The sequence below is a fragment of the Streptomyces coffeae genome, assembly GCF_016741875.1.
Taxonomy (GTDB): domain Bacteria; phylum Actinomycetota; class Actinomycetes; order Streptomycetales; family Streptomycetaceae; genus Streptomyces; species Streptomyces coffeae.
In genome coordinates this window covers 1-55,807 of the sequence record NZ_JAERRF010000022.1, presented here as the reverse complement: position 1 = coordinate 55,807, position 55,807 = coordinate 1, and the positions used below count along the sequence as shown (strand labels likewise).

At 71.3% G+C, this 55,807-nt stretch carries 56 protein-coding genes and 1 pseudogene (1 of these 57 cut by a window edge); 21 read left to right on the top strand and 36 right to left on the bottom strand.

Features of this window, described 5'->3' with window-relative positions; translation table 11 throughout:
* The 3 genes from JK363_RS29825 to pssA form a co-directional block, all read left to right on the top strand.
* Positions 1–727, top strand: the 3' portion of a protein-coding gene (locus JK363_RS29825) for an acyl-CoA dehydrogenase family protein (RefSeq protein WP_201879633.1). Its footprint begins 479 nt before the window's first position; the window shows 727 of its 1,206 coding nt (coding positions 480–1,206); its start codon lies off the left edge, out of view; it ends in the stop codon at positions 725–727.
* Between the two features lie 169 nt (positions 728–896).
* The gene (locus JK363_RS29820) at positions 897–1,553 is read left to right on the top strand and encodes a phosphatidylserine decarboxylase (protein ID WP_201879631.1); all 657 of its coding nucleotides are present in this window, start codon (positions 897–899) and stop codon (positions 1,551–1,553) included.
* The gene (gene pssA / locus JK363_RS29815; RefSeq protein WP_201879629.1) at positions 1,540–2,400 is read left to right on the top strand and encodes a CDP-diacylglycerol--serine O-phosphatidyltransferase; all 861 of its coding nucleotides are present in this window, start codon (positions 1,540–1,542) and stop codon (positions 2,398–2,400) included. Before JK363_RS29820 ends, pssA begins: the two co-directional genes overlap by 14 nt.
* Before the next feature lie 306 nt (positions 2,401–2,706).
* Here the strand turns inward: pssA and JK363_RS29810 are convergent, their stop codons facing one another.
* Positions 2,707–3,837: a glycerate kinase gene (locus tag JK363_RS29810; RefSeq protein ID WP_201879819.1), complete on the bottom strand. Its 1,131-nt coding sequence runs from the start codon at positions 3,835–3,837 to the stop codon at positions 2,707–2,709.
* Positions 3,838–4,039: 202 nt separating this feature from the next.
* Between JK363_RS29810 and JK363_RS29805 the strand changes: the two genes are divergently transcribed.
* Complete coding sequence (locus tag JK363_RS29805) at positions 4,040–5,128, top strand: ADP-ribosylglycohydrolase family protein (RefSeq protein WP_201879627.1); 1,089 nt, start codon at positions 4,040–4,042, stop codon at positions 5,126–5,128.
* On the opposite strand, the gene JK363_RS29800 is transcribed toward JK363_RS29805, so the two are convergent.
* Both JK363_RS29800 and JK363_RS29795 read right to left on the bottom strand, forming a co-directional pair.
* Positions 5,110–5,304 carry a DUF397 domain-containing protein gene (locus JK363_RS29800; protein WP_201879625.1) on the bottom strand — a complete coding sequence of 65 codons (195 nt, stop codon included), beginning with the start codon at positions 5,302–5,304 and terminating at the stop codon, positions 5,110–5,112. The genes JK363_RS29805 and JK363_RS29800 overlap by 19 nt on opposite strands.
* Complete coding sequence (locus tag JK363_RS29795; RefSeq protein WP_201879623.1) at positions 5,301–5,801, bottom strand: Scr1 family TA system antitoxin-like transcriptional regulator; 501 nt, start codon at positions 5,799–5,801, stop codon at positions 5,301–5,303. Before JK363_RS29795 ends, JK363_RS29800 begins: the two co-directional genes overlap by 4 nt.
* A gap of 160 nt (positions 5,802–5,961) precedes the next feature.
* Between JK363_RS29795 and JK363_RS29790 the strand changes: the two genes are divergently transcribed.
* The gene (locus JK363_RS29790) at positions 5,962–6,708 is read left to right on the top strand and encodes an SIR2 family NAD-dependent protein deacylase (protein ID WP_201879621.1); all 747 of its coding nucleotides are present in this window, start codon (positions 5,962–5,964) and stop codon (positions 6,706–6,708) included.
* 19 nt (positions 6,709–6,727) lie between these two features.
* Here the strand turns inward: JK363_RS29790 and JK363_RS29785 are convergent, their stop codons facing one another.
* Positions 6,728–7,246, bottom strand: coding sequence for a methylated-DNA--[protein]-cysteine S-methyltransferase (locus JK363_RS29785; RefSeq protein ID WP_201879619.1), 519 nt, complete (start codon positions 7,244–7,246; stop codon positions 6,728–6,730).
* Positions 7,247–7,308: 62 nt separating this feature from the next.
* The gene (locus tag JK363_RS29780; RefSeq protein WP_201879617.1) at positions 7,309–8,784 is read right to left on the bottom strand and encodes a DNA-3-methyladenine glycosylase 2 family protein; all 1,476 of its coding nucleotides are present in this window, start codon (positions 8,782–8,784) and stop codon (positions 7,309–7,311) included.
* 142 nt (positions 8,785–8,926) lie between these two features.
* On the opposite strand from JK363_RS29780, the gene JK363_RS29775 reads away from it, so the two are divergent.
* Complete coding sequence (locus JK363_RS29775) at positions 8,927–9,319, top strand: CU044_2847 family protein (RefSeq protein ID WP_201879615.1); 393 nt, start codon at positions 8,927–8,929, stop codon at positions 9,317–9,319.
* Between the two features lie 110 nt (positions 9,320–9,429).
* Positions 9,430–10,365, top strand: a complete 936-nt coding sequence (gene hemC, locus JK363_RS29770) for a hydroxymethylbilane synthase (protein ID WP_201879613.1) — start codon at positions 9,430–9,432, stop codon at positions 10,363–10,365.
* A gap of 39 nt (positions 10,366–10,404) precedes the next feature.
* Here hemC and JK363_RS29765 read toward each other — a convergent pair whose 3' ends face one another.
* From JK363_RS29765 to JK363_RS29730, 8 genes are all read right to left on the bottom strand, one after another.
* Positions 10,405–11,814, bottom strand: coding sequence for a phytoene desaturase family protein (locus JK363_RS29765; RefSeq protein WP_201879817.1), 1,410 nt, complete (start codon positions 11,812–11,814; stop codon positions 10,405–10,407).
* 47 nt (positions 11,815–11,861) lie between these two features.
* Positions 11,862–12,689, bottom strand: a complete 828-nt coding sequence (locus JK363_RS29760; protein ID WP_201879611.1) for an inositol monophosphatase family protein — start codon at positions 12,687–12,689, stop codon at positions 11,862–11,864.
* Between the two features lie 135 nt (positions 12,690–12,824).
* A complete protein-coding gene (locus JK363_RS29755) occupies positions 12,825–14,360 on the bottom strand; it encodes an NCS1 family nucleobase:cation symporter-1 (RefSeq protein WP_201879609.1) in 1,536 nt (511 codons plus the stop codon).
* A gap of 150 nt (positions 14,361–14,510) precedes the next feature.
* Complete coding sequence (locus JK363_RS29750) at positions 14,511–15,512, bottom strand: TIGR03842 family LLM class F420-dependent oxidoreductase (protein WP_201879607.1); 1,002 nt, start codon at positions 15,510–15,512, stop codon at positions 14,511–14,513.
* Positions 15,513–15,535: 23 nt separating this feature from the next.
* Positions 15,536–16,939, bottom strand: coding sequence for a dihydropyrimidinase (gene hydA, locus JK363_RS29745; protein WP_201879814.1), 1,404 nt, complete (start codon positions 16,937–16,939; stop codon positions 15,536–15,538).
* Positions 16,936–18,264: an aspartate aminotransferase family protein gene (locus JK363_RS29740; protein WP_201879605.1), complete on the bottom strand. Its 1,329-nt coding sequence runs from the start codon at positions 18,262–18,264 to the stop codon at positions 16,936–16,938. Before JK363_RS29740 ends, hydA begins: the two co-directional genes overlap by 4 nt.
* Positions 18,261–19,103, bottom strand: coding sequence for a nitrilase-related carbon-nitrogen hydrolase (locus JK363_RS29735; RefSeq protein WP_201879603.1), 843 nt, complete (start codon positions 19,101–19,103; stop codon positions 18,261–18,263). Before JK363_RS29735 ends, JK363_RS29740 begins: the two co-directional genes overlap by 4 nt.
* Before the next feature lie 161 nt (positions 19,104–19,264).
* Positions 19,265–20,728 (bottom strand): hypothetical protein, encoded by a 1,464-nt coding sequence (locus tag JK363_RS29730; RefSeq protein WP_201879601.1) that lies wholly within the window; start codon positions 20,726–20,728, stop codon positions 19,265–19,267.
* A gap of 160 nt (positions 20,729–20,888) precedes the next feature.
* On the opposite strand from JK363_RS29730, the gene JK363_RS29725 reads away from it, so the two are divergent.
* Complete coding sequence (locus JK363_RS29725; protein WP_236076209.1) at positions 20,889–21,359, top strand: MarR family winged helix-turn-helix transcriptional regulator; 471 nt, start codon at positions 20,889–20,891, stop codon at positions 21,357–21,359.
* 157 nt (positions 21,360–21,516) lie between these two features.
* Here the strand turns inward: JK363_RS29725 and ggt are convergent, their stop codons facing one another.
* Complete coding sequence (gene ggt / locus JK363_RS29720) at positions 21,517–23,316, bottom strand: gamma-glutamyltransferase (RefSeq protein WP_236076214.1); 1,800 nt, start codon at positions 23,314–23,316, stop codon at positions 21,517–21,519.
* 238 nt (positions 23,317–23,554) lie between these two features.
* Between ggt and JK363_RS29715 the strand changes: the two genes are divergently transcribed.
* Together JK363_RS29715 and JK363_RS29710 are read left to right on the top strand one after the other, a co-directional pair.
* Positions 23,555–24,310 (top strand): hypothetical protein, encoded by a 756-nt coding sequence (locus JK363_RS29715; protein ID WP_201879597.1) that lies wholly within the window; start codon positions 23,555–23,557, stop codon positions 24,308–24,310.
* Positions 24,311–24,533: 223 nt separating this feature from the next.
* Positions 24,534–26,171, top strand: a complete 1,638-nt coding sequence (locus tag JK363_RS29710) for a CocE/NonD family hydrolase (protein WP_201879595.1) — start codon at positions 24,534–24,536, stop codon at positions 26,169–26,171.
* A 32-nt stretch (positions 26,172–26,203) separates the two neighbouring features.
* Here the strand turns inward: JK363_RS29710 and JK363_RS29705 are convergent, their stop codons facing one another.
* The 5 genes from JK363_RS29705 to JK363_RS29685 form a co-directional block, all read right to left on the bottom strand.
* Positions 26,204–27,064 carry an amino acid ABC transporter permease gene (locus tag JK363_RS29705; RefSeq protein WP_201879593.1) on the bottom strand — a complete coding sequence of 287 codons (861 nt, stop codon included), beginning with the start codon at positions 27,062–27,064 and terminating at the stop codon, positions 26,204–26,206.
* On the bottom strand, positions 27,061–27,705 hold the full coding sequence (locus JK363_RS29700) for an amino acid ABC transporter permease (RefSeq protein ID WP_201879591.1): 645 nt from the start codon (positions 27,703–27,705) through the stop codon (positions 27,061–27,063). The genes JK363_RS29705 and JK363_RS29700 overlap by 4 nt, the downstream gene beginning before the upstream one ends.
* A gap of 9 nt (positions 27,706–27,714) precedes the next feature.
* Positions 27,715–28,632, bottom strand: coding sequence for a glutamate ABC transporter substrate-binding protein (locus JK363_RS29695; RefSeq protein WP_201879589.1), 918 nt, complete (start codon positions 28,630–28,632; stop codon positions 27,715–27,717).
* 17 nt (positions 28,633–28,649) lie between these two features.
* The gene (locus JK363_RS29690; RefSeq protein ID WP_372444875.1) at positions 28,650–29,396 is read right to left on the bottom strand and encodes an amino acid ABC transporter ATP-binding protein; all 747 of its coding nucleotides are present in this window, start codon (positions 29,394–29,396) and stop codon (positions 28,650–28,652) included.
* 210 nt (positions 29,397–29,606) lie between these two features.
* Positions 29,607–30,047 carry a DUF6278 family protein gene (locus tag JK363_RS29685; RefSeq protein WP_201879587.1) on the bottom strand — a complete coding sequence of 147 codons (441 nt, stop codon included), beginning with the start codon at positions 30,045–30,047 and terminating at the stop codon, positions 29,607–29,609.
* Positions 30,048–30,201: 154 nt separating this feature from the next.
* Between JK363_RS29685 and JK363_RS29680 the strand changes: the two genes are divergently transcribed.
* On the top strand, positions 30,202–32,022 hold the full coding sequence (locus tag JK363_RS29680; RefSeq protein WP_201879585.1) for an SGNH/GDSL hydrolase family protein: 1,821 nt from the start codon (positions 30,202–30,204) through the stop codon (positions 32,020–32,022).
* A 37-nt stretch (positions 32,023–32,059) separates the two neighbouring features.
* Here JK363_RS29680 and JK363_RS29675 read toward each other — a convergent pair whose 3' ends face one another.
* From JK363_RS29675 to JK363_RS29635, 9 genes are all read right to left on the bottom strand, one after another.
* On the bottom strand, positions 32,060–32,839 hold the full coding sequence (locus JK363_RS29675; protein WP_201879583.1) for an exodeoxyribonuclease III: 780 nt from the start codon (positions 32,837–32,839) through the stop codon (positions 32,060–32,062).
* Between the two features lie 33 nt (positions 32,840–32,872).
* Positions 32,873–33,520, bottom strand: coding sequence for an MBL fold metallo-hydrolase (locus JK363_RS29670; protein WP_201879581.1), 648 nt, complete (start codon positions 33,518–33,520; stop codon positions 32,873–32,875).
* Between the two features lie 38 nt (positions 33,521–33,558).
* Positions 33,559–34,884, bottom strand: a complete 1,326-nt coding sequence (pcaDC, locus tag JK363_RS29665) for a bifunctional 3-oxoadipate enol-lactonase/4-carboxymuconolactone decarboxylase PcaDC (protein WP_201879579.1) — start codon at positions 34,882–34,884, stop codon at positions 33,559–33,561.
* A gap of 33 nt (positions 34,885–34,917) precedes the next feature.
* Positions 34,918–35,535, bottom strand: a complete 618-nt coding sequence (locus JK363_RS29660) for a hypothetical protein (protein WP_236076208.1) — start codon at positions 35,533–35,535, stop codon at positions 34,918–34,920.
* Positions 35,532–36,683: an ROK family glucokinase gene (locus JK363_RS29655; protein WP_201879577.1), complete on the bottom strand. Its 1,152-nt coding sequence runs from the start codon at positions 36,681–36,683 to the stop codon at positions 35,532–35,534. Before JK363_RS29655 ends, JK363_RS29660 begins: the two co-directional genes overlap by 4 nt.
* A gap of 205 nt (positions 36,684–36,888) precedes the next feature.
* On the bottom strand, positions 36,889–37,719 hold the full coding sequence (locus JK363_RS29650) for an ATP-binding cassette domain-containing protein (protein ID WP_201879575.1): 831 nt from the start codon (positions 37,717–37,719) through the stop codon (positions 36,889–36,891).
* Entirely contained in the window at positions 37,686–38,762 is a 1,077-nt protein-coding gene (locus JK363_RS29645) for an ABC transporter permease (protein ID WP_236076207.1), read from the bottom strand. The genes JK363_RS29650 and JK363_RS29645 overlap by 34 nt, the downstream gene beginning before the upstream one ends.
* The gene (locus JK363_RS29640; protein ID WP_201879573.1) at positions 38,759–39,745 is read right to left on the bottom strand and encodes a sugar ABC transporter substrate-binding protein; all 987 of its coding nucleotides are present in this window, start codon (positions 39,743–39,745) and stop codon (positions 38,759–38,761) included. The genes JK363_RS29645 and JK363_RS29640 overlap by 4 nt, the downstream gene beginning before the upstream one ends.
* Before the next feature lie 432 nt (positions 39,746–40,177).
* Positions 40,178–40,942, bottom strand: coding sequence for a GntR family transcriptional regulator (locus JK363_RS29635; RefSeq protein WP_201879796.1), 765 nt, complete (start codon positions 40,940–40,942; stop codon positions 40,178–40,180).
* 242 nt (positions 40,943–41,184) lie between these two features.
* Here JK363_RS29635 and JK363_RS29630 point away from each other — a divergent pair, with 242 nt between their 5' ends.
* Positions 41,185–42,615 carry an FG-GAP and VCBS repeat-containing protein gene (locus JK363_RS29630; protein WP_201879571.1) on the top strand — a complete coding sequence of 477 codons (1,431 nt, stop codon included), beginning with the start codon at positions 41,185–41,187 and terminating at the stop codon, positions 42,613–42,615.
* Between the two features lie 54 nt (positions 42,616–42,669).
* Here the strand turns inward: JK363_RS29630 and JK363_RS29625 are convergent, their stop codons facing one another.
* The 3 genes and pseudogenes from JK363_RS29625 to JK363_RS29620 form a co-directional block, all read right to left on the bottom strand.
* The gene (locus JK363_RS29625) at positions 42,670–43,959 is read right to left on the bottom strand and encodes a cytochrome P450 (RefSeq protein ID WP_201879569.1); all 1,290 of its coding nucleotides are present in this window, start codon (positions 43,957–43,959) and stop codon (positions 42,670–42,672) included.
* 89 nt (positions 43,960–44,048) lie between these two features.
* A pseudogene (locus tag JK363_RS42910) lies at positions 44,049–44,225 on the bottom strand (transporter substrate-binding domain-containing protein); the annotation flags it as partial.
* A 15-nt stretch (positions 44,226–44,240) separates the two neighbouring features.
* Entirely contained in the window at positions 44,241–45,440 is a 1,200-nt protein-coding gene (locus tag JK363_RS29620; protein ID WP_307821908.1) for an RNA-guided endonuclease InsQ/TnpB family protein, read from the bottom strand.
* A 116-nt stretch (positions 45,441–45,556) separates the two neighbouring features.
* Here JK363_RS29620 and JK363_RS29615 point away from each other — a divergent pair, with 116 nt between their 5' ends.
* On the top strand, positions 45,557–45,706 hold the full coding sequence (locus JK363_RS29615; protein WP_307821907.1) for an Arc family DNA-binding protein: 150 nt from the start codon (positions 45,557–45,559) through the stop codon (positions 45,704–45,706).
* A gap of 248 nt (positions 45,707–45,954) precedes the next feature.
* Here JK363_RS29615 and JK363_RS29610 read toward each other — a convergent pair whose 3' ends face one another.
* The 3 genes from JK363_RS29610 to JK363_RS29600 form a co-directional block, all read right to left on the bottom strand.
* Positions 45,955–46,608, bottom strand: a complete 654-nt coding sequence (locus JK363_RS29610) for a bifunctional 4-hydroxy-2-oxoglutarate aldolase/2-dehydro-3-deoxy-phosphogluconate aldolase (RefSeq protein WP_201879567.1) — start codon at positions 46,606–46,608, stop codon at positions 45,955–45,957.
* Between the two features lie 223 nt (positions 46,609–46,831).
* A complete protein-coding gene (locus JK363_RS29605) occupies positions 46,832–47,797 on the bottom strand; it encodes a sugar kinase (RefSeq protein WP_201879565.1) in 966 nt (321 codons plus the stop codon).
* Positions 47,798–48,033: 236 nt separating this feature from the next.
* On the bottom strand, positions 48,034–48,456 hold the full coding sequence (locus JK363_RS29600; RefSeq protein WP_201879563.1) for a guanyl-specific ribonuclease: 423 nt from the start codon (positions 48,454–48,456) through the stop codon (positions 48,034–48,036).
* Between the two features lie 168 nt (positions 48,457–48,624).
* Here JK363_RS29600 and JK363_RS29595 point away from each other — a divergent pair, with 168 nt between their 5' ends.
* The 7 genes from JK363_RS29595 to JK363_RS29565 all read left to right on the top strand — a co-directional run bounded on the left by JK363_RS29595 (position 48,625) and on the right by JK363_RS29565 (position 52,112).
* A complete protein-coding gene (locus JK363_RS29595) occupies positions 48,625–49,290 on the top strand; it encodes a helix-turn-helix domain-containing protein (RefSeq protein WP_201879561.1) in 666 nt (221 codons plus the stop codon).
* The gene (locus JK363_RS29590; protein WP_201879559.1) at positions 49,287–49,466 is read left to right on the top strand and encodes a DUF6126 family protein; all 180 of its coding nucleotides are present in this window, start codon (positions 49,287–49,289) and stop codon (positions 49,464–49,466) included. Before JK363_RS29595 ends, JK363_RS29590 begins: the two co-directional genes overlap by 4 nt.
* 162 nt (positions 49,467–49,628) lie before the next feature.
* Positions 49,629–49,859, top strand: a complete 231-nt coding sequence (locus JK363_RS29585; RefSeq protein WP_201879557.1) for a hypothetical protein — start codon at positions 49,629–49,631, stop codon at positions 49,857–49,859.
* Complete coding sequence (locus JK363_RS29580; RefSeq protein ID WP_201879555.1) at positions 49,856–50,401, top strand: RNA polymerase sigma factor; 546 nt, start codon at positions 49,856–49,858, stop codon at positions 50,399–50,401. Before JK363_RS29585 ends, JK363_RS29580 begins: the two co-directional genes overlap by 4 nt.
* Positions 50,388–50,855, top strand: coding sequence for a hypothetical protein (locus JK363_RS29575; RefSeq protein WP_201879553.1), 468 nt, complete (start codon positions 50,388–50,390; stop codon positions 50,853–50,855). The genes JK363_RS29580 and JK363_RS29575 overlap by 14 nt, the downstream gene beginning before the upstream one ends.
* A 222-nt stretch (positions 50,856–51,077) precedes the next feature.
* Complete coding sequence (locus tag JK363_RS29570) at positions 51,078–51,224, top strand: hypothetical protein (RefSeq protein WP_201879551.1); 147 nt, start codon at positions 51,078–51,080, stop codon at positions 51,222–51,224.
* A gap of 30 nt (positions 51,225–51,254) precedes the next feature.
* Complete coding sequence (locus tag JK363_RS29565; protein ID WP_201879549.1) at positions 51,255–52,112, top strand: SCO6745 family protein; 858 nt, start codon at positions 51,255–51,257, stop codon at positions 52,110–52,112.
* 146 nt (positions 52,113–52,258) lie between these two features.
* On the opposite strand, the gene alc is transcribed toward JK363_RS29565, so the two are convergent.
* The gene (alc, locus tag JK363_RS29560; protein WP_201879547.1) at positions 52,259–53,404 is read right to left on the bottom strand and encodes an allantoicase; all 1,146 of its coding nucleotides are present in this window, start codon (positions 53,402–53,404) and stop codon (positions 52,259–52,261) included.
* Complete coding sequence (gene allB, locus JK363_RS29555; RefSeq protein WP_372444873.1) at positions 53,401–54,759, bottom strand: allantoinase AllB; 1,359 nt, start codon at positions 54,757–54,759, stop codon at positions 53,401–53,403. Before allB ends, alc begins: the two co-directional genes overlap by 4 nt.
* A gap of 271 nt (positions 54,760–55,030) precedes the next feature.
* On the opposite strand from allB, the gene JK363_RS29550 reads away from it, so the two are divergent.
* The coding region (locus JK363_RS29550; protein ID WP_201879543.1) for an IclR family transcriptional regulator at positions 55,031–55,807 on the top strand (777 nt) is incomplete at its 3' end.

Here is a 55,807-nt window from a genome sequence, read left to right as displayed (position 1 = left end):
GCTGACCAACGGCGGCAGCTCAACGCTGGTGGCGGTGTTGTGCCGGACCCCCGAGGGGGCCGCGGAGGGCGCCGCCCCGCATAAGTCGATGACCACCTTCCTGGTCGAGAAGGAGCCGGGCTTCGGCGAGGTCAGGCCGGGTCTGACCATCCCCGGCAAGATCGAGAAGATGGGCTACAAGGGCGTCGACACCACCGAGCTGATCATGGACGGACTGCGCATTCCGGCCGATCGGGTCCTCGGCGGCTCCCCCAATCGCGGTTTTTACCAAATGATGGACGGAGTCGAGGTCGGCCGGGTCAATGTGGCCGCCCGTGGCTGTGGCGTGGCACAACGCGCATTTGAGCTGGGCGTTGCATACGCACAAGAACGGCACACCTTCGGGAAGGCGATCGCCCAGCACCAGGCCATCCAGTTCAAACTGGCCGAAATGGGAACAAAGGTCGAGGCGGCTCATGCGATGATGGTCAATGCGGCCCGCAAGAAGGACGCGGGCGCACGCAACGATCTCGAGGCGGGAATGGCGAAGTACCTGGCGTCGGAGTACTGCAAAGAGGTCGTGGAGGACGCCTTCCGCATCCATGGGGGCTACGGTTTCTCCAAGGAATACGAGATCGAGCGCCTCTACCGTGAGGCACCGATGCTCCTCATCGGCGAAGGCACCGCTGAGATCCAGAAAATGATTATTGGCCGACGACTCCTGGAGGAATACCGAACCCAAGGCTGAACGTCCCTTTTGGGGTGGTATCCGAGAGAAGAAGGTCACACCGCGCCAGGGATCTTCGGCCACCGACAGGCCCTGGCGCTTGCCCAGTTACCGCTCGCAACCGATACCATCCCGGAAAGCCGCCGTCCCCAGTCTTGCGTCGCGGCATCCTCCGCTACGAAGGTCATCCATGCCCCACAGCCATACCTCTGCACAACGCGACAGCCTGCTCGGCGTACGCCTCGCACGCGGAGCATCGCCGTGGCTCCTCCCGACCGTCGCCACCGCGGCGGTCAGTCTCATTCGCGCTCGTCGCTCCGGCCGCTGGGCGGCGGCCGCCGTGCCCGCCACCGCGCTCGCGGCGGGCATGCTGTGGTTCTTCCGCGACCCGGAGCGAGAGATCACCCAGGGCCGGGTGATCTCCCCCGCCGACGGTGTGGTGCAGAGCATCATGCCCTGGAAGGACGGACGCACCCGCGTCGCGATCTTCATGAGTCCGCTCAATGTCCATGTCAACCGGGCCCCGCTCGCCGGCACGGTGACCTCGGTCGAGCACATCCCCGGTGGCTTCGTTCCCGCCTTCAACAAGGAGAGCGAGAACAACGAGCGCGTGGTGTGGCACTTCGACACCGAGCTCGGTGACATCGAGATGGTCCAGATCGCCGGTGCCGTCGCCCGGCGTATCGTCCCCTATGTGCCGCAGGGCACGAAGGTCGAACAGGGTGAGCGGATCGGTCTCATCCGCTTCGGCTCGCGCGTGGACATCTACCTCCCCGAAGGTGTCGACGTCGCGGTCGAGGTCGGCCAGGCCACCACCGCGGGGGTGACTCGCCTTGACCGTGATTGATCCGGATACACAGGCTTCCTGGGTTCCCGAAGCCGAGGTGGACGACATCGACGAGACGGACGACATGCCGCTGTCGACACGACTGTCGATAGCCGACACCCTCACCCTCGGCAACGCCACCTGCGGCTTCCTGGCGGTGTACTTCACCACCACCGGCGTTCTCATCCCGCATCTCACGGGCAGCGAGGACGGCGGCATGACGCGGCACAGCGCCGCCTCGGCGGTGATGCTGATGCTGCTGGCGTCGGTCTTCGACCTCTTCGACGGGCTTGTCGCGCGCAAGCTGCGCAGCTCGGCGATGGGCGCGGAGCTGGACAACCTCTCGGACCTGATCAGCTTCGGTCTCGCCCCGGCGTACTTCGTGCTGGTCTGGGGCATGGTCGACAATCACGCCTATCAGCGGGTGTCGGCGGTGGCCGCCATCGTGGTGCTGTTGGCGGTGGTGCTACGGCTGGCGAGATTCTCCTGTGTCACGCTGCGTGACGGAGTGTTCCAGGGCATGCCGAGCCCCTTCGGCGCGCTGACGGTCGTCTCGGTGGTCCTGCTGGGCCTGCCCTTCGTACCGACCCTGCTGGCGATCATCGGGGTCGCCTGGCTGATGGTGAGCCGGGTGGAGTACCCCAAGCCGCGCGGCCGCCTCGCGGTGGCCATGCTCGGCTGGATCGTCACCAGCATGGCCCTCTTGGCGGCCTGGGCCTTCGAGGCCCCCGGCGGCGAGCTGCTGCTCCAGTCGGCCTGCGCCCTCCAGGTGGTCATGGGCGCGGTGATTCCGCTCTTCGCCACCGCCCGCCGGGTCAACGCCTTCCGCGACAACCGCCGCGAGGCCCGGGCGGCGCAGGTTCCGTAAACCGGCCTTCCGGTGCGCCATGCGCATACGGGGTGGGGCTCGAGCGAGATCGCTCGGGCCCCACCCCTTTTTCCGGTTTTCCGGTGCTCGGCAGTCGTGCCGGGGTACGCGCCGCCCCGCCTATGACCCGAGGTCGAGAACGCGCACCTGCGCCACGGCGCGGTCGGCAGGCAGGTCCAGGTCGAGGAGCCGGTCTCTCGCTTCCGTGGGGATGCGGATGTTCGCATCGGACATGAGGAGGCTCCTTCCGCTCATGGCAGCAAGGTACGGGTACGCACCCGTGCCCACTGGCTGAATGCGCCGACGTCAGCCGAGGAAGTCCGCCGCCAGGCGTTCCGCGGTGCGTTCCAGGAGGGGGCCCGCCTGGGCAATGCAGCGGGACGGGTCCGGTTCCAGATCGGTCAGCGGGTAGGCGCGGCGGATGCCGGCGTTGCCCAGGGCCGACGGGGAGAGGGCGAGGCGGCCGCAGACCGCCACGACCTCGATGCCGTGGGCCCGCGCCGCCGTGGCCACGCCCGCCGGGGCCTTGCCGTGCAGGGTCTGCTCGTCGAGCGAACCCTCGCCCGTGATCACCAGGTCCGCGCCTTCCAGCGCCGCCGCGAAGCCGAGCACCTCCAGCATCACCTCGATACCGGGGCGGAAGCCCGCGCCCAGACCCAGGAGCGCGCCGAAGCCGATGCCGCCCGCCGCGCCCGCGCCGGGCGCCTGGGCGCAGTCGGCGGCCCGGGGGCCGACCGTGCGCTCCAGCACCCGTACGTAGTGCGCCAGCGCGGCGTCCAGCGCGTCGACATCCTCCTCGCCCGCGCCCTTCTGCGGGCCATAGACCGCCGCGGCGCCCTTCGGACCGGTCAGCGGATTGTCGACATCGCTGGCCAACACGATCTCGGTGGCCGCCAGCCGGGGGTCGAGGCCGGTCAGATCCGCCGTGGCCAGGTCGCGCAGCGGACCGCCGCCCGGGGCGACGGGCTTACCTTCGGCATCCAGCAGCCGCGCCCCCAGCGCGCCGAGCATGCCCGCGCCGCCGTCGGTGGTGGCGCTGCCGCCGACGCCGAAGACGATACGGCGCGCCCCCGCGTCCAGGGCCGCGCGCAGCAGCTCACCGCTGCCGTAGGTGGTCGCGGTCAGCGGTGCGTACACCCCTGCCGGGAGGTGCCGCAGCCCGGACGCCTCGGCCATCTCGACCACGGCCGTGGCCCCGCGCAGCGCGTACGCGGCCGTCACCGGGGCGCCCAGCGGCCCGGTGACCGTCACCTCGCGTCGCTCGAATCCGGCCGCGACCGCCGCGCCCACCGTGCCGTCACCGCCGTCGGCGACCGGCAGCGACACGATCTCCAGCTCGGCCCCGTCCGCCGCGCCCCGGCGCAGCCCGGCCGCCACATGCTCGGCGACCTGCACGGCGGTGAGCGAGCCCTTGAACTTGTCCGCGGCGATCAACACGCGTGTCGGCCGGGTGGCCTGCCCCTCGGCCCATGTCTTCGTCGGCTCTGCCTTTTCCTCGTCCGTCACCTTGGTAACCCCTTGCTTCCGAACAGGCAGTCGCGCCGCTGTGACCCTATCCGCCGCCAAGCCCCTTGCCCACCACCGCTTTCCCGGGCGCCTTTCCCGCGCGCTTCGCCCTGGACTCCGGTACACCTGACACATGGGCCTCAGCGGCAGCGCACTCGCGGACCGGATCCATGGCGGCTGGCTCGGCCGCGTCGCCGGGAACATGCTGGGCAAACCCGTCGAGCGGGGCGATCACTGGACCCGTGACCGCATCGACCGCTATCTGCGCCGCGCCGGTGCCCTGCCGCTGACCGACTATCTGCCCGTGCTGGAGCCGCCACCGGACCCGGTGGAGTTCGAGCTGCGCCCCGAGTGGCAGGAGTGCACCCGCGGCCGGATCCACGGCAGCTGCCGCGACGACGACGTGGACTACTCCGTCCTGGGGCTGCACCTGCTGGAGACCCACGGCTTCGGCTTCACCACCGAGCAGGTCGGCGAGCTGTGGCTGCTGTGTCTGCCGTACCTCCAGACGTTCACCGCCGAGCGCGTCGCGTACCGCAATCTCGCGGCCGGGGTGAAGCCGCCGCTCAGTGCCACGCTCGACAACCCGTACCAGGAGTGGATCGGCGCCCTGATCCGCGCCGACATCCACGGCTGGGTCAACCCCGGCGACCCGCGCCGCGCCGCCGGGATGGCACGACGCGACGCCGTGCTGTCCCACACCGGCAACGGGGTGTACGGCGCGATGTGGGCGGCCGCCCTGATCGCCGCCGCCTTCACCGCCGACGGCCCCCGCGCCGCCGTCGAGGAGGCCCTGACCCCCATCCCCCCGCGCTGCCGCCTGGCCCGCGTCGTCCGCCGCGCGGCGTCCCTGTACGACGCGGGCGTGAGCTGGGCGAACGCCCTGGACCAGCTGGAACGGGAGACGGTCGGCCTCCCCTGGATCCACGTCGTCCCCAACGCCGCCGTCATCACCACCGGACTGCTCTACGGTGCCGGGGACTTCACCTCCACGATCACCCTGACCGTCCGCGGCGGTCTCGACACCGACTCCAACGGCGCGACGGCGGGCTCGGTCGCGGGCGTCCTGTGCGGTGCGGAGGCGATCCCGCGGCAGTGGACCGACCCGCTCGAAGACCGCCTGCGCAGCGCGGTCTTCGGCTTCGACGACGCCCGCATCAGCGACCTGGCGGCCCGCACCCACCGCCTGGCAGTGGCGGGCGCTCAGCTCGTCGCGACGTAACGCACGAAGCGGGTCCAGTCGGCCCGGCCGACGGTCAGATGAGGACGCGTCACGTCCTTGGAGTCCCGCACGTGGACTATTCGTTCGCTGACAGCGACCTCGACACACTCACCGCCCTCGTCACCGCTGTAGCTGCTCTTGAACCAGTCGAGCGGCGTGCCGTTCTCGATGTTCATAGCTCCCCCAGCATCTTCTCGAGCAAGAGCAGAGACTCACGTGGTGTGAGTGCCTGCGAGCGGATGCTTCCATACTTCGCTGCCAGGATGCGCACTTCCTCGGCGTCTGTGATCAGTCGGCTGAGGTTCTGCACTTCCAAGTAGGCAACCTGCGAACGTCCCTTGGGAGTGAGAAGCGTGAACGGACCGCCCATTCCCGCGTGCTCTTCGCTGTCCGTCGGCATGATCTGCACTTCGACGTTACGCATCCGTGCTGTCTCGAACAAGCGTTCCAACTGGCCACGCTGAACGTCCCGGCCCCCGAAGGGATGCTCCGGCTGCGGAACCCGCAGCCCCCGCTCGACCGACGAGATGGTCGCCTCCGAGTAGCCGAGCCGCTCCCCCAACTCCTTCTGCCTCAGCCCGCCCCGCTCCCGTAACACCTTGATCTGCCGTCCCAGCGCGCGGAACAGGTCCACCGCGCCGTCGCCCGCGTCCTCGTCGTGCGGATCCGCCATCGGTCCCCTCCGCTGCGTCGGAATGATTTTCGGGCAGCGTAGGACCGGCCGGTCACGCCATGTGACCGGAATCGGCGAATCCCCACCGTGGGGGTGAAGGCCGCTACGTCCGGCAAAACGCGGTCGCCCCTGGTCGCACCGGCTGCGTACGCTCGGCGGCATGAGCAGCGAGACACAGCACCGGCCCCTGGTGGCGATCCTGAGCGGGGCGGGCATCTCCACGGACTCCGGGATCCCCGACTACCGCGGCCCGCAGGGGCTGTGGCGGCAAGACCCGGAGGCCGAGAAGCTCGTGACGTACGACTACTACATGACCGACCCGGAGATCCGGCGCCGCTCCTGGCAGATGCGGCGCGGCAGCAAGGCGCTGCACGCCCGGCCGAACGGGGCGCACGAGGCCGTGGTGCGGCTGGAGCGGTCCGGGGTGCCGGTGCGGGTGATCACCCAGAACGTGGACGGGCTGCACCAGCTCGCCGGGCTGCCCGCGCGCAAGGTGCTCGAACTGCACGGCACCGCACGGGTCGTGCAGTGCACGGTCTGCCACGCGCGCTCGGCGATGACGGACGCCCTGGAGCGGGTGGAGTCCGGCGATCCGGACCCGGCATGCGAGGAGTGCGGCGGGATCCTGAAGTCGGCGACGGTGATGTTCGGGCAGAGCCTGGACCCCGAGGTGCTGACCGAGGCGGTCGCGGTGGCGCGGGCCTGCGAGATCTTCATCGCGGTCGGCACCAGCCTCCAGGTGCAGCCCGCGGCTTCCCTCGCCGGGATGGCGGCGGAGAGCGGCGCCCGGCTGATCATCGTCAACGCCGAGCCGACCCCGTACGACGAGATCGCGGACGAGGTCGTCCGTGACCCCATCGGTGAGGCACTTCCCGCCCTGCTGGACCGGATCGCGGCGGGCGGCTGACCCGCCGCGCCGAGCCGCGTCAGCCCACGAGGTCCCAGACGCCGACGAGTCCGGATCCGCTCTCGAAGTCCAGGAGTCGGCGCTTGCGGTCGAGTCCGCCGCCGTAGCCGGTGAGGCTGCCGGTGGAGCCGACGACGCGGTGGCAGGGGACGACGATGCCCACCGGGTTCTTGCCGTTGGCCAGACCGACGGCGCGGGACGCGGTGGGCTGCCCGATGCGGTCGGCGAGCTGCCCGTAGGAGAGCGTCTCGCCGTACGGGATACGGCACAGCTCCTCCCAGACGCGCCGCTGGAAGGGCGTACCGGTCAGCTTCAGGGGCAGGTCGAAGTCGGTCAGGTCGCCCGCGAAGTAGGAGGCGAGCTGACGGGCGGTCTCGGCGAACGGCGCGTCGTCGGGGTCGCCGGGCGCGCCGAAGTTCTCCTCGGGCGGGCGGTGCCGCTGCTCGGTCATGTAGAGACCGCTGAGCGCAGCGCCGGTGGCGACCAGGGTGAGCGGGCCGACGGGGCTGTCGATGACGGTGTGGGTGCGGGTGGTCATGTCGGGTGTCCTTGTCGGGGATTGCGGGAGCGTTTTCCTGGGGCGCTTTCCGGGCCCCGGCGTCAGGGCGCCGGCAGTCGGTTGATCGCGTGCGTCTCGTCCGTCGCCCACAGGTACTGGACGGCGTACGCCCGCCACGGCCGCCACCGCGTGGACCAACGGGTGAGGGCTCCCGGGGTGGCGGGCATGCCCAGGTGCCCGGCCGCCCGCCGCACCCCGAGGTCGGTCGGGACGAAGGCGTCCGGGTCGCCGAGCGCGCGCATCGCGATGACCTCGACGGTCCACGGGCCGAGGCCGGGCAGCGCGGCGAGACCGGCGCGGGCCTCGTCCCAGTCGGCGCCGATGCCGAGCGCGACACGGTCCTCGGCGAGGGCGTCGACCAGGCCGGTGAGCGTGGCGCGGCGGGTGCGCGGCATGGCCAGTGCCGCCGGGTCGAGTCCGGCCAGGTCCCCCGCGGTCGGGAAGAGATGGGTCAGTCCGCCCGCCGGGTCCTCCACGGGCTCGCCGTGGGCGGTCACCAGACGGCCGGCGTGGGTACGGGCCGCCGCCGTGGACACCTGCTGGCCGAGTACGGCGCGCACCGCGAACTCCTCGGCGTCCACCGTGCGCGGCACCCGCCGCCCCGGGGCCTTGTCGACCAGCGGGGCGAGCTGCTCGTCGGAGCGCAGCAGTTCGTCCACGGCGGCCGGGTCGGCGTCGAGATCCAGCAGGCGGCGGCAGCGGCTGATCGCCCCGGCCAGATCCCGCAGATCGGCGAGCGAGAGCTGACAGGCGATGTGGTCCGGGCGCGGGCTCAGGGCGACCACCCCGGGCCCGTACGGCAGCCGCAGCGTCCGCCGGTACGCGCCGTCGCGCCACTCCTCCACACCGGGGACCGCGGTGGCGGCCAGATGTCCGAAGAGGTTGTCGGGGCACAGCGGCGCCCGGAAGGGCAGCCGCAGGGTCAGCGCACCGGGGACGGCGGGCTGCGGACCGCTTCTGGCTCGCTGCCGCAGCTCGGTCGGGGTGAGCGCGAAGACCTCGCGCACGGTCTCGTTGAAGGCGCGGATGCTGGCGAACCCGGCGGCGAAGGCGATATCGGCCATCGGCAGCGGGCTGGTCTCGATGAGCAGCCGCGCGGTCTGCGCCCGCTGGGCGCGGGCCAGCGCCAGCGGCCCCGCGCCCAGCTCGGCGAGGAGCTGGCGCTCGATCTGGCGGGTGCTGTAGCCGAGCCGCGCGGCAAGACCCGGCACCCCGTCCCGGTCCACCACGCCGTCCGCGATCAGTCGCATGGCGCGGGCCACCAGGTCCGCGCGCTCGTTCCACTGCGGGGAGCCGGGGCCGGCGTCGGGGCGACACCGTTTACAGGCCCGGAATCCGGCCTGCTGGGCGGCGGCGGCGCTGGGGTAGAACCGCATGTTCTCGGGCTTCGGACCGACGACCGGGCAGCTCGGACGGCAATAGATACCGGTGGTGACGACGGCGATGAAGAACCATCCGTCGAAGCGGGCGTCTTTGGCCTGCGCCGCGCGCAGGCACCGGTCGGTGTCGGTGTGCATGTCTCCAGCATCCGCCGACGGATGGGGCGGTGCTCGCGGAAATCCGACATGGACGTCGGCCGGGGGCGGAACCGCCCTGTCCGACGAGGGATGTTGTATCAAACGGGCAGACCGGCGGTGCCGGGATCGGCATCATGGTCAGGTGACGGACTACGCCGAGATCCCGCTTTCCGATGGCACCCCCGTACGTCTTGAGCTGACCCCCGTGGCCACCGCCAACGGCAGCCCCGAAGCCGGTACGGCGGCGGACCCGCTGCCCGGCGGGATCGGCGGGGTGACACCGGTGTCCCGGGCCCGGCGTCCGGCCACGGTGCTGGTGACGGAAGGGCTGCGGACCGTACTGCGGCCGCTGGGCCCGCTGTTGCAGGAGGTCCATGACGCGGTGTCCGCCGCGCCGAACCCGCCCGACGAAATCCAGGTGCAGTTCGGGGTGCAGGTCGGCCAGGACCTCAAACTGGGCATCGTCGGCGCCAACGGACAGGCCAGCATGACGATTTCGGCCACCTGGCAGCTCTCGCGTCCCCGTACGGCCTGACCGATGGAGTGGTTCCGTCCCGACCCGGTCCCCCGGAGACGGACGTGCGGCTCGTCACCTCATCCACATCGTGGTCAGGCCCCCGGCCCGGACGCTCTATCGTGTACGCCATGTCGTCCACCGACCTCATCCGCATCGTCTCCCGTTCCTCCCCCATGGCTCTGGCTCAGGTCGAGCGGGTCCGCGCCGAACTCGCGGCCCTCCACCCCGGAATCCGTACCGAGGTGGTGCCGGTCACCACTTCCGGTGACCGGTGGATGGGCGATCTGTCGAAGCTGGGCGGGAAGGGCGCGTTCACCAAGGAGGTCGACGCGGCGCTGCTGGCGGGCGAGGCCGATCTGGCCGTGCACTGCATCAAGGACGTCCCCGCCGACCGGCCGCTGCCCGCGGGCACCGTCTTCGCCGCCTACCTCAAGCGGGACGACATCCGCGACGCCGTGATCCACCCCGAGGGGCTGACCCTCGACCAGATGCCCGAGGGCGCCCGGATCGGCACCTCCTCGGTGCGGCGGGTCGCCCAACTCGCCGTCACCCACCCGCATGTCCAGTGCGTGCCGATGCGCGGCAACGCCAACCGCCGTCTGGAGAAGCTGGACGCGGGCGACGCGGACGCGCTGCTGCTGGCCGTCTCCGGGCTGGAGCGCATCGGCCGTACGGACCGGATCAGCGAGATCCTTTCCGTCGACACCATGTGCCCGCCGATCGGCGCCGGGGTGCTCGGACTCCAGTGCCGGGAGGACGACACCGCCACGATCGAGGCCGTCTCCGGGCTCGGTGACACCGACGCGTGGAAGGAGGTCACCGCGGAGCGGATGCTGCTGCATGTCCTCCAGGGGCACTGCAACTCCCCCATCGCGGGCTTCGCCAAGGCCGAGCGCGACGGGCGGCTGTCGCTGCGCGCCCGGGTGTTCAGCCCGGACGGCAAGACGGTGCTGGACGCCCATGAGTGGGCGGGCCCGCTGGACCCGGCCACCCTGGGCACCTCGGTGGCGGTGGCGCTGCTGCGCCAGGGCGCCCGCGAGGTCATCGACACCATTCCGCACTGAGGGACCGGGGGAACGGCGGGCATCGCCGTGCGGACGGCGCTACCGCCGCTGCCGCAGCCTCCGCCACACCGCCCGCGCCGCGTGGTGCCCGGACATCCCGTGGACGCCCGGACCGGGCGGGGTGGCCGAGGAGCACAGGAAGACGGCGGGGTGAGGGGTGGCGTACGGGACGCGGGCCAGCCGGGGCCGTATCACCGCCTGGACGCCCGCGAAGGCACCACAGGCGATGTCGCCGTCCACGTAGTTGGCGTTGCGCGCGGCCAGTTCGGGCGGTCCGGCCACCGCACGAGCCAGGACGAGATCGCGGAAGCCGGGCGCGAAGCGCTCGATCTGCCGCTCGATGGCCTCCGTGGCATCGCCCGTCCAGCCGCTGGGCACATGGCCGTAGACCCAGAAGGTGTGCTTGCCCTCGGGGGCGCGGGAGGGGTCGAGCAGGGAGGGCTGGGCGCTGATCAGGAAGGGCACGCTCGGCTCGCGGCCCTCGGTGGCGGCCCGCAGCGCCGCGCCGATCTCGCCCGCGGTGGGACCGATGTGGACGGTCCCGGCGCGGCGGGCGTCGGGCGCGGTCCACGGCACCGGGCCGTCCAGCGCGTAGTCGATCTTGAAGACGGAGGCCCCATAGCGGTAGTGGCCGAAGGCGTTGCCCAGTCCGGCGATCCGGGCCAGCGCGGTGGGCGAGGTGTCGAAGACATACGCGCGGGCGGGCGGCAGCTCGTCGAGCCGCTTGACGGGGGTGCCGACATGGATCGCGCCGCCCTGCTCCCGCAGATACGAGCCGAGGGCGTCCGCGATGGACTGGGAGCCGCCCCGCGGCACCGGCCAGCCGACCTCATGGGCGGCGATCGCGAAGATCAGCGCGGGGCCCGCCGTGGTGAGGGCGCTGGTCGGCGCGATGACATGTCCGGCGAGCCCGCTGAACAGGGCCTTCGCCTTCTCGTCGCGGAAGCGGCGGGTGAGGAGGCCGACGGGCTGGAGGGCGTGCAGCCCGAAGCGGACCCAGGTGACCGGGTCACGCGGCACCCCGTCCCACTGGGTGCGCAGGACGTCGGGGGCGAAGGTGTGCCAGCTGCCGAGGTAGGGCGCGATCAGCCGCCGGTAGGTCCCGGCGTCGCGCGGTCCGAGCGACATGGCCGTCTCGCCGACCGAGCGGGCCAGCACCGCGGCGGAGCCGTCCGGGAAGGGGTGGGCCAGCGGCAGCTCGGGGTGCAGCCACTCCAGGCCGTGCCGGGCCAGCGGCATCCGGTCGAAGGCCGGGGAGCCGACCGCGAGGGGATGCACGGCGGAGCAGGGGTCGTGGCGGAAGCCGGGGAGGGTGAGCTCCTCGGTGCGGGAGCCGCCGCCGATCGCGTCGGCCGCTTCGAAGACCTCCACCGCACAGCCGCGGCGGGCGAGTTCGACGGCCGCGGTCAGCCCGTTCGGTCCGGCACCCACCACAACCGCGTCGAGCATCGACGGCACGTCGGCCTCCTCCTCGCCTGTGAGGATCAGTGAAACGATCAGCCGGCGGTGGCCAGCAGGCCCAGGATATGCCGTACGGTCGCCTCGTCCCGGGCCGCTGCGAAAGGAAGCGCGTTTCCGCCGGTGATACGGAACGACTCGCCGGTCAGTGTGGCGCTTGCGCCGCCCGCCTCGGCGACCAGCAGCAGTCCCGCGGCGTGGTCCCAGGCGTTCTCCCAGGTGAAGGCAAGGGCGTCGAGCTCACCGCGGGCCACCTTCAGATACTCCAGACCGGCCGAACCGCAGGGCCGCGGCCGGGCGCCCGGGGTGTGCAGACCGGACAGGGCGCGCTTCTCCGCGTCCGTGGTGAAGTCGTAGTGGGAGATGGCCACTTCGAGGACCGTGCCGGGCTCCGGGGAGCCGGATCGGATCGGCTCGCCGTTGAGCCAGGCGCCCTGGCCGCGCCGGGCCACGGCCATCTCGTCCAGCGCCGGGGCGAAGGTCCAGGAGGCCAGCAGTTCACCGTGGTGGGCGAGGGCCACGAGGGTCGAGAAGCCCGGGTCCCCGTGCACGAACTGCCGGGTGCCGTCGACCGGGTCGACGATCCACACCGGGGCGTCTCCGCCGAGCGCGTCGAGGACCGAGGGGTCGGCGTGCACACCCTCCTCGCCCACGACGGCCGAGCCGGGCAGCAAGCTGGTCAGGGAGGCCGCCAGATGCTGCTCGGCCAGCCGGTCGGCGGTGGTGACGAGGTCGTGCGGGCCGTTCTTCTCGACGATCTCGTGATCGTCGAGCTGCCGGAAGCGCGGCATGATCTCGGCGGCGGCCGCCTTGCGGACCGCCTCCTCGACCGCGGAGAGATCACCCGCGAGAAATTGATCGATCATGCGCTCATCGAACCATGTCGCTCCGACAGCCGGTGGACCGGTGGCGGCCGGACGGTGACACCCAGGTGAACCCCCTGACCGACCCCGGCCCCCGTCCGACCCCGGCCCCCGTCCGAGACCGGGGGACGCCGACGGTCAGCCGGTGCGGTGCCGGGCGGCTCCGGGCAACATCAGCACGGTGTAGAGCACGAGGGACGCCCCGAGCCCGACCGCCCAGCCGTAGTCGGCCAGCGGCTGGAGGAACGGAATCATCCCGTCCTGCGGGAACGGGCCCTTTCCGGGCTGGGAGTACGAGCCGCCCACCGCGAGCACCCCGCCGACCGCGAAGGCGACCACGGCCCGCCAGTTCCAGCCGGAGGCGTACCAGTAACGGCCACCGGGCCGGTAGAGATCGGCGAGGTCCAGCACCGTACGGCGGATGATCCAGTAGTCGGCGATCAGCACCCCGGCGACCGTGCCCAGCAGTCCGCCGACCACTCCGAGCCAGGTGAAGATGTACAGCTCCGGGGTGGAGGTGAGCTTCCACGGGAAGATCACCACACCGACGATGCCGGTGATCAGCGCCCCGGTGCGGAAGGTGATGAGCTTCGGTGCCAGATTGGCCAGATCGTAGGCGGGCGAGACGACATTGGCCGCGATGTTCACCGAGATGGTGGCGATCAGCACCGTCACCAGCGCGAAGAGCAGACCGAAGACATTGTCCGTCTTGCCCGCGAGTGCCACCGGGTCCCAGATGGCCTCGCCGTAGACGGCCTCGGAGCCGGAGGTGACGAAGACCGACAGCAGGGCGAAGGCCGTCATGGTGGTGGGCAGGCCCAGCGACTGGCCCCACACCTGCGCCCGCTGGCCCGCGCCGAAGCGGGTGAAGTCGGGGATGTTGAGGGAGAGGGTGGCCCAGAAACCGATCATGCCCATGAGGGCGGGGAAGAAGACGGGCCAGAAGTCACTGCCCCAGCCCAGCTTGGAGGGCTGGTCGAGCAGCGAGCCGAAACCGCCCGCCTTGACGGCTATCCAGACCAGCAGCACCACGGCCCCGACGAGCACGAAGGGCGCGGCCCAGTTCTCGAACCGCCTCAGGGTCTCCATGCCCCGGTAGATGATGGCCAGTTCCAGCGCCCAGAAGACGAGGAAGCACAGCCACAGGGTCCAGGGGTAGCCGCCGACCTCCCCGGCCTTCGCCCAGCCGCCACCGAAGACCTTGCCCAGCAGGATGTAGATGCCCTGTCCGCCGATCCAGGTCTGGATCCCGAACCAGGCACAGGCCACGGCGGCCCGGATCAGCGCGGGGAGGTTGGCGCCGCGCAGCCCGAACGAGGCGCGTGCCAGCACCGGGAACGGGATGCCGTACTTGGGCCCGGCATGGCCGGTGAGCAGCATCGGCAGCAGCACGATGACATTGGCCAGGGCGATGGTGAAGACGGCCTGCTTCCAGTCCATGCCGAGGGCGACCAGACCGGAGGCGAGGGTCCAGGAGGGGATGTTGTGGGCCATGCCGACCCACAGCGCGGTGAAGTTGTAGGTGGTCCAGCGGCGTTCGGCCACCGGCACCGGCCGCAGATCCTCGTTGCTGAAGCGGCTGTCGGCCAGGGAGGTGCCGGGCAGCAGCTCGACGCGGCCGTCGGGGTGGGTGGTCTGGGCGGGCTCGGCGGGGGGAGGTGCGGTAGCGGTCATGACGACCCTCTTCTTCGGGATGGGGAGAGGGGAAGCGCGGGGCGCGGAGAAGCGAACGCGGCCGTGCGGGGACCAGGAGGTCGCGGTCGGCCGGACAAGGGTGCGAGAGAACCGCGGACCGGCCCTGAACGGACCGGCCCGCGGGGGGAGTTATCCGGCGAGGGCGGGGATGATCCGCTCGCCGTAGGCGTCGATGGTCGACTCCTTGGCGTCGTGCATCGCGTAGACGGCGAACTGGTCGACGCCCAGCGACCGCAGCCGCTCCAGCTTCTCGATATGCGCCTCCGCCGGGCCCAGCAGACAGAAGCGGTCCACGATCTCGTCGGGGACGAACGCGGTGTCGGGGTTATCGGCACGGCCGTGGTGGCTGTAGTCGTAGCCCTGCCGGTCCTTGATGTACGCGGTCAGGGATTCGGGGACGGCCGCCGAGTGCTCTCCGTAGCGGGAGACGAGGTCGGCCACATGGTTGCCGACCATCCCGCCGAACCAGCGGCACTGCTCACGGGCGTGGGCGAGGTCGTCCCCGACATACGCGGGCGCGGCGACGCAGATGGTGACCGCGTCCGGGTCGCGCCCGGCCTCGGCGGCGGCGTCCCGCACCGCCTTGACCATCCACTCCGTCAGGAACGGATCGGCCAGCTGGAGGATGAAGCCGTCGGCCTTCTGCCCGGTCAGCGCCAGTGCCTTGGGTCCGTAGGCGGCCATCCACACCGGGAGCCGGCCGTCCTTGATCCACGGGATGTGGAGCGGGTTGCCGTCCACGACCGCCTCGCGGCCCTCGGCCAGATCGCGGATGGTGTCGATGGCCTCGCCCAGCCGGGCGAGGGTGTTGGGTTTACGGCCCGCCACCCGCATCGCGGAGTCGCCCCGGCCGATCCCGCAGACCGTGCGGTTGCCGTACATGTCGTTGAGGGTGGCGAAGGTGGAGGCGGTCACCTCCCAGGTACGGGTGCCGGGGTTGGTGACCATCGGTCCCACGATCAGCCGCTCGGTGTGTTCCAGGATGCGGCTGTAGATGACGAAGGGCTCCTGCCACAGCACGGCGGAGTCGAAGGTCCAGCCGTAGCGGAAGCCGTTGTTCTCGGCGCGTTGCATCAGGTCGACGACCCCTGACGCGGGCGGATCCGTCTGAAGGACGAGTCCGAAGTCCATGCTTGCTCCAGGTTCAGGGTTGTTCAGGAGAGGTACTGACAGGTGGCGCGCGGCACATACCGGCCGTGTCCGGCGCGGCCGGTGTACTCCCGCTGGTCGATGACGGTGGTGCCGCGCGACAGCACGGTCCGGACCTGTCCGGTGATCTGCTTGCCCTCATACGCCGAGTAGTCGACGTTCATGTGGTGGGTCTCCACCGAGAGGGTCTGTTCGGCGCCCGGATCGTAGATGACCACGTCGGCGTCGGCGCCGGGGGCGATGGTGCCCTTCTTCGGGTAGAGGCCGAACATCCGGGCCGGGGTGGCGCAGGCGATCTCGATCCAGCGGCGGCGGGAGATATGGCCGTCCACCACGGCCTGGTGGAGCAGATCCATCCGGTGCTCCACACCCGGCATGCCGTTGGGAATCTTCGAGAAGTCCCCGCGGCCCAGCTCCTTCTGACCGCTGAAGCAGAAGGGGCAGTGGTCGGTGGAGACGACCTGGAGGTCGTTGGTGCGCAGGCCCCGCCACAGCGCCGCCTGGTGCTCCCGTGGCCGCAGCGGAGTGGAGCACACGTACTTGGCGCCCTCGAAGTCCGGTTCGGCGAGGTTGTCGGTGGACAGGAAGAGGTACTGCGGACAGGTCTCGCCGAAGACCGGCAGCCCCTTGTCCCGGGCCTGGGTCAGCTCGGCGACGGCCTCCTCGGCGGAGACGTGCACCACGTACAGCGGGGCGCCGGCCACCCGGGCGAGCTGGATGGCGCGGTGGGTGGCCTCGGACTCCAGCAGCGCCTTGCGGACCTCACCGTGGTAGCGGGGGTCGGTCCGGCCCTCGGCGAGGGCCTGTTCGACCAGGACGTCGATGGCGATGCCGTTCTCGGCGTGCATCATGATCAGCCCGCCGTTGTGGGCGCCGCGCTGCATGGCGCGCAGGATCTGGCCGTCGTCGCTGTAGAAGACGCCCGGATAGGCCATGAACAGCTTGAAGCTGGTCACGCCCTCCTCCACCAGCAGATCCATCTCCTTCAGCGACCCCTGGTCGACATCGGAGAGGATCATGTGGAAGCCGTAGTCGATGGCGCAGTTGCCGCCCGCCTTCAGATGCCAGGCGTCCAGGCCCTCGCGCAGTGCGTGGCCCTTGGTCTGGATGGCGAAGTCGACGATGGTGGTGGTGCCGCCCCAGGCCGCAGCCCGGGTGCCGGTCTCGAAGGTGTCGGCGGCGAAGGTGCCGCCGAAGGGCATCTCCATATGGGTGTGCGGATCGACCCCGCCGGGGATGACGTACTTCCCGGTGGCGTCGATGATGCGGTCGGCGCTCCAGCCGCGGGCGCACTCGCTGTCGGACGCGGCCAGGGCCACGATCTTCTCGTCCTCGATCAGGACGTCGGCGTGGGTCTCCTCGGCGGCGGTGATGACAAGCCCGCCACGGATCACGGTACGGGGCATCAGCTCGTACTCCTTCCGGACTGGGTGGCCTTGAGGGCGGCCTCGAGGATCTCCGCGCCCTCCTCCGCCTCGGCGACGGTGAGGCTGAGCGGCGGGGCGATGCGCAGCACACTGCTGTTGTGCGCGCCGCCCTTGCCGATGAGCAGCCCGCCCTCGCGGGCGGCCTCCAGGACGGTGGAGGCGGCCTCGGGGGACGGCCGGTCGGTGCCCGGCTCGACCAGTTCGATACCGATCATCAGCCCCCGGCCGCGGACGTCGCGGACGGTGTCGAGACCGACGGTCGCGGCGCGCAGCCGCTCGATGAGCAGGCCGCCGACGCGGCGCGCATTGCCCTGGAGGTCGTGTTCGACCAGGTGGTTGAGGTTGGCGAGGCCCGCGGCCATGGTGACCGGGCTGCCGCCGAAGGTGGAGATGGAGTTGGCGTCCAGACAGTTCATGACCTCGGCGCGGGCCACCACCCCGCCGATGGACATGCCGTTGCCGATGCCCTTGGCGAAGGTGAGGATGTCCGGCGGCCCGGATCCCTCATGGGCCTGCCAGCCCCAGAAGTGGTCACCGGTGCGGCCCCACCCGGTCTGCACCTCATCGGTGATCCACAGGATGCCGTGCCGGTCGAGCACCTCGCGGAAGGCGGCGAACAGTCCGTCGGGCGGCGAGGTGAACCCGCCGACGCCCTGGATCGGTTCGGCGATCAGGGCGGCGACATTGCCGTGCGCCTGGCCGAGGACGTCCTCGAGGTCGTTCACGCACGCCTGGATGAACTCGGCGTCGCCGAGATCGGCGAAGGGTCCCCGGCCGCGCACCCCGCCGTGGACGTACAGGGTCTGCAACGGGGACAGACTGGTCGGTGACCAGGAGCGGTTGCCGGTGATGCCCACCGCCGAGAAGGACCGGCCGTGGTAGCTGTTGCGCATCGCCAGGATCTGGTTGGAGCGGCGGTGGGTGGTGGCCAGCAGCAGGGCGGTGTCATTGGCCTCGGTGCCGGAGGTGGTGAAGAAGACCCGCGCGTCGGGGATGCCGGACAGGGCGGCGACGCGCTCGGCCAGGTCCACCATGGGGCGGTCGAGGTAGAGCGTGGAGCTGTGCAGGATCCGGCCCGCCTGCTCGCTGATCGCCTTGGTGACCTCGGGCAGGGCGTGGGCGGTCATCGTGGTGAGGATGCCGCCGAAGAAATCGAGGTAGCGGTTGCCTTCGGCGTCCCAGACGTGCCGCCCCTCGCCGTGGGTGATCTCGATGGGCCGCTGGTAGTACAGGGCCAGCCAGTCGGGCAGCACGGCCCGGTGCCGCCGGTGCAGCGCGGCGTGGACACCCGAGGGCTGCTCACTCATGGCTTCACCAGCCCCTCGTAGGCGTCGGGCCGTCGGTCGCGGTAGAAGGCCCACTGCTGGCGCACCTCGTCGATGACATCGAAGTCGAGGTCCCGGACGATCAGCTGCTCCTCCTTGTCACTGGCCACCTCGCCGACGAACTGGCCGCGCGGATCGACGAAGTAGCTGGTGCCGTAGAAGTCGTTGTCGCCGTACTCCTCCACGCCCACGCGGTTGATCGCGGCGATGAAGTACTCGTTGGCGACGGCCGCGGCGGGCTGTTCCAGCTGCCACAGATACGCGGACAGACCGCGGGAGGTCGCCGAGGGGTTGTAGACCAGTTGGGCGCCGGAGAGCCCCAGCGCCCGCCAGCCCTCGGGGAAGTGACGGTCGTAGCAGATGTAGACACCGACCTTGCCGACGGCGGTGTCGAACACCGGCCAGCCCATGTTGCCGGGCTTGAAGTAGTACTTCTCCCAGAAGCCTTTGACCTGGGGGATGTGGTGCTTGCGGTACTTGCCGAGATAGCTGCCGTCCGCGTCGATCACGGCCGCGGTGTTGTAGTAGAAGCCCGACTGCTCGACCTCGTAGACCGGCACCACGATCACCATCCCGGTCTCCCGGGCCAGCTCCTTCATCCGCTGGACGGTCGGCCCGTCCGGCACCGGTTCGGCCCACCGGTAGTGCTCCGCCTCCTGCACCTGACAGAAGTACGGGGCGTTGAACACCTCCTGGAAGCCGATCACCTTGGCGCCCTGGGCGGCCGCCTGCCGGGCGTACTCCTCATGCTTCGCGATCATCGATTCGGTATCGCCGGTCCATGTGGCCTGGACGAGCGCGGCACGTACGACATTGGCCATGATCAGCTCCTTCACAGCAGTGCTCCGGAGGGTGTATTCCCGTCGTCAACCTGTGTCTACGCACGTAGAATCCGGCTGTGCTGAAGAACGTAGAAGCGCACTGACCACTCTGGCAATACCGCCGCCGTTACTCAACGAAGACGTCCAGTTTTCGCGTTGTGTCAGGCCAGACCGGCCACACGCAGTGCTAGTGCAAGATCGTGATGGCTGCTGGAGGACACCCGGTCCGCGGCATCGAGCAGCAGCGGCACCAGGATGGCCGGATCCTCACCGGCCGCGCCCGCCGCATCCTCCGGGCTCCGGGCCCGCACCAGCGCCCGCAGCAGCAGGCCCGCCTCATCGTCCGCACCCGCCTCGACCAGCGCCAGCGCGGTGTGCGCGATCTCCGCGACCGGCCGGGAGACACTCTGCCGCAGCAGCCGCTCACCGTCGGCCTGACGGCCCGCCGCCATCAGGGCCTCCGCGGCGGCGGCCAGCCTCGGGGGTGGCAGACACGCCATTTCCCAGAGCAGGGTGGCCACATCCGCGCCGAGTCCGGCACGCTCCAGCTCCGCCGCGAGCACCGGCAGCCGCGGGGCGGGCCAGGCGGCGGTCTCGCACAGCACCACATGGGCCTCGCCACCGCGCCCCTGCGCCCGCAGTCTGCCGAGCCGGGTCACGGCCTCGGCGGCGGCGCGGTGTGCCTCACCGCGCCGGGCTGCCTCCCGTACGGCGCGGTGGGTCGCGCTCTCGTCCCGGCCGCCGCGGCGGCGGCGCCGGGGGCCGTCCGCGGCGCCGTAGGCCCCGGCGAACCGGGCGCCCCGGGGTGTCGCCGGCGCGTCGACCACGGGAGGTGCCACGGGGTCCGCCACGGGGGCGGGAGCCGGGGGCAGCGGCCCGGCCGCTCCCCCGGCTCCCGCCGTGTCGGCGTCGGGCTCCACCCCGGCGAACCGTGCGCCACGGGGGCGGCTACGGGCGGGAGCGGCGGGCGGGGGTGCGGCAGCGGCGGGCGGAGGTACGGGCGCGGGACGCTCGGCGGGTGGCTCCGGCGGCGCGGGCGGGGCCTCGCCCACGGTGGCGTCGGCGCGCGCCCCCTCCGGCCGCGGGGGACGGTCGGGCCCGGCGGCAGGGGGCAGTGCGTCGAGGCGGGCGCGCAATTCCTCGCAGCGGGCGGTCGCCCGCTCCCAGTCGTCGTGCGCCCACGCCAGATCGGCGGCGAGACCGTCCCGCGCGGCGGTGTCCCCGGCGGTGTTTCCCCCGGCGGTGTGCACGGCCTCCTGGAGACGGCGTTCCCGCCGGGCCGCGCGCCGCTGTTCGCCCCGCATCGCCTCCAGCCGGTCCTGGAGCGCCGCGCGCCCACCGACCTCGGCGTCGTAGACGATGACCGCTGCCCGGTAGAGGGCGCCGGCGCGGACCGCGGCCTCCCGCGCCGCCTCCGGGCCGTACCGGGCGGAGAGGTCTTGCAGCAGCGCCTGGACCACATCCCACGGCGGCACCTCATGGCCGTCCAGACAGGCGTCCAGACCCTCGGGGTCGCGCCGCGCGAAGACGCCGTACCACCCCGCCTCCCGGTCCAGCCGCCGTGTCAGCGCACGCAGGAAGTCCGCGAACTCCCCGATCGCGGCTGGGAGTTGCCCGCCCGACATCGCCACCCCTCTCCCCCCCTCGCGCCCTTCACCCCCGTGGCCGCATTCGACACCCCGCGTGTTACGGAACCGGTTACGGGAGTGCTACGGACAGTTTTCCTGGTGCGCACATAGCAGCCAAACTTGCAAGTTTGGCTGCCGAAATCGCTACGGTAGAGCTATGGCACCCCAGGACGGCCCCGACCGCACCCGGAACGACCCGGAGACCCGGGCCCAGGAGCGCATGGCCACCGATCTCTCGGCGGTCGTCGGACAGCTGATGCGCCGGATGCGGGCGGCCTCGCCGCTCGGTGAGCTCACCCCGTCCCAGCACAGCGTGCTCAGCCGCCTGGACACCGGCGGACCGGCCACCACCGCGGCCCTGGCCCGCGCGGAGCTGATCCGCCCCCAGTCGATGCGCACGATCCTCGCCGCCCTGGAGGAGCGGCGGCTGATCGAGCGGACCCCGCACCCCACCGACGGACGGCAGATCGACTTCTCGGTCACCGAGGAGGGGCTGCGCGCGATCGCCGCCGTACGGCAGGCCAAGCAGAGCTGGCTGCTGGACGCCATCGCCACCCGCCTCGACGGCGAGGAGCGCCACACCCTGGCGGAGGCCACCGCACTACTGAAACGACTGGTCGAGGATTGACCGGGGAATGACCCGCCGTTCAGCGCGCCGACGTGGTCCCCGTTCGCGGTGAAGCAGTACGCCGACGAGACCGGCACGGCCGACGAGGTCATCACCCTGCTGGGCTGAACCGCGCGGCCGGGCCGGTCCGTTGCCGGAGCTTCCGGGGCGGGGGCCGTCAGCCGGGGCTGACCACCATCGCCGAGCCGCCGCCCCGGCGTACCGTCTCGGCCGCGGCCAGCCAGCGTCCGCCGGACAGCCGCTGGACGCCGGTCGCGGCGCCGATCTCCGGGTTCTGCTTGAAGGAGTGACCGAGCGCCTGCAGTTCCGCGCGCTGAGGGCTGTTCCACAGCCCCGGTTCCAGTTCGGTCCGGTCGGCGTTGCGCTGGCTGGCGCGCGGTGCGGCGATGGCGTCGACCAGCGGCATTCCCCGGTCGAGATGGTTGAGCATGGTTTGCAGCACCGTCGTGATGATGGTCGCGCCGCCGGGTGAGCCGAGCGCCAGCACCGGCTTGTTGTGCTCGAGCACGATCGTCGGCGACATCGACGAGCGGGGCCGCTTCCCCGGGCCCGGCAGGTTCGGGTCGTGGACGGCCGGGTCGGCGGGCGCGAAGGAGAAGTCGGTCAGCTCGTTGTTGAGCAGGAAGCCGCGGCCGGGCACGGTGATCCCGCTGCCGCCGGTCTGCTCGATGGTGAGGGTGTAGGCGACCACATTGCCCCACTTGTCCGCCACCGTGAGATGGGTGGTGTTCTCGCCCTCATAGGTGGTGGGGGCGGCGTGGCCGCGGGTGTCACAGGAACCGGGCCCGGCCGGGCGGTTCGGGTCGCCGGGCTTCACCGGGCTCTTGAGCACCGCGTCCGGCTTGATCAGGCAGGCGCGGGAGTCGGCGAACCGCTGCGAGGTGAGTCCCTTGGTGGGGACGTCCTCGGCGGCCGGGTCGCCCACCCACCGCCCACGGTCGGCGAAGGCTATCCGGCCGGCCTCGATGTAGCGGTGCAGGTAGTCGCGTTCGCTGAGCTGGGAGAGATCGGTCTTCTCCAGGATGTTGAGCGCCTCGGCCACGCTGGTGCCGCCCGAGGACGAGGGCGCCATGCCGTAGACGTCCAGCCCCCGGTAGCCGGTGCGGGTGGGCGCCTGTCGCTCGGTGGTGTACGCCCGCAGGTCGCGGGCGGTCAGATCACCGGGCCGCACGGTGCGCTCGGCCTTCGGGTCCACCGGCGGCTTGCGCACCGTGTCGACGATGTCGCGGCCCAGCTCGCCCTTGTAGACCGCGCCGGTGCCCTTCTTGGCCAGCAGGGCGTAGGTGCGGGCGAGATCGGGGTTGGTGAAGGTGGAGCCCACCACCGGCAGCTTGCCGCCGGGCAGGAACAGCTCGGCCGAGGCCGGGAAGTCCTTGAAGCGGGCCTCGTTGTCGGCGGTCTGCTGACGGAAGGTGGGGTCCACGGTGAAGCCGTCGCGGGCCAGCCGCTCGGCGGGCTTCAGCACCCGCGCCAGCGACTCGGTGCCCCAGGTGTCGAGGGCGTCCTCCCAGGTGGCGGGGGTGCCGGGGGTGCCGACGCTCAGTCCGCTGGTGACCGCGTCGGCGAACGGCAGCGGCTTTCCGTCCTTGTCGAGGAAGAGGCCCTTGTCGGCGCTGAGCGGTGCGGTCTCCCGGCCGTCCAGCGTGTACACCTGGTGCTTCTTGGCGCTGTAGTAGACGAAGTACCCACCGCCGCCGACACCCGCCGAGTACGGCTCGGTGACCCCGAGCGCGGCGGCGGTCGCGACCGCCGCGTCGACCGCGTTCCCGCCGTGCCGCAGTACGTCGATCCCGGCCGCCGAGGCGTCGGGGTCCACGCTGGAGACCGCGCCGCCGTAGCCTTCGGCCACCGGGGTCTTGGCGGGGGTGCCGGGCTTCGCGGCGTCCGCCGGCCCGCTCTGCGCCGCCCCGGCCGGGGCGATGCCGAGCACCGCGGCCAGCGCGGCCGCGGCGGCCATCGCGGGCAGCCGGCGCCGGGGCGGCGCGGCGCTGGACGTGGTGGACGTGGTGGACGATGCGGCTGGTCGCGCGGTGGGCCCCATCCATACCTCCAAGCGGACGACAGGGCCGGAGCCTACCGGTGCCCGGCGTGGTCACGACAGAGGGCAGGCCGTCCCCGCTGGTCAGGGTGGACGACGGGTTCCCCGCAGCCCCGGCCTCGAACACCCACCCGGTTCGCCGCTACGATGCGCGGCCATGAATGACACCCTGCAGGACCTGATCGCCTCCGCGGCGGCCCTGACCGTGGGCCTGGCCCTCGGCTGGGCCGTGCACTCGGCGCTGGTGCGCCGTAAGCGCGCCCGCGAGCAGCGCTTCTTCGGCCTGCCGGACGGCTCGGAGTGTGTGCTGGTCACCCATCGGGACAGCACCTCGGCGCACTGGAGCATTCCGCGCCATGACGCGCTCGCGCTGCTCGGACTCGCCTCCGTCGTGGAGATCTGCGGCGCCCACCCCGAGGTCGCACCGCATGACACCGGGTTGCAGGGGTTCGGCGCGCGGACGGAGTTCTGCATCGGCGACCCCACGGCACACCGCAGGCTGGCCGCCCATCTGTCGAATCTGCTGCCGGGGGTGACCGTGCTCCCGGGCGATGAGTCGGGGGCGGACCGCGGCACCTTCACCATCGGCGGCACCGCCTACCGCCCCGAACCGGGCGCGGTCGAGTACGTCCTGCTGGCCCGGCTGACGGCGGGCGAGGGCGAGCGTCCGGTGTTCCTGGCCGCCGGGCAACGCCCGGTGACCCATCGCGCGGCGGTGACCCATCTGGTGCGCAACCGCGCCCGGCTGGCCCGTAAGTACGGGGCGCAGGGCTCGTTCTGTCTGCTGCTGAAGGTGGTCAACTCCCAGGCGTACGGCCCGGATGTGGTCGAGCTGGTGGCCGATGTCACCAAGGCCGCGACCTCCGCGCCGGCGGGGTCGCGGGCCGCGGCCAAGGCTGCCAAGGAGGGCTGAGCGCGGCCTACTTGAGGATGTTTCGCGGGGCCGGACCCGGACGGGGTCCGGCCCCCGGGCAACGCCCCGAGCCGCTCCCGGCCCCGGCAGCCAGGAGCGGCTCTTATCGTTACCCAGGCGTAACTTATCGCACTATTACCAGAGGTAACAACCCGGGTTACCGTCAAGTTACTTGAGCGCGCGCTCCCTTGGTCCCCCACGGCCTTCCCCACAGGAGCGACAAGTGCCCCCTGCCCGCAAATACCTGCGCACGGCGGCGGCCGCCGCCGTCTCGGCGACCGTGCTGGCCGGTGCCACCTTCGGCCCCGCCGCCACGGCACCGGCCGCGGCCGCTGCATCGGCGAGCGCCGTCACGGCCGCCTCGTCGGCCTCGTCGGCCTCGTACGGGTCGTCGGCATCCTCGACGTCCGTACGCTTCGTCGACATCCCCGGCGACGGCGGTGTGTCCCTCGCCGCCAATGTGGTCGCCCCGGCCGACGCCGGCGCCGGGCACCGCTATCCGCTGGTGGTGCTGCCCACCAGCTGGGCCATGCCCCAGGTGGAATATCTCGCCCAGGCCAGGAAGCTGGCCGAGTCCGGCTATGTGGTGCTCAGTTACAACCCCCGCGGCTTCTGGCAGTCCGGCGGACGGATCGAGACCGCCGGGCCGCCCGATGTCGCCGACGCCTCCAAGGTCATCGACTGGGCACTGGCCCACACCGGCGCCGACCCCGGCCACATCGGCATGGCCGGGGTGTCCTACGGCGCCGGGATCAGCCTGCTCGCCTCGGCATTCGACCCGCGCGTCAAGGCCGTTGTGGCAATGAGCGGCTGGGCGGACCTGATCGAGTCCATCTACAGCGAGCGCACCCAGCACCGCCAGGCCGCCGGTCTGCTCGGCGGGCTGGGAACGCTGACCGGCCGTCCGAGCGAAGAGATGCAGCAGATGCTCAAGGACTTCCTCGGCTCCAACATGGACCGGGAAAAGGACTTGATCGAGTGGGGCCGGAAGCGCTCCCCCGCCACCTACCTCGACCGCATCAACGCCAACGGCGCGGCCGTCATGCTGGGCAACGCCTGGGGCGACTCCATCTTCCCGCCCAACAGCTACGCCCGCTTCTACGAGAAGCTCACCGGGCCCAAACGGCTGGAGCTGCGACCCGGCGACCATGCCACCCCCGAGCTCACCGGGCTGCTGGGCCTGCCCAACGACACCTGGGACCACTCCCGCCGCTGGCTGGACCGCTATCTCAAGGGCGACCGGAACGGCATCGACCGCGAGCAACCGGTCCAGCTCGCCTCGCGGACCACGGACGGCTACGAGGGCTACCCCAGCTGGTCGGCCGTGCCCACCGGCCACCGCCGGCTCGCCCTGGACGGCACCGAGCAGATCAGCGCCGACCACAATTCCGGCGCCGACGGCGGCACCGCGATCCTCAGCGGCGCCCTGGACCAGTTCCTCAAACTCCCGCCGCTCGCCTCGATCCCGCTGCTGCCCCGCTCCTACGCGGCCGTCTGGCAGAGCGAGCGCTACGCCACCGAGCAGCGCATCCGCGGCACCGTGACCCTGCACACCACCATGACCAGCAACAAGTCCAGCGGTACGGCGGTGGCATACCTCTACGACGTCGGCGCGCTCGGCATCGGCAAGCTCATCACCCACGCCCCCGTCACCTTCCACGACCGCACCCCGGGAACGCCGTTCGGCGTGGACCTGGAGCTGTTCTCGACCGCCTACGACCTCCCGGCCGGACACCGGCTGGCCCTGGTCGTCGACGCCAAGGACCCGCTCTACAACGAGCACAACCCGGACGGGGCGCGGCTCACCTTCTCCTCGCCCGCGGACGACCCGTCATCGCTGTCGGTGCCGGTCCGCGAGTGATCCCGGTCCCCTGATCAGGTCCCGCCCCCGTGTCAGGTGCGTGTGTCGCCGGGCACGGGGGCGGCCGGCTCGGGGGCGGCGACCTTCATCTGACCGGTCTTCACACTGCGCCGCTCCCGCTTCGCCACCCAGTTGGCGAACCACGACAGCAGCATGCACATCCCGATGTAGATCGGCGAGATCACCATCACCACCGGGATGAACGGAAGGTCGTAGTCGAGATTGGACGCGATGAGCTTTCCGGCGTGCAGAAACTCCTCGTAGGTGATGAGGAAGCCGAGCGAGGTGTCCTTCAGGGCCACCACCAGCTGGCTGATGATGGCGGGCAGCATCGCCCGTACGCCCTGGGGCACCAGCACGTACGTCATTACCGCCGTCTTCCGCATGCCGAGGGAGTACGCCGCCTCGCGCTGGCCGCGGTCCACCGCGTTCACCCCCGCGCGGAACACTTCCGCCAGCACCGAACCGTTGTACAGCGTCAGCCCGGTGACCAGCGCGGGCAGCGGCTGCACCTTGAGTGCCACAAACACAAAGAAGATCATCACCAGCACGGGCATCGCCCGGAAGAACTCCACCACCAGCGTGGACAGCCAGCGCACCGGCCGGTGCTCCGACAGCCGCCCGGCGGCCAGTACGGCGCCGAACACCAGCGAGAACACCGCGGCCAGAGCGAACGCCTTGAGGGTGTTGGCGAGTCCGCGCAGCAACAGCTCCTGGATGCCCTTGTACTCGAAGGGCATCCACTTCTGGTACGCGAACTGCCCGGTCTCGACCAGGAGATGGACGATCCCGGCGACCAGCGCCAGCAGCACGGCCGTCGCCACGATCCCGTAGATGCGGTGGCGGCGCCGCGTCCGCGGCCCGGCCACGTCGTAGAGGGCGGTGGTGGTCATCGCGGCACTCCCCAGCGCTTCTCCAGTACGGCGAAGATCGCGCTGATGGCCAGCGTCACGATCAGATAGCCGACGGCGATCCAGACGAAGGTCCAGATGATGCTGTAGCCCATCTCGTTGAGCGGCTTGTAGGTGCCCAGCAGTTCGGTGACGCTGAACGACCCGGCGATGGCGGAGTTCTTGGCGAGCGCGATCAGGGTCGAGCCGATCGGCGGGATGACCGAGCGGAACGCCTGCGGCAGCACCACCACGCCCATCGTCTGCTCGAACGTCATCCCCAGGCTGCGCGCGGCCTCGCCCTGCCCGACCGGCACCGTGTTGATGCCCGAGCGCACCGCCTCGCAGATGAACGCCGAGGTGTAGCAGCCCAGCGCCAGCACCGCGAAGGTGGTGAACGGCAGCACCAGACCGAAGCGCGGCAGCCCCAGCATCACCGCGAAGAAGAGCAGCGTCAGCGGGGTGTTGCGGAGCACCGTCACCCATACGGTGCCGAAGGTCCGCAGCGAGGCCACCGGCGCCACCCGGAACGCGGCCATCAGGATGCCCACGGCCAGGGCGAGCAGCGAGGCGTACACGGTCAGTTCGACCGTGCCGAGGAACCCCTTGCCGTAGAGGGCGAAGTTTTCGGTGAGCACATCCATACGGCGGCCTCAGCGCGTCTGGTAGCGGTCGATGGGCGGCGGCTTGGGGGCGGGCACCCCGGACAGCCCGAGGGTCGCGTTGTACGCCTTCTTCCAGTTCCCGTTGCGCTCATGGATCAGGAGCGCCTCGTCCAGCGCGAAGCGCAGCGCGTTGTCCCCCCGCGGCACCCCGATGCCGTACGGCTCCTTGGAGAACGGCTTGCCCACCACCTTCAGCTCCTCCGGGACCTTGGCCGCGTAGCCGAGCAGGATCACGTTGTCGGTGGTGACCGCGTCGACCTGATAGCTCAGCAGGTTGTCCACGCAGACCGAGTAGGTGTCGTAGGCCACCGCGCGGGCCTTGGGGTAGTCGGTCTGGATCCGCTGGAGCGGGGTCGAACCGGCCACCGAGCACACGGTCTTGCCCGCCAGGTCCTGGGGGCCGTGGATGTCGTCCTCGTCGGTGCGCACCAGCAGCGACTGGCCCGCCATGTAGTACGGCCCGGCGAAGCCCACCTGGCGCTTGCGCAGCGGATTGATGGTGTAGGTGCCGACGTAGTAGTCGATCTGGCCGTTCTGGAGCGCGGTCTCCCGGTTGGCGGAGGCGATGGTCCGGAAGCGGATCTGGCTGGGCTTGAAGCCCAGCGACGCCGCCATCATCGTGGCGATCTCGATATCGAAGCCGGAGTAGCGGCCGGTGGCCGGATCCTTCTCCCCGAGATAGGGCTGATCCTCCTTGACCCCGACGGTGAGATAGCCGCGCCGCTCGGCCCTGCGCCAGGTCGGCGACTCCGGCAGCCGGAAGCCGGTGGCCACCTTGTACGTGGGCAGTTGCCCGGCCTTCGGCCCCTTGGCGGGCGGGCTGCCCTCCTTCCCGCACCCGGCCGCCGCCGGCAGCAGGGCGAGAGCCAGAGCCAGGGCGGCGATCGCCCGGCGGATGCGCCTCATCTCCGTCACCACCCGGCTCAGTGCTTGAGGATCTTGGAGAGGAAGTCCCGGGCCCGCTCGGTCGCCGGTGCCGTGAAGAACTCCTCCGGACTGCGGTCCTCCACGATCCGGCCGTCGGCCATGAACACCACCCGGTTCGCGGCATAGCGCGCGAAGCCCATCTCATGGGTGACGACCACCATGGTCATGCCCTCGCGGGCGAGCTGGCGCATGACCTCCAGCACCTCGTTGATCATCTCCGGGTCCAGCGCCGAGGTCGGCTCGTCGAAGAGCATCACCTTCGGATCCATCGCCAGCGCCCGCGCGATGGCCACCCGCTGCTGCTGACCGCCGGAGAGCTGCGCGGGGTACTTGTCGGCCTGATCCGCGAGCCCCACCCGTTCCAGCAACTCCCGCGCCCGCCGCTCCGCCTCCTGCTTGCCGCGCTTGCGGACCTTCTGCTGGGCAAGCATCACATTGGCCAGCACGGTCCGGTGCGCGAAGAGGTTGAACGACTGGAAGACCATCCCCACCTCGGCCCGCAGCTGCGCCAGCTCCTTGCCCTCCTCGGGCAGCGGTCTGCCGTCCACGGCGATGGCGCCGGACTGGATCGTCTCCAGCCGGTTGATGGTCCGGCACAGCGTCGACTTCCCGGAGCCGGAGGGCCCGATGACCACGACCACCTCACCGCGGCCGACGGTGAGGTCGATGTCCTGGAGCACATGCAGCGCGCCGAAGTACTTGTTGACCTCACGCAGCTCGATCAACGGTTCGCCGACGGCCATACCCGGCCCCACCCACTTTCGCCTGTGTCGCGTCAGCGCAAGCTATCCAGACAAAAGCGGCAGTTCGCCGATGACACGCACCGAGAGGGCGATAACCCCCCTTTACGGGTGGACGCCCCGCGCCTCGACCAGCTCTCCGGCGCGGGCGGCGCCGGCCACGAGCCGGCCGCAGACGAACGGCGGCACCTTGCGGCTCTTCCCGCGGAGCGCTCAGGTCTCGGCGACCTCCGCGTACAGCTGGGAGAGCTCCGGGGCGCCGTCGGCGGCCCATTGGTGGCCGGCCTGGACCACGTCGACCTCGCGGCCGGAGCCGAGTCTGACGACGGGGCGGCCGCTGGGCCAGACCTGCCAGGCGGCGCCGGGGACGGTGCGGATGATGACGGTGCCGAGGTAGAGACCGGCGTCGTTGCCGAGCCAGGGCAGCTCGTCCGGGTCGTCGCGCCAGCGTGGGAGAAGCTGGTCGAGCGCTTCCAACGAGGCGGCGGAGTCGTCGAGTCCGATACCGGCGGTTGCGGCGCGGGCACGCAGGAGCTCGCATTCGGAGAGCAGCTGTGCGACACCCTGAGGATCCTCCTCCTGGGCACCCATCAGCGCCGTACCGGAAGCGGGGCCACGCCGCTTGCGCCAGTTGTCCAAGAAGGGGATGTTCATACCACTCAGCGTCGCATCCCGCGCACGGGCGCACCACAGGGCGCGCGGTATGCCTCGTGACCCGATGATTGCCTTGACGACGCCCATCCGCCTCTCTAGGTTCTTCCCGCACCTGTCGGATCAGCGGTCGGGTTGGTTGCGAGAGGGGACTCGTATGCGCTTCGGCAGACGGTGGACAGCGGCCGGACTCGTCGCGGGAGGTGTCGCCTTCGCCCTCCCGGCGTCGGTCCTACCGGCGCTCGCCGGGTCGCCCGCACAGGCAGCATCACCGAAGCCGCTCCCTCTGGAGCGGCTTTTCGACAACCGGGCGGTCAGTGAGGACACCCGGCCGGGGGACGCGGACTTCGACGGTTCGGGCAACTCGCTGTCCGCGCAGGACCTGAGGGCCGCCGGATGGACGCCGGGGCGGGTGGTCGATCTGGACGCGGCGCGGCTGACCTGGCCGCGGAGTGCCGGGACAGGGCCGGACAACGTGGTCGCCGACGGGCAGGCGGTACGGCTGCGCGGCTGGGGCGAGGCGGTCACCTTCCTGGTCGCGGGCAGTGCGCCGGACGGGTCCGGCGGCGCGGTGAGCGGCACCGGGACGGTGCGCTACCGGGACGGGTCCAGCGGGACGTACACCCTGACCGCGCCGGACTGGCGCGCGGGCTCCGCTGCCACCAAGGCGGTCGGCCTCCCCCATGTCAACAGCGCGTCGGGGCAGCGGCTGGAGGCGGCACGGCTGTACGCGGTGACGGTGCCGGTGGAGCGCGGCCGGGAGATCGCGTCGGTGGTGCTGCCGGAGGATCCGGGTCCGGCCGGCGATCTGCATGTGTTCGCCGCGACGCTGCGGCAGCCCGCGCCGGGCTGGACCGGCAGTTGGGGGGCGAGCACCGCCGGGTACACCAAGGTCGGGCCGTGGACGGACCAGACGCTGCGGCTGGTGGTGCACACCAGCGCGGGCGGTCCGCGGGCCAGGATCCGGCTGGCGAACACCTTCGCCGCGGCGCCCGTGGAGATCGGCCGGGCCACCGTGGCCGTCCAGGGGGAGGGCGCCGCGGCGCACGGTGCGCCGGTGCCGCTGACCTTCGGCGGACGGCGGGGCACCTCGATCCCGGCGGGGGCCCAACTGGTCAGCGATCCGGTGGACTTCCGCGTACCGGCGGACACCAATCTGCTGGTGAGTGTGCATCTGCCGGGGCCGGTCAGTGCGGCGCCGGTGCACACCCAGGCCACCCAGCGCTCGTACTCGAGCGCGCCGGGCAGCGGGGACCGCACCGGTGACTCCGGTGCGGACGCCTACACCGGCACCCTGACCACGTGGCCGTTCCTCACCGGCGTCGATGTACGGGGCGGTCCGGGCTCGGTGGTGGCGCTGGGCGATTCGATCACCGACGGCACCAACTCGACGGCCGACGCCAACCGCCGCTGGCCGGACGTCCTGGCCCGGCGGCTGCGGGCGCAGTCCGAGGTGCCCGCGTACGGCGTGGTCAACAGCGGGATCTCCGCGAACCGCGTGGTCACCGATGTCTACACCGGCGACGGGGTCTCCACGGTGACCAGCGGGGTGAGCGCGCTGAGCCGGCTGGAGCGGGATGTGCTCGCCCAGAGCGGGGCCCGCACCGTCGTGGTCTTCCAGGGCATCAACGATCTGCGCTGGGGCACCTCGGCGCAGGACGTCATCGCGGGGCTGCGGGCCGTCGCGGCCCGCGCCCACGCGCGCGGACTGCGGGTGGTCGGGGCGACGATCGCGCCGTGCGAGGGCGAGGCGCGGTGCACGGCGGACGCCGATGCGCGCCGCCAGGTGGTCAACGCGTTCCTGCGGGACAGCGGCGGGGTGTTCGACGCGGTGCTGGACTTCGACGCCGTGGTGCGGGATCCGCAGCACCCGGCGCGGATCCTCCCCGCGTACGACAGCGGTGACCATCTGCACCCCGGGGACGCCGGGTTGCAGGCGCTGGCCGAGTCGATCGACCTGCGCACCCTCACGGGGTGAGCCGGGTGAGGGCGCCCGCCGGCCCGGCCCCGCGGTCTCAGACCTCCAGGTCGAGCACGACCGGGGCGTGGTCGGAGGCGCCCTTGCCCTTGCGCTCCTCGCGGTCCACATACGCGTCGCCCACGGCCTTGGCGAACGGCTGGTTGCCGTAGACCAGGTCGATCCGCATGCCCCGGTTCTTGGGGAAGCACAGCTCGCGGTAGTCCCAGTAGGTGAAGGGGCGGTCGTACTTCAGCGGGCGCGGCACCACGTCGGACAGACCGGTGTCGCGCAGCGCGGCCAGGGCGTCCCGCTCCAGGTCGGTGACATGGGTGAGGCCGTCGAAGGCGGCCCGGTCCCAGACGTCCTCGTCGGTGGGCGCCACATTGAAGTCGCCGAGGACGGCGAAGGGGCGCTCCCCGGCCGCGTCCTCGGCGACCGTGCTGCGCAGCGCCTCCAGCCAGGCCAGCTTGTAGTCGTAGTGCGGGTGGCCGATCTCCCGGCCGTTGGGCACATAGACCGACCAGACGCGGACACCGCCGCAGGTGGCCGCTATGGCACGCGGCTCCTGCCCGCCGTCGTAGTCCGGGCCGCCGGGCAGGCCGACGGTGATCTCCTCGAGTCCCACCCGGGAGAGCAGCGCCACCCCGTTCCACCTGCCGGTGGCGTTGACCGCGGCCTCGTAGCCCAGCTCGCGCAGCGGCTCGTAGGGGAAGGCGGACTCGGCGCACTTCGTCTCCTGGACGCACAGCACATCCGTACCGCTGCTCTCCAGCCAGGCGAGCAGCCGCGGCAGCCGGGCGGTGATCGAATTGACGTTCCAGGTCGCGATGCGCATGGAGGTCAACCTACACGGCGGGTCCGACAGCGCTCACAGGCTCAGGGTCTCCCCCGGTGTCAGCCGCAGATGCTCGGTGCTGCCGATGCCCGGACCCTCCGGGCCCAGCATCCGGCCGTAGATCTGCGGCGCCAGGTCGGACAGCAGGGCGTCGTGGATGTCGACGGCACGGCGCGGGGCCACGGCCCGGATGTAGTCGAGCACCTCGCTGAGCTTGTTCCAGGGGGCGTGCACCGGCAGCAGCAGGGTGTCCAGCCGGCGGCCGGGGGGCACGGTGAGCGCGTCGCCGGGGTGGAAGACGGTGTTGTCCACCACATAGCCGACGTTGGTGATCCGGGGGATGTCGGGGTGGATGACGGCGTGCAGCTGACCGTGGACCTCGATCTCGAAGCCCGCCGCGGTGAAGGTGTCACCCTCGCCAACCGTGTGCACCCGGCCGGGGAACGCCGCCGAGATCTGCCCGGCCACACTGGTCAGGGTCCATACCTGGGCCTCGGGGTTGGCCTCGAGCGCCACCCGCAGCCGTGCCTCGTTGAAGTGGTCGGCGTGCTCGTGGGTGACCAGGATCGCGTCCGCTTCGGCCGCCGCGTCATGTTCGCTGAAGGCTCCGGGGTCGATGACGAGCGTCTGCCCGTCCTTCTCCAGCCGGACGCAGGCGTGGCCCTTCTTGGTGAGCTTCATGGGGATCATTCTGCTACCGGCCCGCCCCCGTAAACGGGTTACTCCTCCGGGCTGGTCTCCTCGCGGATGACGCGCTGGGCCACGGCGAAGGCGGCGTTCGCGGCGGGCACTCCGCAGTAGACAGCGGTCTGGAGCAGGACTTCCTTGATCTCGGTGGGGGTGAGTCCGTTGCGCAGCGCGGCGCGGGTGTGGAAGGCCAGCTCATCCAGGTGGCCGCGGGCGACCAGGGCGGTGAGGGTGATCACGGAGCGGGTGCGCCGGTCGATGCCGGGCCGGGTCCACACCTCGCCCCAGGCATAGCGGGTGATGAAGTCCTGGAAGTCGCCGGTGAACTCGTCGGTCCGCGACTCCGCGCGGTCCACGTGCGCATCGCCCAGCACCTCGCGGCGCACCTTCATGCCGCGGTCGTAGGCATCGGTGCGGGCGTCCGGCACCGGTTCTGGCGCGGCGGCCCAGCCGATCTCGGCGGCCGGGCCGGGCGTCGGAGCGGCGGTGGGGGTGGGGGTGGGGGTGGCGGTGGGCCCGGGGGCGAGCACGGGCTTGACCGGCGGCGCCGAGATCGCGGTCATCCCGGTGGGGTGGTCCGGGCTCTGCCAGGTGCCGGAGAAGTGGCGGACCAGCAGATCGGTGACGGCCGCCGGCTGCTCGACCGGGGCGAGATGGGACGTGCCGGGGACCATCGCGAGCCGGGCGTCGGGGATTCCGGCGACCAGTACGCGGGCGTCGGCGGGCGGGGTCACCTCGTCGTCGGCGCCGACCAGGACCAGGGTGGGGGCGCTGATCCGGCCGAGCTCGGCGCGGATGTCGAAGGCGGCGAGCGCCTCGCAGCAGGCGATGTAGCAGCCGGGGTCGGTGGTGCGGACCATCTGGACGGCCCAGTCGACGATGGCGGGCTGGGCACCGGCGAACGCGGGGGTGAACCAGCGCTCCGGGGTGGCGCGGGCCATCGGGTCCAGGCCGTTGGTGCGGACCACCACACCGCGCTGGCGGAAGGAGTCGGCGGTGCCGAAGCGCGGGGAGGCGGAGACGAGGGCGAGTGAGCCCAATCTGAGCGGATGTCGCAGGGCCAGTTCGGCGCCGATGGCCCCGCCCAGCGAGCAGCCCGCGTAGCCGAACCGGTCGATGTTCAGCTCGTCCAGGGTGGCCAGCAGCCGGTCGGCGAGCTCGGGTACGGAAGAGGCGGGGTGGGCCGGTGCTCCGCCGTGGCCGGGCAGGTCGAAGCGGAGGACCCGCCAGTGGCGGGACAGCTCGGCTATCTGGCGGTCCCACATGTGCCAGGTGGTGCCCAGCGACGGTCCGAGGACGAGCACGGGCCCGTCCTCGGGGCCGTCGATCCGGTACTGAAGTGTCTTGATCTCACTCACCCGGAAACGGTATCCGAACGAGATGGCCGCCCCTTACGGCGTCACGGTGGAGACGACGTAGACCTTCGGGTGACGGGGATTGTCACGGTTGACGGTGATCTCCAGCCTGGGCTGGGGGTCCTTCTGCTTGAACACCGTTCCTGACCAGTGCTCGCCCGAACTCAGCTGCCAGCCAACGGTTTTGGCCTCCTTGGCGCTGATGGTCACCTCGCCCTCCTCCAGAGCGGACGGCTGGGTGCCCGCCCGGGTCAGAAAGCGCTTCAGGCCCTCGCGCGAGGTGATGAACTGCACGTAGAGCTTGCTCTCGTCCCAGGAATTGGTCTCGTAGAAGGCGACGTCCGCGGAGTAGGGCGGGATCGGTACGTCGTATATGCGCCGCTGCACCCGGGTGGGCCAGTCATCGGTGAGCCCGGTGGCCTGAGCGCTCTCCTCCTTGTTCTCACCGCCCTCGCGGCTCTGGATGGCGGAGATCACTCCATAGCCCGCCGGGATCGCGATCAGCAGGAAGATGATCAGGGCCTTGAGCCAGCGGCGGCGCGGACGGCCGTCGTCGCCGCCGGGGGTGCCGGGGCGCTCGGGGACGCCGCTGCCGTGGCCCGGCGGCATCGCGCCGGGGCTGCTCTGCGCGGGGCGCTGGTCGGCGGTGGTCATCCGCGGCCCGCCTGTCCTCGGGGCGCAATCCGCAGCGGGGAGGAACCGGCGCGTTCATAGCGCTCGACCCGGCGGCGGTTGGCGCGGCGGAAGCGGCGGGCGACCAGCCGGGCGAGGTCGGCGGCGCCCACCATCCCGGCCTCGGGCCCCAGCTGAGCCTTGACGATACGGGCCTCCGGCCGGTAACCGCGGCCGGTGAGGGTGCGCCGGAAGGCGTCCCGGGCGGGCCCGATCAGCAGGTCGTCCGCGGCGCTGACGCCGCCGCCGATGACAAAGCAGGAGGGGTCGAGCGCGGCGGCCAGATTGGCGATGCCCACGCCGAGCCACTGGCCGATGTCCTGGAGCAGTTCGATGCACATCGCGTCGCCGTCGCGGGCGAGCTCGGTGATGAGCGGTCCGGTGATCTCCTGGATGTTGCCGCCGACGCGGTCGTTGATGCCGTAGGCCACCGGGGACTCGGCGGCGGCCAGCTCACGGGCCTCGCGCACCAGCGCGTTCCCGGAGCTGTACTGCTCCCAGCAGCCGCGGTTGCCGCACGGGCAGCGGTGTCCGGCGGGGACGACCTGCATATGGCCGAACTCGCCCGCGACCCCGTACTTGCCCCGCTTGACCTGGCCGTCCTCCAGGATGGCGCCGCCGATACCGGTGCCGAGGGTGATCATGACGAGATGGTCCTCACCGCGTCCGGCGCCGAACCGCCACTCGGCCCACGCGGCCGCGTTGGCGTCGTTGTCGACCATGACCGGGACCGCGAGCCGCTCGGCGAGCCGGTCGCGCAGCGGTTCATTGCGCCAGGACAGATGGGGGGCGAACAGGACGCGGTTGCGGTCGGCGTCCACCCAGCCCGCGGCGCCGATGCCCACCGCGTGCACATCGTGCCGGTCGGAGAGGTCCAGGACCAGCTCGGTGATGGTGTCCTCGACGACCTTCGGGCTCTTGGACTTGTCGGGCGTCTCGGTACGCAGCTTCTCCAGGATGACGCCGTCGGCGTCCACGACCCCGGCCATCACCTTGGTGCCGCCGATGTCGATGCCGACGGTGGGCACCCGGGGGGCGGACAGGTGCGAGCGGCGCTCACGGGTGCCGACGGTCCGCAGCACGGTGGCACGCGCCGAGCCCCGGTGCACTCTTTCGCGGTAGATGCTCATCGGCCGCCCCCTTCACCGGTGCGGGGGGTGCGGTCGCTGCGGGTGCGTGCTCGCAAGAGTTCGTCGTCCCTGCGGGGGTCTCGGGAGGCCGGGGCCTCGGGTGCGTGGTCCGTGGCGGGTGGGGCCCGCCGTGCGATTGTGCCTCACCCAAGGCTCGCACCGCATGGCGGAGTCCCGGGGCCGCGCGCCCCGGGACATCCGTCGATCAGCTCCCGGCCGGGCCGGATTCCAGCCGCGCCAGCTCATGGCTGAGCTGTTCCAGCTCGCTGCCGCCCGCCATCTGGCGGGTGAGCTCGTCCAGGGCGATGTTGTCCTTGGTGTGGCTGCCCGCCATCGCACCGCGCTTGAGGAGGACGAAGCGGTCGCCGACCAGATAGGCGTGGTGCGGATTGTGGGTGATCAACACCACGCCCAGACCCGCGTCCCGGGCGGCGGCGACGTACTTGAGCACCACCCCGGACTGCTTGACGCCCAGCGCCGCCGTCGGCTCGTCCAGCACCAGCACCCTGGCGCCGAAGTGGACGGCGCGGGCGATGGCCACGCACTGGCGCTCACCGCCGGAGAGGGTGCCGATGGGCTGGTCGACATCGCGCAGGTCGATGCCCATGCGCAGCAGCTCGCTACGGGTGGTGGCACGCATCCTGTCCACGTCGAGCCGCCGGACGGGCCCGTAGCCCTTGCGCAGCTCGGAGCCGAGGAAGAAGTTGCGCCACACCGGCATCAGCGGGACGACGGCGAGGTCCTGGTAGACCGTGGCGATCCCGCGGTCCAGGGCCTCCCGCGGGGAGCCGAGCCGGGTCTCCTCGCCCTCGATGGCGAAGCTGCCGCCGTCGTGCTGGTGCAGTCCGGCGATGATCTTGATGAGGGTGGACTTGCCCGCGCCGTTGTCGCCGAGGACACAGGTGATCTCCCCGGCGCGCACCTCGAGCGAGACGCCCTCCAGCGCCTTGACGTTGCCGTAGGACTTGCTGACGCCGTTCAGTTCGATCAGCGGTGATGTGGTCACTTGCTCGCCTCCGCCCGCTTGCGGACCCACCAGTTGAGCAGGGTGGCGAGCAGCAGCATCGCCCCGAGGAAGAACTTGAACCAGTCCGCGCCCCACTGCGCGTAGACGATGCCCTTGTTGGTCATGCCGAAGATGAACGCGCCGACGGCGGCGCCCACCGCCGAGCCGTAGCCGCCGGTCAGCAAACAGCCGCCGATGACGGCCGCGATGATGTACAGCAGCTCATTGCCGACGCCCTCGCCGGACTGGACGACGTCGTAGTTGAACAGCAGGTGCTGACCGGAGATCCAGGCGGCGAACGCCACACCCATATAGAGCCCGATCTTGGTGCGGTTCACCGGTACACCGACCGCGCGGGCCGCCTCCTTGGCACCGCCCACCGCGAAGATCCAGTTCCCGGCGCGGGTGCGCAGCAGGATCCAGGTGGCCAGCGCGATCAGGGCGAACCACCACAGGACGGTGATCTGGACCTCGACGTCCCCGATGGTCAGCTGCGAGGCGAAGACCTTGTGGGCGGAGGGGAAGCCCTCCATGTCGGCGATGGTCTTGGTGGAGACGGTGTCGCTGATCAGCTTGGTGAAGCCGAGGTTGCAGCCCTGGAGGATCAGGAAGGTGGCCAGGGTGATGATGAAGCTCGGCAGATTGGTGCGCACCAGCAGATAGCCGTTGAAGAAGCCGATGGCGAGGGTGGCCAGCAGGGACACCCCGACCCCCACCCAGACGTTCGCCGTCATCTGGTACGAGAACATCGAGGAGATCAGCGCCGAGGAGGTCACCAGGACCCCGGTCGACAGATCGAACTCCCCGCCGATCATCAGCAGCGCCACCGGTACCGCCATGATCCCGATGGTCGACGAGGCGTACAGCACGGTGCTGAAGCTGGACCACTGGAGGAACGCGTCGGCGACGACGGAGAAGAAGACGAAGACGGCGACGGCGCCCACCACCGCGCCCAGCTCCGGACGGCTGGCCAGACGGCGCGGCAGCGAGGCGCGGACGGTCCGCCCGTCGTCCGGGCGCCGCGGTCCCCCGGGCCTGCCGGGTGTGGTCAGGGGCGGTGCGTCCGTACTCATCGGGTCCCCCGCTTGGTGTACGCCGCGAGCTCGGCGGCGTCGCCCTTGGTGACGATCTGCGGACCGGTGAGGACCGGCTTGCCGCCACCGAGAACATCGGCGTTGTACCGGTGGAGCCAGAGCAGGTCCACCGCCTCGTAACCCTGGAGATAGGGCTGCTGGTCGACGGCGAAGCCGAGCGTGCCGTCCTGGAGCGCGGCGGCCACCTTCGCGTTGAGGTCGAAGGTGTCGATCTCCGCGTCACTGCCCGCGCGGTCGGCGGCCTTGGCGGCGGTGTCCGCGAAGGGCGCGCCGAGGGTGACCACGCTGTCGATGTCCTTGTCGGACTGGAGCTTGGCCTCGATGGAGGACTCCACATCGGGCATGTTGGTGCCCTCGACGTAGATCTTCTCCATCTTTCCCTCGAACGTGTCGGCCGCGCCGTCACAGCGCTGCTCATGGCCGACGTTGCCCTGTTCGTGCAGTACGCACAGGGCCTTCTTGCGGCCGCGCTTGTTGAGCTCCTCGCCGACGGCCTCGCCCGCGATGGTCTCGTCCTGGCCGACATGGGTGAGGGCGCCGAACTTCTTGGACTCACCGGAGCCGGAGTTGACAGTGATCACCGGTATCCCGGCCTTCTGGGCCCGCTTGACCACGGACCTCATGGCGTCGGGCTTGGCGAGGGTGACGATCAGCCCGTCGACCTTCTGGTCGATATAGGACTGGACCAGCTGGGCCTGTTCCTTGCCCTCCTCGTTGTGGGCGTAGAGGAACTTGATGTTGTCCTTGACGGCGGCCTGTTTGGCGCCGCTCTGCACGATGTCCCAGAAGGTGTCGCCGTCGCCGGAGTGGGTGACCATGGCGAAGGTCCACTTCGGGGTGTTGACCGCCGCCCGGCCCTGGGCCGCCGCCTGGGCGGCCCGCTCCTCGGCGCGCTTGCCGCCGGTACTGCTGCACCCGGCCAGGCTCGCGCCCAGTGCCGTCGCCACCAGGGCGGCGGTCATCGCGCGCACCCCTGTCCGAACCTTCGCCGCCCTCGCCACGTAGCGTCGCCCCTCTCGCCGTCTGATCCGGCTTTGTTCCGGATATCCCGGTCTGTCCGTGGTCATGATCGCGGCCGGGCACCAGCGATCCGGGCTCCGGCCGCCGCCAAGTATCCGTCACCCGCGCCCACCGGGGCTCCGGGGGGCTCAGCCCCGTTTTTGCGACTGGAGGACTCTTGACATCCTCCCCGGCCTGGAGGCCGGGGATGCCCGCCTGCTCGCACGGGGTGGGTGGACCGCTGCGCTTTCTTCAGCCGTTTCTCGGCGCGCCCGGTGCACTGCGCATAGACCCCGTAGCGGCGGGCGCGGACATCAGGTCAAGACGGCGTGCTCCGGGGCCAGTTGAGGACAGGCCGGGCCATCAGGCCGTCAAGGGCCCCTCAGGGACACCGGTCAGGGACGGACCAGCAGCTGGAACTCGAAGGCGTAGCGCGAGGCGCGGTAGGTGTGCGAGCCGAACTCCACGGCCCGGCCGGTGTCGTCGAAGGTCGTACGCTCCATCGTCAGCAGCGGCGCGCCCTCCGGCTCACCGAGCTGCTCCCCCTCCTCGGCCGTGGCCGCGCGGGCGCCGACCGCCTGACGGGCGCTGTGCAGGGTGATCCCGGCGGCACGCATCAGCCGGTACAGACCGGTGTTCTCCAACTCCGCGCTGTCCAGGGTGAGCAACCCGGCGGGGAGGCGGTTGCACAGGTGGGCCATGGGCTCGCCGTGGGCCAGCCGCAGTCGCTCGATCAGCACCACCTCGGTGCCCTCCGCGATCCCGAGGGCGGCCGCGACCTCGGCGGTGGCGGGCTCGGTGGTGTTCCGCAGCACCCGGGTGGCGGGGCGCTGGCCCGCGGCCTCGAGGTCGTCGTAGAGGCTGCTCAGCTCCAGCGGGCGCTTGACCTGGCTGTGCACCACCTGGGTGCCCACCCCCCGGCGCCGCACCAACAGTCCCTTGTCGACCAGCGACTGGATGGCCTGGCGGACGGTGGGGCGGGACAGCCCGAGCCGCCCGGCCAGATCGATCTCATTGCCGAGCAGGCTCCCGGGCGCCAGCCGCCCCTGCTCGATCGCCGCCTCCAACTGCTGGGACAGCTGGAAGTACAGCGGGACCGGACTGCTGCGGTCCACGCTGAACTGGAGCTCCGCCGCGCCAGAAGAGTCTTCTCCCTGCATTGCCACGGGGCGAGCGTAGCCGGATGAGCACATGACGGGAAGTCGTGAAGTTCTGTTGTCCGGACAAACGGCCCGGCGGCTACACAGAGAGATCGGCAGCGCCGTCTCGGTGACCGGCGGCACGCCCTTCATCCATGGTCCACACGGGGGCAACCATCTGTTCGACTCGCCAGTCATAGAGCGGGGCATCGCGACACTCCCGATGGCCCCCGCCACCATTTCCTCCCATCGCAGGAGACACATTGCGCACCAAGCCCCTGCTGGCCGCGATCCTCTGCTCGACCGCGGTCCTCGGCGTATCGGGCCTGACCGCGGTTCCCGCGTCCGCGGCACCGTCGGGCCTGAAGGGTGACTTCAACGGGGACGGGTACGCCGATCTGGCCGTCGGCATGCCCAAGGCGACCGTCGACGGCAGCACCACGGCGGGCTACGTCAACGTGGTGTGGGGCGGGCCGCAGGGCCTGGGCCACACCGGATCCGTCCGGATCAGCCAGTCCAGCGCCGGGGTGCCGGGCACCGCCGAGGCGGGCGACCAGTTCGGCACGGCGGTCGCCTCCGCCGACCTCAACGGCGACGGCTACGCCGACCTGGCCGTCACCGCACCCGGCGAGCGGCTCAAGGACACCGGCACCGACCACGAGGGCACCGCCACCGTCGTCCGGGGGTCGGCCGCCGGCTTCTCCGGCGGAGTGACCGCCGCCAAGGGAAGCTGGGACGGCAGGCTCGGCCAGGAGATCGCCATCGGCGACTTCGACCACGACGGCGCCAAGGACCTCGCGCTGGCCACCGCGGGCAATGGGCAAGGCGGTGCGGCACTGCTGCGGCGCGGCCCCCTCACCGCGGGCTCGCCCGAGGACCTGTCCCTCATCTGGACCTACGCCGCCGGGGGCGCCCGCGCCATGACGACCGGCGACTTCGACGGCGACGGCACCGACGACCTCGCGGTCACCTACAAGGGCATGGAGGCGTCCGGCACCCATGTGCTGAGCCGGGGCGCCTCGGGCCGGTGGCAGCCGGGCTGGAACACCGGTGACTACGGCAGCGACATCGCCACCGGCGACTTCGACGGCGACGGCACCGCGGACCTGGCCATCGGTGAGGTCCAGGCCAACCCGGAGGCCGACGGCACCTACTGCCAGGATCGCCTCGGCGGCGCCATCGCCACCGTCTACGGCAAGCAGGGCACGGCTCTGGGCGGCAAGGTCAGCTGCACCACGCAGTCCTCGCCGTACGTGTCCGGCACCGCCGAGCCGGAGGACAACTTCGGCGGCTCGCTGGCCGTGGCCAACCTCGACCGGGACAGCATCGACGAGCTGATCGTCGGCGTCAGCCACGAGGCCGTCGGCACGGCGCAGGACGCGGGTTCGTATCTGTGGCTCGCCGCCGGTCAGGACGGCACGCTGCTGGGCCCCGCGTTCACCCAGAACTCCGCGGACGTGGAGGGGACGGCGGAGGCGGGCGACCTCTTCGGCGGGGACGTCGCCACCGGTGACTACAACGGCGACGGCTACCCCGATATCGCGGCCGGCGCGCCGGGCGAGAACGCCCGCAGCGGCGGTGTGTGGTTCGACGCCTCGCGCGAGGAGGGCGAGCAGCCCCCGGTCACTTCGACGACCCCGGCGAAGCTGGGGCTGAGCGGCGCGGTCGAGTACGGCGCGGAGCTCGGCCGGTAGCCACCGGGCGGCTCCATGGTCCGGCTGTCGCCTCCTGGCGGCAGCCGGACCGTTTCAGCGGACGCCGCCCGGGGCCGGGCTGAACTCCACCGGCAGGGCGGACAGTCCGCGCATCCAGGGGGACGGCCGCCAGACGAGCGCCTTCGGCGACACCGCGAGCCGCAGATCCGGCAGCCGGTCCAGCAGCACCTCGACCCCGGTCCGGGCGATGACCTCGGCGATCTCCTGGGCCGGGTAGGGGCAGCGGTGCGAGCCATGGCCGAAGGAGAGAAAAGCGCTGTTGCCCTCGGTGGAGGCGCGCCGGTCCGGGCGCACGTCCGGATCGGCGTTGGCGGCGGCGAAGCCGAGCAGCAGCAGATCACCGGCGTTGATCCGCTGGTCGCCCAGGACGGTGTCCCGGGTGGCCCAGCGGCCCGCGATGTTCTGGGTGGGGGTGTCCACCCACAGCACCTCGTTCATCGCCCGGCCCACGCTGTGGCGGCCGCCGGAGAGCGAGAGGGCGAACCGCTCGTCGGTGAGCATCAGCCGCAGGGTGTTGCCGATCCAGTCGGCCGTCGACTGATGGCCCGCCCCGAACATCACCATCAGATCCTGGATGATCTCCTCGTCGCGGGAGGAGTCCGTGGAGACGATCATCCGGGAGGCCACATCCGGCCCCGGGACCTGGCGCTTGGCGGCCAGCAGTTCCATCATTCCGGCACGCAGTGCCTTCTGCCCCTTCAGGGCCTTCCTGCTGCCGTCCACCACCTCGTTGAGCGAGCGCAGCAGCCGCGGTCCCATGGTGTCGGGGAAGCCGAAGACGCGGGCGATGACCAGCGCCGGGAGCAGCACCGCGTACTCCGCGACCAGATCGCTCTCACCGCGCCCGCAGAACGCGTCCACCAGCAGGTCCGCGTACTTCTCGGCCTGGTCGCGCAGCTCGTAGGGGTCGACGGCCTCCAGCGCGTTGTTGATGGTCAGCGAACGCTTACGGTGCACCTCGCCCTCGGTGTAGACCATGGCCGTGTCACCGCGGCCGATCATGGGCAGCAGGGGCCAGTCGTCGGGTATGTCGTCCCAGGCGTTCCAGCCGCTGGAATCGCGGGTGAACAGCGCTGGGTCGCTGGTCAGTTGGCGCAGCTCGCGATAACCCATCACCAGCCAGGCGGGTATGCCGCCCTCGAGCAGCACCGGGGCCACCGCCCCGTGTTCGCGCCGCATATCGGCGTACATCCGCGCCGGGTCGGTCTGGAACCCCGGCCCGCTGAGCGGCCGGGCGCCGGAGTGGGCGGGGCAGCCGGACGGCGGGGCGGTGGTGCCGGACGTGGTCGCGGCGCTCCCGGAGCGTTCGAGGTGCGCTGTCATCGATCAGTCCCTATGACACATGAGTGATGTAAACCCGGGTCAATATAGGTCAGTCGAGGCAGCGTGGGGAGTCTCGCACGCAAGCTTGGTCAGAACTTCAACCACTCATCCTCGTACGTGCGGTACGTGCCGTCATGCGTGGCCACATGGACCCACTGATCGACGTAGTCCTTGAACTGCGTGTCCCCGCGCGGCAGGGCGTACGCCTTCTCGGCGAACGAGAACGGCTTGTCCGGGTGGACCGCGCACAGTTCGGGGTGGATCTTGACATCCTCCCCCTCTTAAAAGAGGGGGATTCCAACCCAGGTGGGTTGAGGTTCACGGGCGCTCGAACGGCCGGTGGCCGTTGTCACCCTTCCGGCACCGGCTGATCGCCGGGGGCGGGGAATCCCGCCCCGTCCTGCCGCGACGTTGATTGCTGAGTTCTCGTCCGCGTTGCAGGTGAAGCCGCAGGATACGCACTCGAAGTCGGCTTGGCTCTTGCGCGACTTCTTCTCGATCCATCCGCAGGCACTGCACCGCAGGGAAGTGTACGGGGCGGGAACATCCTCCACACGGCCGGGGGCCTTGTGCTCGGTACGCTGACGTAGCAGGCCCCAGCCCTGGGCGAGGATTCCCCGGTTAAGTCCTGCCTTCTGGCGGACGTTCTTGCCGGACTGCCCGGCGGTTCCCTTCGCCGAGCGGGTCATGTTCGTGATGTTCAGCTTCTCGAACCGGATCAGGTCGCAGGACTGAGCAAGCATGGTGCTGGTCTTCTCGCACCAGTCCTTGCGCCGGTTCGCCTCACGTGCCTTGAGCTTCGCGACCTTCGCGTACTCGACCGTCTTGTGCGCACTGCCCTTCGGGGCACGAGCAGCCCGCCGCTGATGCTTCCGGATCCGGGCGCGTTCCCCGACAGTGAGCTGCGGGCAGTTCAGCTTCCGCCCGTCGGACAGGGCTGCGGTGATGGTCACGCCCCGGTCGATGCCGACGACCTCGCCCGTTCCGGGCCTCTCGATCGGCTCGGGTATCACAGCGAACGCTAGGTGCCACTGGTTGTTCCTGAACGAGATGCGGAACGTCTTCGAGCTGGGCAGCTCGGAGCGGGTGAGACGGAAGCGGACCCACCCGCAACCGGGGACCTTGACCTGCGCCCAACGCCGGTTGAGCTTCTGCACCACCACCAACCGGCCCATGACCTGCTTGCCGGTCTTCGGGTTCAGCTTCGGTAACCCATCCGGCTCGAACTCGGGCACACGGTCCGTCCCGATGACGCGGAAGCCTTCGTGCTGGTACTTCTTTCGCCAGGTCGGCTCACCGAACCCGGACGTGAAGCGGGCGTTCTTGGCCTTGGCGAAGTCCTTCAGCGCCTGCTGCTGCACATCCGCATTCCCAGCGCCAAGCCATTCGTTATCGCGCCGGGCCCCGGTGAGCTGACGGCACTGCTCGGCGAAGCCGGGGGCCGGCTTCTTGCCGCTGCGCCAGTGCGAGTGCTGCTCCACAGCAAGGTTCCAGACACCGGGCGTGCGCGCAGTGCAAGAGCATCTGCTCCGCCTGCGCAGGCGTCGGGTACATCCGGAAACGTGACATGCCGTCACTGTAGTGGCACAATGACGGCGTGATCAAGTTCACCTTGCGCATCCCCGACGACATGCACGAACGGCTGACCGCTCAGGCAGAGACCGACCGGCGATCCCTCAACTCAGAGATCCTGCACCTGCTTGAAGTCGCTCTCACCACCGTGGGTGGAGACGACGAATCACCCTGACGGCGATTCGTCTTTCCCTGCCCCGCTACGCAGGAGCAGGCATTCACCCCGGCCCTGAAGGACCGGGCACCCTGCCCGACCGGGCGCCCTGCCCGGAAAGAGAGGCGTTCCGTGGTGGGTACGGCCGTCGGCGGGCGGTGCCGCGGACCCGGCGGCCAGGGCCGAGCCCGCGGTGGCCGTTCAGGTGAACCCGTTGACCATCAGCCGGGACGCCGGGAGCCCTGGCGCCAACACCCGGACGAGCGCCGTCAGTACGGCTCGGGGTCGGGGTCGAGCGGCGGGCCCACATCGGCGAGCCGGGCCAGCAGCTCGGCGACCCGCTTGGCCACGGTGTCCCGGTCGCCCTCGGCCAGCGACGCGCCCATCCCGCAGGCCACCGCGCCCGCGGCGATCCACTCCGGGGCCTCGGCCACACTCACCCCGCCCGTGGGGATCACGGCCGCCTGGGGCAGCGCGGCCCGTACGTCTCTGACCCAGCCGGGGCCATAGGCCGAAGCGGGGAACAACTTGAGGGCGTCCGCGCCCAGCTCCAGGGCGCGCACCGCCTCGGTGGGGGTGGCCACACCGGGGAAGACGGGCAGCCCGTAGCGGTGGCCGGTGCGGATGACCTCGGCGTCCAGGCTCGGGGACACCAGGAAGCGGGCGCCCGCGTCGGCGGCCATCCGGGCGGAGGTGGCGTCGAGCACCGTGCCCGCGCCGATCACCGCGTCATTGCCGACCTCCCGGATCAGCGTGGTGACCGCCTCCAGCGCGAAGGGGGTGGTCAGTGAGATCTCCAGGCCGGCTATACCGGCGGAGAGCAGGCTGTCCGCGGTGGCCGTGGCACGGTCGTAGCTGTCGCTCCGTACGATCGCCAGGACGCGCTGCGCGAGCGCGGCCCGGGTGGTCTCCCAGCGGTACACGGCAGTCGCCGCCTTTCCTCTCCGAGGTGCTGACTGGGTGGTGCCGCGCCGGATTGCCCGGGGGATATGCGGCACGTGCGGTGTGCGGTTGACGATGTGCGGTGCTGCGATGGGCTCGGGTGGCGGGGTGAGCGGAGGAGCGGGCTTTCCGTCGGGGTACGGCGGGTTCGGTACGGGTGCGGTACGGGTGTGCTGGGACGAGCCTACGGACCCGGCGGCCGGGTCAGCGGTGGACCCGGTCCCCACCGTCGGCGACTTGGGCGAGCGCACGGTCCCGGGCGGCGGCGGTGGGCAGTCCGTCGGTGTCGGTGGCGGCCTGCACGGCGAGCGCGGCCACACAGGCGGCCTCGGCGAGCGCGCGGTGCTCGCGCAAGCTCCGCAGCCGGGCCGAGAGATAGCCCGCCGCGAAGGCGTCACCGGCGCCTATCGGATCGACGACCGGCACCGCATGGGGCGTCTGGTGCCAACTGCCGTCCGCGGTCCGCACGGTGGCGGAGTGGTCGGGGTGCTTGATCACGACCTCCTGGGCGGCGCCGCGCAGCAGCTCCTCCGCGGCCTCGTCGGCGGGCTGGGCGGTCAGCAGCTCCAACTCGTCCTCCCCCGCGAGGACGATGTCCGCCTCGCGCATCAGCGTGCCCGCCGTCTGGGCCCATTGGGCGGCTCCGCCCAGCTTGTGCCGGACGTTCGGATCGAAGGACACCTGGGCCCCGGCCGCGCGGGCCAGCTCCACCAGCCGCCGGCTGGCCGCCGCGGCGGTCGGCGAGAGCATGGGGGTGATCCCGGAGAGGTGCAACAGCCGGGCGCCCTCGACGGATTCGGGGCGTATCTGCTCGGGGGTGAGCCGGGAGGCGGCCGAACCCATGCGGTAGTACTGCACATCGATGGCGCGGTGCGGATGGCTGTCGCGCATCAGCAGCCCGGTGGGGGCGTGATCGTCCACGATGGCATGGCCGACGTCCACACAGTCCGCGCGCAGCTCGCGCAGCACGGCCTCGCCCGCCGGATCGGCGCCGACGCGGCCGAGCCAGCGCACTCCGTGGCCGAGCCGGGCCAGACCCACGGCCACGTTGGACTCCGCCCCCGCCACCGAGCGGCGGAAGTGCACGGCACGGTCCAGCGGAACTCCGGGCTCTGCCAGCAGAAGCAGCATCGCTTCACCGCATGTGACCACGTCCGGGCCGTTCGCCACCGGTGCCTCCCCACACGTCCGCTACCACCGAAACGGTAGCGGCAGGCGCTGACAAGAGGCCGCGCGGGGTTCGGGGAGGGCCGCCGGATCGTATGCCGTCCGCGGCGCCGCCCGGCGCTGCCACCGGGGCGCGCGGCGGCCGTCGTCGCCGGGGACACGCCTCGCGGCCGCTGCCCTGTTCCCAGGGCAGCGGCCGCGATCGTGGGGGGTGGCGGTTCTCGGTCCGGTGGGCCGGTTCAGCAGCCGCGGTCCACCAGGTCGAAGGACTCGTAGTGGTCGGCCGTGTAGTAGTCCTCGTTCTCCTTCTCGCCGGTGACGACGCGGCGGGCACCGCGGTCCGGTGAGCCAGGGGTCTTGACCGTGAACTCGTGGTAGTAGCCGGAGGACTGGTCCGGGAGGATGCCCTCGCGGTTGTCGAAGACGGTGCCGTCCTGCGGGTACGGGTAGGGGCCGCCCTTCTCGATCAGGTCGAGGGTGTCATGGGCCTGATCGGGGAGGTTCGAGTAGCAGATCTTGCCGACATCAGCGGTGGCCTGGACCGAGACGACGCTGTGGGGCGCCGGGGCGGCGGTGGCCGTGACGGCCGTTCCACCGATCAGCAGCGTCGAGGCGAGGGCGCCCAGGGCACCGATGCGGGCAATCCGTGGGGGGATTTTCATGGGACTAGCATGACGCGCGTAGAGGATGGCATGTCAATGCCAACTGCCCTGTGTTACCGAGGAGTTCACAAGACCTCCGCGAAATACCGGACCGGTGGGGAAAAGGTAACTTTTGCCTCTCGGGCAAAACTTTTGCCCCTCGGGCGAAGCACTGGCTATACCGGAGATATGACTCCGTTCCCCGGCGGGCCCCATGACCGGCCCCTCGACGGACCCGGCGACGGACCGCCGGCCGAACTGCCCGTCGTCGCTCCGCGCCTGCGTGAGCTGCGACGGCGCAGCGGTCTGACGCTGGAGGCCGCCGCCCGGCGGGTCGGCCTCTCCCCCGCCCATCTGTCCCGGCTGGAGACGGGCCGGCGCCAGCCGTCGCTGCCCATGCTGCTGGCCTTGGCCCGTACCTACGGCACCACGGTATCCGACCTGCTCGGCGAGGCCCCGCCGGAGCGGGACCCGATCGTCCGGGCGGACCGGATGGAGCCCCAGGAGGCGGGCGGCTGGACGTACTGGCGGGCCGGGGGCTCGGGCCGGGCCATGCAGGCGCTGCGGGTGCACGTCCCGGAGCGGTCCGGCGCCCAGGACACCCTGGTGCGGGTCCACCCCGGCGAGGAGTGGCTGTACATCACCCGGGGACGGCTGCGGCTGGCGCTCGGTGAGGCGGTCCACGTACTCGCCGAGGGCGACTCCGCCCATTTCGACTCCCTCACCCCGCACCGCATCGCCGCCGCCTCGCCCGGCGGCACGGATCTGCTCTTCGTCCACACACTGCTCCAGAGCGGCGCGGCCGAGGTGTGCCTCGGCGACGCCGCCCGCGGAGGAAGGCCCGGTACGCCATGAACGAGACAACCGCCCAGAACACGTCCGGGGCCATGGGCGCACACCCGGCCAAGGGCGCCAACGAGGAGGATCGGGCGCCGATGACGTTCACCGTCCGGGTCTTCATCTACCTCGTCGGCGTGCACTTCATCGCCGCCTTCCTCTTCCTGCTCTTCTATCTGGCGGGCGCCAAGTAGCCCTTCGGGGAAGGTTTTTCGGGATTTTCGGCGCCCGGTGACGGATCCGGCCGCTCGGCGGCGTCTACAGGATGGTCGCCGCACTTCTCCGGCGGCCATCGGACTCGGCCCCACTGGGACCGGGGTCCGAGGCGATCGATACACCGAGAGGGGGAGCCGTCGATGCCCGCAGTCGACGACGCCTTCCCGCGCGACCTCGCGACGCGCCCCGGGCCGGAGCACAGGGCCACCCAGGTCCTGCCCGACGTCCGCACCACCGCCCGCGAGTTCACCCCCGGCATGCACCCGACGCCGCGCCACGGCGTCGGTCTCCCGCTGCCGGGCCATCCGTCAGCCGCCCCGACGACGACGCGCGCAGCCGGCGTGCCGTCTGTCACCGGGAGGACCGCATGAGCGAGGAGTTCGACGCCCGGGAGGACTTCCGGACCTGGCTGTACGCCGGCACCGGTCCACTCCGTCTGACCGCGCGCAGGCACGCTCGCGATCACCAGGCCGCGGACGACACCGTACAGACCGTACTGGAGAGCTTCTGGAAGAAGTGGGACAACGCGGAATTCCGCGAAAAGGTCAAGAACACACCTGGATACGCACAGCGTTGCGTCATCAATGCCTGGCGCTCCACGGAGCGAAGCGAAGCCGCGGAACGTGAGCGTCTCAAGAAATACAGCTCCGGTGAGCCGGTACCGGAAACCCAGGACCTGTACTCCGACATCGAGTGGAAGCTGAGCTTACCGCCGATGCTGGAACAGCTCGAACCCACCTGGCGTTCCGTGATTGAACTCCGGTACCGACAGGGAAAGTCGTTCGCCGAGATAGCCGCCATCATGGGCATCTCGGAATCGACCGCCCGCCGATACGACAAGGGGGCGCTCAATGCCCTCGCACAAGCCGAACGGGCATGGGGAGAGAAAGGAGGGCGAGATGGACGTGGTTGAACGTCTCGCCCTGGCATCCCAGCACCCTTCCCCGGATTCGGTTCGGCCCGACACGGAGGCATTCCTCACCCGGGTCTTCCCGGAGCTGGGGGCTGCCTCCCCACCGGCCTCTGCCATCGGGGCCGACCGCTTTGCGGTCGGCCCCGGGCAGGCCGTATCCGAGGACGGCGCCGTCCAGGAGTCCCGGGAGGGTCTCCTGGACGAGCTCCGGGAAATCAGCCGTGACAGCGACGGCGGAAAGGACGGAAGCAGACTCCGACGCATTGCGGAAATCGTGGAGCTTCTGGACGGCGAGGAAGCGGCCTGTGCGTGGTGGCGCCACGCGGCGCAGGCCGGCGACGCGGTAGCGCTCGCGGTCGTCGAGGATATCGCGATCGAACAGCACCACCCAGGAGAACGGCCCAGCGTTTTCCTGGACAACTGCTCGGCCATCCCCCCATGGGGGAGGGGATGACACGAGCAGTGATGGCCCGTGCGAAGGCCGCGAACACGGGGTCGCGGATGCGCGCGGGAGAACGCTTACGAACGGGATAAGCGTAAGCGTTGAACGAGTGGGGCCCGGTCTTGGATCCAAGGGGGATATCCGAGACCGGGCCTTTCGATATGTGCGGCACCATGACAGAATTCCGGCCCTGGCTGCGTCTCCTGGGTGGAACCGCCTTGAGGAGGCAGCGCAGTGAAGAAGACCCGCGAGAACCGGCGCAGGCACTGGACGGCGAGCCGGACCTACGCGAAGAAGGGCGTCCGCGTCGCGTTCGGTGCGACGATCGCCTCACTGGTCAGGCTGGGCTGGGAGCACGTACGCCGGGAACACGGCTGGTGACCCGCCCCGGCCGGGAGAGGAGCAAGGACGATGGTCGCCACCGCACCGGCGCGGGCCCGCGCCCTGTGGGCCCTGTTCGAACCGATCCACGCGGTCACCTATTTCGCGCCGGAGGCCCTGACCGCCTACCAGGACGCGGGGCTGCGCGGCTTCTGGCGCGGCTACTTCGCGGGGCGCGCCGCGCCCCTGGGCCCGGTCGGCCCGGAGCCCGTTGTCGCGGCGTTCTTCAACTTCGCCCCCGCGATGGTGGCGCGTGCCCTGCCGGACGTCTGGGCGGTGGCCCCGCCCGAGCGGGTGCTGGAGATCCGCCGTACGGGGGCCGTGGCGGCCCTGCGGCGGCTGCTCGCCGGGCAGGAGGCCGCGGTGGAACGCGCCGCCGAGACCCTGGTGCCCCGCTCCGCCGGTCTCGACAGCGCGGGCCGCGTCCTGACCGCGGCCAACACCGCACTGGACTTCCCCGACAAGCCCGTGGAGCGGCTGTGGCACGCCGCCACCCTGCTGCGCGAGCACCGCGGCGACGGCCATGTGGCGGCCCTGGTCGCCGCGGGCCTGGACGGCTGCGAAGCGCTGGTCCTCCGCGCGGGCGACGATCTGCCCCGCGCCGAACTCCAGCCCTACCGCGGCTGGACCGACCAGGAGTGGGAGGCGGCCGGGACCCGGCTGACCGACCGCGGACTGCTGAAACCGGACGGTGCCGCGACCGAGAACGGGCGCGAGCTGCTGCGCGCGGTGGAGTCCGCCACCGACCGCGCGGCCGAACGCCCCTGGCGGCCGCTGGACGTCGAGGAGACCTCGGCCCTGACGGCCCTGCTGACGCCGCTGGCCACCGCCTGCTCGACGGTGCTGCGCTTCCCCAATCCGATCGGAGTGCCGAAGCCGCCGGGGTGACCGGTCGGCCGGGGGAGACACGGTCCTCCCCCGGCGTGGGTGCCCCGGCGCGGGCGTGCCCCTCATCCGATCCGGTAGCGTGCCACCGTCCACAAGTGGCCGGGAGATCCCCGTAGTTGGGGATCGTCCGCGTCCGCTACCTGTCGTCAGCCGCCCAGCTCCGTATGGCGCTCGGCCAGTCGCTTCGCTCCCTCCTCCGTAAGGGTCCCGTGAAGCCGCAGCCGGGCGACCCCGCCGTCGGGGTGGATGTCGAGCCGCACATGGGTCACCGGCGAGGCGTCGTCCAGTGGCAGCCGGTGGACGGTGTCGGGCTGGAGCCGGGTGCGGGGCAGGAGTTCGGTCCAGCCGGGGGCCGAGTGGTCGGAAGGGTCGGCGCCGGTCGTCGCGTCGAGGCCGTACAGCGTGGCCCAGCCCGCCGCGTTGCCCTTGTAGCAGCCGGTGTCGATCTCCACGGCCCGGATCCGGGAGTTGCCGGCGAGCCGGTAACGGACCCAGTCGTGGCCGGTGTCGCGGCGGCGGCGGGTCTCCCAGCCCTCGTCCATCCGCTGGGAGCGGCCCGGCCGGATGGAGTTGGCAGGCGGGGAGAAGAAGCGGTCGGAGGCGTCCTCGGCCACTCCGCCGTTCTCCAGGGCGGCCAGGTCGAAGGTGGAGAGCGCGGTGAGCCACTCCGGGTCGGGGGCCACCTCGCCGTGGACCCGGAGCCGGGCGATCCCGCCGTCGGGGTACTGCGCGAGCCGCAGGTGGGTGAAGCGGCGCGGTACGGAGACCTCGAAGCCGTTGGCCGCGTGGCCGCCCACCGGGGTGCGCGGGACGAGTTCGGTCCACGCCACATCGTCGGCGAGCAGTTCCTCCGGGGACGGCGCGCCGGGGACACAGGCCGCCTCCACACCCACCGCCTGCGGGTAGTTGCCGCGGAAGTGGGCGGTGTCGACGACGATGCCGTGGACGACCCCGGGCGCGCCCAGGCGGATCAGGGCCCAGTCGTGGTCGGTGGCGGCGGGGTGCGGGGTGTCGGCCGAGGCGCCGCGCCGCCGCCGGGTCTCCCAGCCGTCCATGACCTTGCCCTTGTGGCCGTAGGACTCGGGGTCGAAGCGCGGCGCATGGGGCTTGAGCAGATTCTCGCGCTCGGCGAAGAACTCGTCGTTGGCCGCGATGACGCTGCCGCCCAGCCGCCGGTCGGCCAGGTCGGTGAGGTGGGCGAAGGCGAAGTCGGCGGAGCGGTAGTCGGCGGAGGGGTCGCCGCCGCCGTACGGTTCGGCGTCACCGGTGAAGCGGGGTAGGGGCGCGGTCATGCGCGGAGCTGCCTTTCCAGGAGTCGGCCGGTGGGTTCGGTGGGGATGCCGTGGTCGGCGATCTTCCGTCCGCGCAGCCAGGTGGACCGTACGACGCCGTGGAGGGTTCTGCCCGCGTAGGCGGTGACCTGGTTGCGGTGGTGGAGCGCGGTGGGGTCGACGGTGAAGGTCTCGTCGGGCGCGAGCACCGCGAAGTCGGCGTCGTGGCCCGCGGCGACGGCGCCCTTGAGGCGGTCGAGGCCGACGAGGGCGGCGGGCCCGGCGGACATCCAGCGCACCACGTCATGGAGGGTGTGGCCGCGGCGCCGGGCCTCGGTCCAGACCGCGGACAGGCCGAGCTGGAGCGAGGAGATGCCGCCCCAGGCGCCGCCGAAGTCGCCGGTCTTGAGGTCGGCGGTGCACGGCGAGTGGTCGGAGACGACGCAGTCGATGGTGCCGTCGGCCAGCCCCTGCCACAGCGCGTCCTGGTTGGCGGCCTCGCGGATGGGCGGACAGCATTTGAACTCGGTGGCGCCGTCCGGGACTTCCTCGGCGGTGAGGGTCAGGAAGTGCGGACAGGTCTCGACGGTCACGCGGACGCCGTCGCTCCGCGCGGCGGCGATGAGCGGCAGGGCCTCGGCGGAGGAGAGATGGAGGATGTGGACGCGGGCGTCCAGCTCCCGTGCCAGCTCCACCAGCCGCTCGATCGCCCGGTTCTCGGCGTCACGCGGGCGCGAGGCGAGGAAGTCGGCGTAGGCCGGGCCGCTCGGTGCCGGGGCGCCCTCGATGAGGTGCGGGTCCTCGGCGTGCACGATGAGCAGTCCGCCGAAGCCCGCGATCTCGCGGAGGGCGCTGTGCAGTCCGGCCGGGGTCAGCTGCGGGAACTCGTCCACGCCGGAGGGCAGCAGAAAGCATTTGAAGCCCAGGACGCCCGCGTCGTGCAGCGGTTTCAGATCCGCCGCGTTGCCCGGCACGGCCCCGCCCCAGAAGCCGACGTCGACATGGGCCGCCCGGCGGGCGACGGCCCGCTTGATCTCCAGGGCTTCGACGGTGGTGGTCGGGGGGATGCTGTTGAGCGGCATGTCGACCAGGGTGGTGATCCCGCCCGCGGCGGCCGCGCGGGTGGCGGAGCCGAACCCCTCCCACTCGGTGCGGCCGGGGTCGTTGACATGGACGTGGGTGTCGACGAGACCGGGCAGCAGGACGTCGTCCCCGAGCTCCTCAATCCGGGCTCGGGGCGGGACCGGGGCGTCGTACGGCAGGACGGCGGCGATCGTCCCCGTGGCCAGGGATACGGCGACGGACGCCGCGCGCGGGCCCTCCGGGGTGACGACGTGTGTCGAGCGCAGCACCAGCTCGGGTTCCGGATCGGCCACCCGCATCCTCCTCGGCTTCCAGGTTCTCCCGGATTTCGGAAATCCACTCCAGAAATCAACATTCTGTTGAAGCTCGAAGTCTTCACCCCGCCACCGGCCCGGTCAAGACCCCGTCGGCCGGGGCTCCGCCGCCGGGGCCGTGACCGGCGGCAACAGCCTTCCAAAGGCGCTGTGGGCACGGTTGCGGCCCGGTAGGCTGCCCGTGGCCGGCCGGCTGCGGATCGTCGCCGCGCACGGTCCGGTACCAGCCGCTGTGAAAGGAACCGCCGACGTGCCGTCCGCCGAGCCCAAGACCGCCGCCAGCTCCGGCGGCGTCCAGTCCCTCGAGCGCGCCTTCGATCTGCTGGAGCGCATGGCGGACGCCGGGGGCGAGGTGGGTTTGAGCGAACTCTCCACCGCGAGCGGGCTGCCGCTGCCCACCATCCACCGGCTGATGCGCACGCTGGTGGCCTGCGGCTATGTACGTCAGCAGCCCAACCGGCGCTATGCCCTCGGGCCGCGGCTGATCCGGCTCGGGGAGAGCTCCGCCCGGCTGCTGGGGACCTGGGCGCGGCCGTATCTGGCGCGGCTGGTGGAGGAGACCGGCGAGACCGCCAATATGGCCCTCCTCGACGGCGACGAGGTGGTGTACGTCGCCCAGGTGCCGTCCCGCCACTCGATGCGGATGTTCACCGAGGTCGGCCGGCGGGTACTGCCGCACACCACCGGTGTCGGCAAGGCGCTGCTGGCCGCCGCTCCCCCGGACGAGGTGCGCGCCCTGCTGGCACGTACCGGGATGCCGCCGGCGACCCCCCGGACGATCACCTCGCCGGAGGAGTACCTCGACGCGCTGCGCCGGGTGCGCGAGACGGGCTACGCGGTGGACGACAACGAGCAGGAGATGGGGGTGCGCTGCCTCGCGGTGCCGGTGCCCGACTCCCCGACCGCGGCGGCCATCTCGATCTCGGGTCCGGCGGGCCGGGTGACCGAGGAGGCCACCGACGTCATCGTGCCGATCCTCAAGGAGGTCGCGGCCGAGTTGTCGGGCGCGCTGGCGAGCACCGGATCC

Coding starts and splice junctions, on each gene's coding strand:
- JK363_RS29820 (WP_201879631.1), top strand. CDS start 897: ATGCCCCACAGCCATACCTCTGCACAACGCGACAGCCTGCTCGGCGTA.
- JK363_RS29805 (WP_201879627.1), top strand. CDS start 4,040: ATGGGCCTCAGCGGCAGCGCACTCGCGGACCGGATCCATGGCGGCTGG.
- JK363_RS29800 (WP_201879625.1), bottom strand. CDS start 5,304: ATGAACATCGAGAACGGCACGCCGCTCGACTGGTTCAAGAGCAGCTAC.
- JK363_RS29795 (WP_201879623.1), bottom strand. CDS start 5,801: ATGGCGGATCCGCACGACGAGGACGCGGGCGACGGCGCGGTGGACCTG.
- JK363_RS29790 (WP_201879621.1), top strand. CDS start 5,962: ATGAGCAGCGAGACACAGCACCGGCCCCTGGTGGCGATCCTGAGCGGG.
- JK363_RS29785 (WP_201879619.1), bottom strand. CDS start 7,246: ATGACCACCCGCACCCACACCGTCATCGACAGCCCCGTCGGCCCGCTC.
- JK363_RS29780 (WP_201879617.1), bottom strand. CDS start 8,784: ATGCACACCGACACCGACCGGTGCCTGCGCGCGGCGCAGGCCAAAGAC.
- hemC (WP_201879613.1), top strand. CDS start 9,430: ATGTCGTCCACCGACCTCATCCGCATCGTCTCCCGTTCCTCCCCCATG.
- JK363_RS29765 (WP_201879817.1), bottom strand. CDS start 11,814: ATGCTCGACGCGGTTGTGGTGGGTGCCGGACCGAACGGGCTGACCGCG.
- JK363_RS29760 (WP_201879611.1), bottom strand. CDS start 12,689: ATGATCGATCAATTTCTCGCGGGTGATCTCTCCGCGGTCGAGGAGGCG.
- JK363_RS29755 (WP_201879609.1), bottom strand. CDS start 14,360: ATGACCGCTACCGCACCTCCCCCCGCCGAGCCCGCCCAGACCACCCAC.
- JK363_RS29750 (WP_201879607.1), bottom strand. CDS start 15,512: ATGGACTTCGGACTCGTCCTTCAGACGGATCCGCCCGCGTCAGGGGTC.
- JK363_RS29740 (WP_201879605.1), bottom strand. CDS start 18,264: ATGAGTGAGCAGCCCTCGGGTGTCCACGCCGCGCTGCACCGGCGGCAC.
- JK363_RS29735 (WP_201879603.1), bottom strand. CDS start 19,103: ATGGCCAATGTCGTACGTGCCGCGCTCGTCCAGGCCACATGGACCGGC.
- JK363_RS29730 (WP_201879601.1), bottom strand. CDS start 20,728: ATGTCGGGCGGGCAACTCCCAGCCGCGATCGGGGAGTTCGCGGACTTC.
- JK363_RS29725 (WP_236076209.1), top strand. CDS start 20,889: ATGGCACCCCAGGACGGCCCCGACCGCACCCGGAACGACCCGGAGACC.
- ggt (WP_236076214.1), bottom strand. CDS start 23,316: ATGGCCGCCGCGGCCGCGCTGGCCGCGGTGCTCGGCATCGCCCCGGCC.
- JK363_RS29715 (WP_201879597.1), top strand. CDS start 23,555: ATGAATGACACCCTGCAGGACCTGATCGCCTCCGCGGCGGCCCTGACC.
- JK363_RS29705 (WP_201879593.1), bottom strand. CDS start 27,064: ATGACCACCACCGCCCTCTACGACGTGGCCGGGCCGCGGACGCGGCGC.
- JK363_RS29700 (WP_201879591.1), bottom strand. CDS start 27,705: ATGGATGTGCTCACCGAAAACTTCGCCCTCTACGGCAAGGGGTTCCTC.
- JK363_RS29695 (WP_201879589.1), bottom strand. CDS start 28,632: ATGAGGCGCATCCGCCGGGCGATCGCCGCCCTGGCTCTGGCTCTCGCC.
- JK363_RS29690 (WP_372444875.1), bottom strand. CDS start 29,396: ATGGCCGTCGGCGAACCGTTGATCGAGCTGCGTGAGGTCAACAAGTAC.
- JK363_RS29685 (WP_201879587.1), bottom strand. CDS start 30,047: ATGAACATCCCCTTCTTGGACAACTGGCGCAAGCGGCGTGGCCCCGCT.
- JK363_RS29680 (WP_201879585.1), top strand. CDS start 30,202: ATGCGCTTCGGCAGACGGTGGACAGCGGCCGGACTCGTCGCGGGAGGT.
- JK363_RS29675 (WP_201879583.1), bottom strand. CDS start 32,839: ATGCGCATCGCGACCTGGAACGTCAATTCGATCACCGCCCGGCTGCCG.
- JK363_RS29670 (WP_201879581.1), bottom strand. CDS start 33,520: ATGAAGCTCACCAAGAAGGGCCACGCCTGCGTCCGGCTGGAGAAGGAC.
- JK363_RS29660 (WP_236076208.1), bottom strand. CDS start 35,535: ATGACCACCGCCGACCAGCGCCCCGCGCAGAGCAGCCCCGGCGCGATG.
- JK363_RS29655 (WP_201879577.1), bottom strand. CDS start 36,683: ATGAGCATCTACCGCGAAAGAGTGCACCGGGGCTCGGCGCGTGCCACC.
- JK363_RS29645 (WP_236076207.1), bottom strand. CDS start 38,762: ATGAGTACGGACGCACCGCCCCTGACCACACCCGGCAGGCCCGGGGGA.
- JK363_RS29640 (WP_201879573.1), bottom strand. CDS start 39,745: ATGACCGCCGCCCTGGTGGCGACGGCACTGGGCGCGAGCCTGGCCGGG.
- JK363_RS29635 (WP_201879796.1), bottom strand. CDS start 40,942: ATGCAGGGAGAAGACTCTTCTGGCGCGGCGGAGCTCCAGTTCAGCGTG.
- JK363_RS29625 (WP_201879569.1), bottom strand. CDS start 43,959: ATGACAGCGCACCTCGAACGCTCCGGGAGCGCCGCGACCACGTCCGGC.
- JK363_RS29600 (WP_201879563.1), bottom strand. CDS start 48,456: ATGAAAATCCCCCCACGGATTGCCCGCATCGGTGCCCTGGGCGCCCTC.
- JK363_RS29595 (WP_201879561.1), top strand. CDS start 48,625: ATGACTCCGTTCCCCGGCGGGCCCCATGACCGGCCCCTCGACGGACCC.
- JK363_RS29590 (WP_201879559.1), top strand. CDS start 49,287: ATGAACGAGACAACCGCCCAGAACACGTCCGGGGCCATGGGCGCACAC.
- JK363_RS29585 (WP_201879557.1), top strand. CDS start 49,629: ATGCCCGCAGTCGACGACGCCTTCCCGCGCGACCTCGCGACGCGCCCC.
- JK363_RS29580 (WP_201879555.1), top strand. CDS start 49,856: ATGAGCGAGGAGTTCGACGCCCGGGAGGACTTCCGGACCTGGCTGTAC.
- JK363_RS29575 (WP_201879553.1), top strand. CDS start 50,388: ATGGACGTGGTTGAACGTCTCGCCCTGGCATCCCAGCACCCTTCCCCG.
- JK363_RS29565 (WP_201879549.1), top strand. CDS start 51,255: ATGGTCGCCACCGCACCGGCGCGGGCCCGCGCCCTGTGGGCCCTGTTC.
- alc (WP_201879547.1), bottom strand. CDS start 53,404: ATGACCGCGCCCCTACCCCGCTTCACCGGTGACGCCGAACCGTACGGC.